General features: G+C 61.5%; 49 protein-coding genes, 3 tRNA genes and 1 pseudogene (1 of these 53 running past the window's edge). 28 read left to right on the top strand and 25 right to left on the bottom strand.

All coding sequences use genetic code 11. The features are described 5' to 3' along the window. Positions 1–203: 203 nt before the first annotated feature. Together BLU35_RS06460 and BLU35_RS06465 are read right to left on the bottom strand one after the other, a co-directional pair. Entirely contained in the window at positions 204–1,538 is a 1,335-nt protein-coding gene (locus tag BLU35_RS06460) for a YcbK family protein (RefSeq protein WP_058328144.1), read from the bottom strand. A 394-nt stretch (positions 1,539–1,932) separates the two neighbouring features. Further along, positions 1,933–2,373, bottom strand: coding sequence for a VOC family protein (locus BLU35_RS06465; protein ID WP_057255868.1), 441 nt, complete (start codon positions 2,371–2,373; stop codon positions 1,933–1,935). Positions 2,374–2,569: 196 nt separating this feature from the next. Between BLU35_RS06465 and BLU35_RS06470 the strand changes: the two genes are divergently transcribed. The 3 genes from BLU35_RS06470 (at position 2,570) to BLU35_RS06480 (ending at position 4,460) form a co-directional block, all read left to right on the top strand. Continuing rightward, positions 2,570–3,148 (top strand): cold-shock protein, encoded by a 579-nt coding sequence (locus BLU35_RS06470; RefSeq protein ID WP_043623636.1) that lies wholly within the window; start codon positions 2,570–2,572, stop codon positions 3,146–3,148. Beyond that, positions 3,148–3,627 (top strand): DUF192 domain-containing protein, encoded by a 480-nt coding sequence (locus BLU35_RS06475; protein WP_058328145.1) that lies wholly within the window; start codon positions 3,148–3,150, stop codon positions 3,625–3,627. The genes BLU35_RS06470 and BLU35_RS06475 overlap by 1 nt, the downstream gene beginning before the upstream one ends. 185 nt (positions 3,628–3,812) lie before the next feature. Further along, positions 3,813–4,460 carry an outer membrane protein gene (locus BLU35_RS06480; RefSeq protein ID WP_093232441.1) on the top strand — a complete coding sequence of 216 codons (648 nt, stop codon included), beginning with the start codon at positions 3,813–3,815 and terminating at the stop codon, positions 4,458–4,460. A 57-nt stretch (positions 4,461–4,517) separates the two neighbouring features. Here the strand turns inward: BLU35_RS06480 and BLU35_RS06485 are convergent, their stop codons facing one another. Both BLU35_RS06485 and BLU35_RS06490 read right to left on the bottom strand, forming a co-directional pair. Beyond that, positions 4,518–5,159 carry a DUF1062 domain-containing protein gene (locus BLU35_RS06485; protein WP_058328147.1) on the bottom strand — a complete coding sequence of 214 codons (642 nt, stop codon included), beginning with the start codon at positions 5,157–5,159 and terminating at the stop codon, positions 4,518–4,520. Between the two features lie 490 nt (positions 5,160–5,649). Then, positions 5,650–6,834: a GGDEF domain-containing protein gene (locus BLU35_RS06490; RefSeq protein ID WP_093232442.1), complete on the bottom strand. Its 1,185-nt coding sequence runs from the start codon at positions 6,832–6,834 to the stop codon at positions 5,650–5,652. 243 nt (positions 6,835–7,077) lie between these two features. On the opposite strand from BLU35_RS06490, the gene BLU35_RS06495 reads away from it, so the two are divergent. The 3 genes from BLU35_RS06495 to BLU35_RS06505 all read left to right on the top strand — a co-directional run bounded on the left by BLU35_RS06495 (position 7,078) and on the right by BLU35_RS06505 (position 7,824). Continuing rightward, a tRNA-Pro gene (locus BLU35_RS06495) sits at positions 7,078–7,154 on the top strand. 251 nt (positions 7,155–7,405) lie between these two features. Then, complete coding sequence (locus BLU35_RS06500) at positions 7,406–7,711, top strand: ETC complex I subunit (RefSeq protein ID WP_034791376.1); 306 nt, start codon at positions 7,406–7,408, stop codon at positions 7,709–7,711. A gap of 36 nt (positions 7,712–7,747) precedes the next feature. Next, positions 7,748–7,824 (top strand) — tRNA-Arg (locus BLU35_RS06505). A gap of 64 nt (positions 7,825–7,888) precedes the next feature. Here the strand turns inward: BLU35_RS06505 and BLU35_RS06510 are convergent. Further along, positions 7,889–8,702, bottom strand: a pseudogene (locus BLU35_RS06510) (alpha/beta hydrolase). A 457-nt stretch (positions 8,703–9,159) separates the two neighbouring features. Between BLU35_RS06510 and BLU35_RS06515 the strand changes: the two are divergent. Then, the gene (locus tag BLU35_RS06515) at positions 9,160–10,140 is read left to right on the top strand and encodes a GlxA family transcriptional regulator (protein WP_093232443.1); all 981 of its coding nucleotides are present in this window, start codon (positions 9,160–9,162) and stop codon (positions 10,138–10,140) included. Between the two features lie 161 nt (positions 10,141–10,301). Here BLU35_RS06515 and BLU35_RS06520 read toward each other — a convergent pair whose 3' ends face one another. From BLU35_RS06520 to BLU35_RS06530, 3 genes are all read right to left on the bottom strand, one after another. Further along, positions 10,302–10,565 (bottom strand): hypothetical protein, encoded by a 264-nt coding sequence (locus BLU35_RS06520; protein WP_057255881.1) that lies wholly within the window; start codon positions 10,563–10,565, stop codon positions 10,302–10,304. 303 nt (positions 10,566–10,868) lie between these two features. Continuing rightward, entirely contained in the window at positions 10,869–11,123 is a 255-nt protein-coding gene (locus BLU35_RS06525; protein WP_057255883.1) for a YMGG-like glycine zipper-containing protein, read from the bottom strand. A gap of 205 nt (positions 11,124–11,328) precedes the next feature. Continuing rightward, positions 11,329–11,571, bottom strand: a complete 243-nt coding sequence (locus tag BLU35_RS06530) for a hypothetical protein (RefSeq protein ID WP_057255885.1) — start codon at positions 11,569–11,571, stop codon at positions 11,329–11,331. A gap of 198 nt (positions 11,572–11,769) precedes the next feature. Between BLU35_RS06530 and BLU35_RS36030 the strand changes: the two genes are divergently transcribed. Next, a complete protein-coding gene (locus BLU35_RS36030; protein WP_057255887.1) occupies positions 11,770–12,099 on the top strand; it encodes a hypothetical protein in 330 nt (109 codons plus the stop codon). Between the two features lie 179 nt (positions 12,100–12,278). Here BLU35_RS36030 and BLU35_RS06540 read toward each other — a convergent pair whose 3' ends face one another. Both BLU35_RS06540 and BLU35_RS06545 read right to left on the bottom strand, forming a co-directional pair. Next, positions 12,279–12,782, bottom strand: a complete 504-nt coding sequence (locus tag BLU35_RS06540) for a hypothetical protein (RefSeq protein WP_093232444.1) — start codon at positions 12,780–12,782, stop codon at positions 12,279–12,281. 423 nt (positions 12,783–13,205) lie between these two features. Further along, positions 13,206–13,281 (bottom strand) — tRNA-Lys (locus tag BLU35_RS06545). Positions 13,282–13,472: 191 nt separating this feature from the next. On the opposite strand from BLU35_RS06545, the gene BLU35_RS06550 reads away from it, so the two are divergent. Together BLU35_RS06550 and BLU35_RS06560 are read left to right on the top strand one after the other, a co-directional pair. Further along, positions 13,473–14,219 carry a cytochrome c biogenesis CcdA family protein gene (locus BLU35_RS06550; RefSeq protein WP_058328297.1) on the top strand — a complete coding sequence of 249 codons (747 nt, stop codon included), beginning with the start codon at positions 13,473–13,475 and terminating at the stop codon, positions 14,217–14,219. 229 nt (positions 14,220–14,448) lie between these two features. Continuing rightward, positions 14,449–15,411, top strand: a complete 963-nt coding sequence (locus tag BLU35_RS06560) for an AEC family transporter (protein WP_093232445.1) — start codon at positions 14,449–14,451, stop codon at positions 15,409–15,411. On the opposite strand, the gene BLU35_RS06565 is transcribed toward BLU35_RS06560, so the two are convergent. After that, the gene (locus tag BLU35_RS06565) at positions 15,379–16,590 is read right to left on the bottom strand and encodes a UbiH/UbiF family hydroxylase (protein ID WP_093232446.1); all 1,212 of its coding nucleotides are present in this window, start codon (positions 16,588–16,590) and stop codon (positions 15,379–15,381) included. The genes BLU35_RS06560 and BLU35_RS06565 overlap by 33 nt on opposite strands. A gap of 275 nt (positions 16,591–16,865) precedes the next feature. Between BLU35_RS06565 and pcsA the strand changes: the two genes are divergently transcribed. From pcsA to BLU35_RS06605, 8 genes are all read left to right on the top strand, one after another. Next, positions 16,866–17,591, top strand: a complete 726-nt coding sequence (gene pcsA, locus BLU35_RS06570; RefSeq protein ID WP_058328172.1) for a phosphatidylcholine synthase — start codon at positions 16,866–16,868, stop codon at positions 17,589–17,591. A gap of 9 nt (positions 17,592–17,600) precedes the next feature. Next, complete coding sequence (locus BLU35_RS06575) at positions 17,601–18,578, top strand: quinone oxidoreductase family protein (RefSeq protein WP_093232447.1); 978 nt, start codon at positions 17,601–17,603, stop codon at positions 18,576–18,578. 48 nt (positions 18,579–18,626) lie between these two features. Continuing rightward, positions 18,627–20,201 (top strand): ABC transporter ATP-binding protein, encoded by a 1,575-nt coding sequence (locus BLU35_RS06580; protein ID WP_058322453.1) that lies wholly within the window; start codon positions 18,627–18,629, stop codon positions 20,199–20,201. After that, positions 20,191–21,285, top strand: a complete 1,095-nt coding sequence (locus BLU35_RS06585; protein WP_093232448.1) for an ABC transporter permease — start codon at positions 20,191–20,193, stop codon at positions 21,283–21,285. The genes BLU35_RS06580 and BLU35_RS06585 overlap by 11 nt, the downstream gene beginning before the upstream one ends. Next, positions 21,285–22,205: an ABC transporter permease gene (locus tag BLU35_RS06590; RefSeq protein ID WP_058328174.1), complete on the top strand. Its 921-nt coding sequence runs from the start codon at positions 21,285–21,287 to the stop codon at positions 22,203–22,205. Before BLU35_RS06585 ends, BLU35_RS06590 begins: the two co-directional genes overlap by 1 nt. 48 nt (positions 22,206–22,253) lie before the next feature. Further along, positions 22,254–23,324 carry a BMP family ABC transporter substrate-binding protein gene (locus BLU35_RS06595; RefSeq protein WP_058328175.1) on the top strand — a complete coding sequence of 357 codons (1,071 nt, stop codon included), beginning with the start codon at positions 22,254–22,256 and terminating at the stop codon, positions 23,322–23,324. A gap of 263 nt (positions 23,325–23,587) precedes the next feature. Continuing rightward, complete coding sequence (locus tag BLU35_RS06600; RefSeq protein ID WP_057255908.1) at positions 23,588–24,331, top strand: FadR/GntR family transcriptional regulator; 744 nt, start codon at positions 23,588–23,590, stop codon at positions 24,329–24,331. A gap of 165 nt (positions 24,332–24,496) precedes the next feature. After that, positions 24,497–25,789: a hemolysin family protein gene (locus BLU35_RS06605; protein ID WP_058322457.1), complete on the top strand. Its 1,293-nt coding sequence runs from the start codon at positions 24,497–24,499 to the stop codon at positions 25,787–25,789. Positions 25,790–26,105: 316 nt separating this feature from the next. Here the strand turns inward: BLU35_RS06605 and BLU35_RS06610 are convergent, their stop codons facing one another. From BLU35_RS06610 to BLU35_RS06630, 5 genes are read right to left on the bottom strand one after another with little or no spacing between them, the layout of a single operon-like run. Continuing rightward, positions 26,106–27,317, bottom strand: a complete 1,212-nt coding sequence (locus BLU35_RS06610) for a molybdopterin molybdotransferase MoeA (RefSeq protein WP_093232449.1) — start codon at positions 27,315–27,317, stop codon at positions 26,106–26,108. Between the two features lie 4 nt (positions 27,318–27,321). Further along, on the bottom strand, positions 27,322–27,810 hold the full coding sequence (gene moaC / locus BLU35_RS06615) for a cyclic pyranopterin monophosphate synthase MoaC (RefSeq protein WP_093232450.1): 489 nt from the start codon (positions 27,808–27,810) through the stop codon (positions 27,322–27,324). Continuing rightward, complete coding sequence (gene trpC / locus BLU35_RS06620) at positions 27,810–28,625, bottom strand: indole-3-glycerol phosphate synthase TrpC (RefSeq protein WP_093232451.1); 816 nt, start codon at positions 28,623–28,625, stop codon at positions 27,810–27,812. The genes moaC and trpC overlap by 1 nt, the downstream gene beginning before the upstream one ends. A gap of 16 nt (positions 28,626–28,641) precedes the next feature. Beyond that, entirely contained in the window at positions 28,642–29,655 is a 1,014-nt protein-coding gene (trpD, locus tag BLU35_RS06625; protein WP_093232452.1) for an anthranilate phosphoribosyltransferase, read from the bottom strand. Positions 29,656–29,673: 18 nt separating this feature from the next. After that, positions 29,674–31,566 (bottom strand): peptidylprolyl isomerase, encoded by a 1,893-nt coding sequence (locus BLU35_RS06630; RefSeq protein WP_093232453.1) that lies wholly within the window; start codon positions 31,564–31,566, stop codon positions 29,674–29,676. A gap of 349 nt (positions 31,567–31,915) precedes the next feature. On the opposite strand from BLU35_RS06630, the gene BLU35_RS06635 reads away from it, so the two are divergent. Further along, positions 31,916–33,562, top strand: a complete 1,647-nt coding sequence (locus BLU35_RS06635; protein ID WP_065373715.1) for a Na/Pi cotransporter family protein — start codon at positions 31,916–31,918, stop codon at positions 33,560–33,562. Positions 33,563–33,572: 10 nt separating this feature from the next. Here BLU35_RS06635 and BLU35_RS06640 read toward each other — a convergent pair whose 3' ends face one another. Then, positions 33,573–35,339, bottom strand: coding sequence for a hypothetical protein (locus BLU35_RS06640; RefSeq protein ID WP_093232454.1), 1,767 nt, complete (start codon positions 35,337–35,339; stop codon positions 33,573–33,575). Positions 35,340–35,583: 244 nt separating this feature from the next. Here BLU35_RS06640 and glmU point away from each other — a divergent pair, with 244 nt between their 5' ends. From glmU to BLU35_RS06660, 4 genes are all read left to right on the top strand, one after another. Further along, on the top strand, positions 35,584–36,954 hold the full coding sequence (glmU, locus tag BLU35_RS06645; protein WP_093232455.1) for a bifunctional UDP-N-acetylglucosamine diphosphorylase/glucosamine-1-phosphate N-acetyltransferase GlmU: 1,371 nt from the start codon (positions 35,584–35,586) through the stop codon (positions 36,952–36,954). A 249-nt stretch (positions 36,955–37,203) separates the two neighbouring features. Further along, on the top strand, positions 37,204–39,030 hold the full coding sequence (glmS, locus tag BLU35_RS06650; RefSeq protein ID WP_093232456.1) for a glutamine--fructose-6-phosphate transaminase (isomerizing): 1,827 nt from the start codon (positions 37,204–37,206) through the stop codon (positions 39,028–39,030). Then, complete coding sequence (locus BLU35_RS06655) at positions 39,030–39,527, top strand: GNAT family N-acetyltransferase (RefSeq protein WP_093232483.1); 498 nt, start codon at positions 39,030–39,032, stop codon at positions 39,525–39,527. The genes glmS and BLU35_RS06655 overlap by 1 nt, the downstream gene beginning before the upstream one ends. A gap of 18 nt (positions 39,528–39,545) precedes the next feature. Next, positions 39,546–40,235, top strand: coding sequence for a DUF502 domain-containing protein (locus BLU35_RS06660; protein ID WP_093232457.1), 690 nt, complete (start codon positions 39,546–39,548; stop codon positions 40,233–40,235). A gap of 47 nt (positions 40,236–40,282) precedes the next feature. On the opposite strand, the gene recG is transcribed toward BLU35_RS06660, so the two are convergent. Beyond that, on the bottom strand, positions 40,283–42,388 hold the full coding sequence (gene recG / locus BLU35_RS06665; protein ID WP_093232458.1) for an ATP-dependent DNA helicase RecG: 2,106 nt from the start codon (positions 42,386–42,388) through the stop codon (positions 40,283–40,285). Positions 42,389–42,717: 329 nt separating this feature from the next. Here recG and BLU35_RS06670 point away from each other — a divergent pair, with 329 nt between their 5' ends. Together BLU35_RS06670 and mfd are read left to right on the top strand one after the other, a co-directional pair. Further along, the gene (locus BLU35_RS06670) at positions 42,718–43,023 is read left to right on the top strand and encodes an FAD assembly factor SdhE (RefSeq protein WP_058328186.1); all 306 of its coding nucleotides are present in this window, start codon (positions 42,718–42,720) and stop codon (positions 43,021–43,023) included. 7 nt (positions 43,024–43,030) lie between these two features. After that, the gene (mfd, locus tag BLU35_RS06675) at positions 43,031–46,534 is read left to right on the top strand and encodes a transcription-repair coupling factor (protein WP_093232484.1); all 3,504 of its coding nucleotides are present in this window, start codon (positions 43,031–43,033) and stop codon (positions 46,532–46,534) included. 52 nt (positions 46,535–46,586) lie between these two features. On the opposite strand, the gene BLU35_RS06680 is transcribed toward mfd, so the two are convergent. Next, positions 46,587–47,249, bottom strand: coding sequence for a DsbA family oxidoreductase (locus BLU35_RS06680; RefSeq protein ID WP_058322468.1), 663 nt, complete (start codon positions 47,247–47,249; stop codon positions 46,587–46,589). Positions 47,250–47,339: 90 nt separating this feature from the next. After that, positions 47,340–49,121, bottom strand: coding sequence for an extracellular solute-binding protein (locus tag BLU35_RS06685; protein ID WP_176907140.1), 1,782 nt, complete (start codon positions 49,119–49,121; stop codon positions 47,340–47,342). 307 nt (positions 49,122–49,428) lie between these two features. Here BLU35_RS06685 and BLU35_RS06690 point away from each other — a divergent pair, with 307 nt between their 5' ends. Further along, positions 49,429–50,058, top strand: coding sequence for an invasion associated locus B family protein (locus BLU35_RS06690; protein WP_058322469.1), 630 nt, complete (start codon positions 49,429–49,431; stop codon positions 50,056–50,058). A 76-nt stretch (positions 50,059–50,134) separates the two neighbouring features. Here BLU35_RS06690 and hspQ read toward each other — a convergent pair whose 3' ends face one another. The 3 genes from hspQ to BLU35_RS06705 form a co-directional block, all read right to left on the bottom strand. After that, positions 50,135–50,464 (bottom strand): heat shock protein HspQ, encoded by a 330-nt coding sequence (gene hspQ / locus BLU35_RS06695; RefSeq protein WP_057255944.1) that lies wholly within the window; start codon positions 50,462–50,464, stop codon positions 50,135–50,137. Positions 50,465–50,756: 292 nt separating this feature from the next. Next, positions 50,757–52,166, bottom strand: coding sequence for a type I glutamate--ammonia ligase (gene glnA / locus BLU35_RS06700; protein WP_057255946.1), 1,410 nt, complete (start codon positions 52,164–52,166; stop codon positions 50,757–50,759). 64 nt (positions 52,167–52,230) lie between these two features. Continuing rightward, on the bottom strand, positions 52,231–52,569 hold the full coding sequence (locus BLU35_RS06705) for a P-II family nitrogen regulator (protein ID WP_003528058.1): 339 nt from the start codon (positions 52,567–52,569) through the stop codon (positions 52,231–52,233). A 343-nt stretch (positions 52,570–52,912) separates the two neighbouring features. Between BLU35_RS06705 and BLU35_RS06710 the strand changes: the two genes are divergently transcribed. Then, positions 52,913–54,388: a bifunctional ADP-dependent NAD(P)H-hydrate dehydratase/NAD(P)H-hydrate epimerase gene (locus tag BLU35_RS06710; protein ID WP_058328188.1), complete on the top strand. Its 1,476-nt coding sequence runs from the start codon at positions 52,913–52,915 to the stop codon at positions 54,386–54,388. 79 nt (positions 54,389–54,467) lie between these two features. On the opposite strand, the gene gpt is transcribed toward BLU35_RS06710, so the two are convergent. Continuing rightward, positions 54,468–54,965, bottom strand: coding sequence for a xanthine phosphoribosyltransferase (gene gpt, locus BLU35_RS06715; RefSeq protein WP_058328189.1), 498 nt, complete (start codon positions 54,963–54,965; stop codon positions 54,468–54,470). A gap of 174 nt (positions 54,966–55,139) precedes the next feature. After that, the gene (locus tag BLU35_RS06720; protein ID WP_058328190.1) at positions 55,140–55,892 is read right to left on the bottom strand and encodes a competence/damage-inducible protein A; all 753 of its coding nucleotides are present in this window, start codon (positions 55,890–55,892) and stop codon (positions 55,140–55,142) included. A 166-nt stretch (positions 55,893–56,058) separates the two neighbouring features. Here BLU35_RS06720 and wrbA point away from each other — a divergent pair, with 166 nt between their 5' ends. Continuing rightward, positions 56,059–56,591: the 5' portion of an NAD(P)H:quinone oxidoreductase gene (wrbA, locus tag BLU35_RS06725; RefSeq protein ID WP_057255954.1), read on the top strand. It continues 67 nt past the right edge of the window; 533 of the gene's 600 nt are visible here — the first part of the coding sequence; it begins with the start codon at positions 56,059–56,061; the stop codon falls past the right edge of the window.

Consider the following 56,591-nt stretch of genomic DNA (forward strand, 5'->3'; position numbering starts at 1 on the left):
CCTAGGGGAGTCGAACCCCTCTTCCCAGAATGAAAATCTGGTGTCCTAACCGATAGACGAAGGGCGCACTCGCTGTGTGGGCGCCTTATAGCCAGAGGATTTGAGAACCGCAAGCGGCAATCTTCATATTTCTGTAAAAATTCCACAGTCGCGAGCCGAAGGGGAGATTCCTTGGAATAATCCATGGAAACAAGCGGTTGGCTTCAGCCCTTGCCGCGCCGGCAGCGCCAGTTCCAATCCCGCTGTGCGCCGATGTCGATGTGGACCGACTCCGTATGGCAATAGGTGCCGACGCCGCCGCGGCCGGGAACGCTGCGCAGGAATTCGGCAAGATCCCACTTGCTGACGCCTTGGACTTGGATGTCTGCAGCCTCGCAGCGGGTATGCAGCGACTGCTTGGCGCGGTTGACCTTGATCGGCCTGAGGCCGGAGGTGACCATGACCTGCTTGCCGTAATGCGTTTCCACCTTCTTCAGCATCTGCATGAGTTCAGGCTTGAAGCAGCCGGCATCAACCTTCTCGGTCTGCAGGATCAGTCCGCTCGGGGCCAGCCGTGCCAGGCCCGAAAGAGATGCGACCTGAACCGGCGCGCCGTCGTCGTCGTCGCCGAGATGTTCCTCGTGCTCGAAATTATAGAGCGAAGTCAGTTTGACGCCCGGGAGCGTATAGGCGAGGGAGGCCGTCTGCGGCTGGCTCGCGTTGCTGGTGGTAATCGTCTTTTTTTCCGCCGGTTGCACAGCGCGCAGTGCTTCCTGCTGCTTCTCCTTGCGCTTCCCGGCAAAGAGCGTTGCGAGTGTCCAGGTTTTCGGCGCTTCCTTGTCGCCGTCGCTTTCCTTTGCCTCCGCGGTCGCCTGCATCGGTTCCGCGATCGCCACTTCCGCCGCGGCTGGCGCAACCTCTGCATTGGCCACGGCCTGAGGTGCAGCCGATTTTTCGCCGCCGGCGGCCGCTTCGGCGCTGAGCGGTACGGGGACGGCCGCGGGAAGGGCGTCCGCCGCCGGAGCGGGAGCGTAGGCTGCGACCGCCGTGTCTGCCGGCTGAGCGGTGGCCTCGTTCGCGGCACCCTGTTGCGGCGTCATGATGGGCTGAGGCTGTCGCTGGGTGCCGCTGAACAAACTGTTAGTAGTTGCGTTCATGGCGGGCTGGCCCGCCGGCAGCGGCACAGTTCCATTGGCCTGCGGCTGGGTATTCGGCATGCCCTGCGTCGCCGCTGCCTGTCCGTAGATGCTGGAAGAAGCGGCACGCAGGCCTGTGTTCTGCATCGTCAGGGACTGGGCTTGCCCGGAATCCTGCGTCGTTGCGGTCTGTTGCGCCTGTGGATCGCTGCCGAGCGCGGCCACCTGCGCATCCCGGACCGTGCCTTGCTCGGCCGATTCGGCCGCCTGGGTCGCTGTCTGTCCCTCAAGGCCCAACCCGGCGGTGACGTCGTTGTCGGCAACGGCCGACACGCAACCGCTGAGGGCCAGGAGTGAAACGGATAAAGCTGCCGCCCGCGCAATGGCAGCGAGCACTGCGCCCTTCGTATCCGGATGTTGCAACGTCCTATCCCCGCTCTCCGTGCATGATCGGCGAATTCGCCTTGTCATGCATTAAGTCTCAGTTCCGAAACATCGCTCAGAACAAACAAACTCATGTTTCTCGCGGCGGTCCGAAAGAACGCCACGGGAAAAGATCAGGCCAAGTACAAAGGGGGTCGCCGCCACGAGACATCGCGGATAGGACCCGGCATCAACGTTTCGCGCGAAAAAATACTCAACGACACGCGATTTGTAAACCGGCGCTAACCTTGAGCCCGCATGTTGTACACATGCAAAGGCCCGGATCGACCGGGCCTTGGATCATTCATAGCTGCTGCTGATCGGCGACTCGGCCATGCCAGCCGGTATGACCGGCCGCATAGGGGCATCCTCGCCAGTCAGAATTGCGCGGGGCTTACCATGCACCGGTATTGGCCATCGAAGCCCAGGGCTCCTGCGCCGGACGGTTCTCGCCCTTCTGCAGGATTTCGATCGAAATGCCATCTGGGGAACGTACGAAGGCCATATGGCCATCGCGCGGCGGGCGGTTGATGGTCACGCCATTGTCCATCAGGTGCTGGCAGAAGCCGTAGATATCGTCGACCTCATAGGCGAGGTGACCGAAATTGCGCCCGCCGGTGTAATCTTCCGTATCCCAGTTGTAGGTGAGTTCGAGGCAGGGCGAGAGTTCTCCGCGTGCGCGATCGATGTCGCCTGGAGCGGCGAGGAAAACGAGCGTGAAGCGGCCCTTCTCGTTCTCGTAACGGCGGATTTCGGTCAGGCCGAAAAGCGTGCAGTAGAAGTTCAAGGCCTCGTCCAAATTCTTGACGCGAACCATCGTGTGCAGATAGCGCATTGCAATGTCCCTGTTTTGCAGAAGATGGCGTATACTGAGCCGCCAGCAAGCCAGAGGCAAGGCTGCGTCCGCATATTAGATCTCGGCCAAAATATGCCGAGGGTCTTGCGTATCCGCGGCGGGACGATGTTATTCTGGTCAATAAGAATCAGTTAACCGTATCGGTAGTCGCGCGTAAACGAGGGGCTGGGAGAGAATGGCGGATAGGACATCTTCAAAAGACGTCATGCATGGTGACGACTTTGGCAGTGACGCTCTCGACCTCATCGAAATCACGGGCGTGATCAAATGGTTCGACGTCGCCAAGGGCTTCGGGTTCATCGTGCCTGACAACGGCATGCAGGACGTGCTGGTCCACGTGACCTGTCTGAGGCGCGACGGTTACCAGACGGTTCTCGAGGGCGCGCGCGTCGTGGCTCTCATCCAGAAGCGCGATCGCGGCTACCAGGCGTTCCGCATCCTGTCGATGGATCAGTCGACCGCCGTGCATCCGTCTCAGCTTCCGCCGGTGCGCACCCATGTGCAGGTGACGCCGACCAGCGGCCTCGAACGGGTCCTGGTCAAGTGGTTCAACCGCACCAAGGGCTTCGGCTTCCTGACGCGCGGCGAGGGGACCGAGGACATCTTCGTCCATATGGAGACCCTGCGGCGCTTCGGCCTCACGGAGCTTCGTCCCGGACAGGTTGTCCTTGTGCGCTTCGGCGATGGCGAAAAGGGCCTGATGGCCGCCGAAATCCATCCGGACGGCCCGTCGCCGACGAGCCGGTCGCACTGATGCTCGCGGCACGAGATCTTTCCGGAAAAAGCGCCCTGGTGGCGCTTTTTTTGTTGTTCGTCTTTACCGCTGCCGCGTTGGCCGAGGTGGAGTTCACGAAGGACAAGATGCGGATTGTGACCGCCGACAGGAAGGTGCACGAACTGACAGTCGAACTTGCGGTCGATCCCGACCAGCGCGAGCAGGGGCTGATGTTCCGCCGGTCGATGGCGCCCGATCACGGCATGTTGTTCGATTTCGGCGAAACACGCCGCGTGATGATGTGGATGAAGAACACCTATCTTCCGCTCGACATGCTGTTCATCGACAACAAGGGCGTCGTGCGGACGATCCGCCAGGACGCCGTCCCATTTTCCGAAGCGATCATTGATTCCGGCGAGCCGGTCGCCTTCGTTCTCGAGCTCAATGCCGGTACCGTCAAGCGGCTCGATGTTCGGGCCGGAGATCGTCTTGAAGGCGCTCGAATCCCGGGGCGATGATCGCCGGGGGAGATGCTCACAAATCGACAGCTGGTATCCGTTGGCCTTGTAGTTTGGGGATCAGCGCCTAAATCACCTGTACCGAGACGAATCGATCCTTTCGATGATGACTGCAAAGCCTTTTGGGCAGACTTCAACTTAATAAGTTGCTAATGTTCTGCCGAAGACGACAGGAGGCATCTGTGATGGTCCGGAGTGTGCTTGTTGCGATCGTGGCGGCCGCTGCGTTCACGCAAAACATGATGGCGGCAGACCTGACGCCGGCGCTGGAGCCGGCGCCGGTTGTGGAAACGCCGCCCGTTTTCGTATGGACCGGCGGGTATGTCGGTCTTCAGGGCGGGGGCGGCTGGCTGAATGGCGATTTCAGCGCGCCCGGCGGCAGCGGTTCAGAAGATTTCAATGGCGGCTTGCTCGGTGCCTTTGCCGGGTTCAACTATCAGCAGGGTGATTGGGTCTACGGCATCGAGGGCGACGTCAACTACAACTGGAATGACAAGAGCTTCGATGTTGGCGGAACCTCCGCCGAAGTCGGCACCGATGTCTCCGGCGCGATACGCGGACGTGTCGGCTATGTGCTGAATGACAAAGCGCTGCTTTACGGGGCAGGTGGCTGGGCGGTCACCCGCGGCTTCGTCGACGTGCCCGGAGCGCCGAAGGAGAAAGAGACCTTCAACGGTTGGACGATCGGCGCCGGTGTGGATTATTCGTTCACCGACAACGTCTTCGGCCGCGCCGAGTATCGCTACAACGACTATGGCGACAAGGACATCGGCGGCGTCAACGTCGATCTCGATCAGCAGCAGTTCACCATCGGCGTCGGTGTAAAATTCTGACCTATATGGCCTAGATGAAGGAAGCGCCGGCGTGTCACTGGCGCTTCCTTGATTCGTTCATGCAGGCTGCAATATTCCCCCCGCGCGATCGGCGATTTCGCCTCGATCGCCTTCGTCCGAAAGATCGAGAGCCACGCGCAGACCGTCGCGGATGGGCCGTTGCAACGCCTTGCGTGAGCCGGACAGCAGCGTAAGCCGTCCTGCTTCCTCAAGCCGGACGAGCCTGTTGCGCGACAGGCCGAGTTCCGCCGACAGCAGGCGATCCGCCCGCATACTGACTGCCAACGGCACCTCAAGGACGATCTCAAGATGGGTACAGACGTCCCGCGGTGGAGCGACGACGCGCCTTGTCACATGGCAATCGGCGAATTCTTCGATCCTGTCGGTGCTTCGGCGAAGACCCTCGACGTCGAACGAGACCCGGCGAATCCAGCCCGGGTCGTTATTCTGAAGCGCGTCGAGCGTATCGGGCGCGATGTCGCGGACATACTGCCGCTCGAAGATCGGGCGATTCCAGGTGTCGTCACAGTCGGCGCAGCGATAGATCAGCCAGGCATCCAGCCGCCGGCCGTTGGCGTTCAGCCGCGTCTTGCCGCTGCATTCGAATGGGCGCGCGCCGCGGCAGCGGCTGCAGGCGAGCCAGGGGCGCGGCGCGGCTTGTGGTTCAATGGTCCACAGGACCGTCAATGTGTGAGACATGTCGTCTGGTTCTTCCAATAGGAAGTCCATCGAGACGACGGTTTGAGTACCCGTTCCGGGGACGCGGTCTGGCAGCGTTTGTAGGTGATGGTTCCGCCTGGTGGTGTTGCACCGGGCTTGAGATCGGCAATGCCATTCCGGTCTCGAACCGTCACCTCAACGAACGCGTGAAATATCACACCGATAGCGTCGGGCGCTATCGGGCGTACGGGGTGAAACTAGCGAGACCGGATTTTACAAAGGCAAAGGGAAACTCCAGGCGAGACAGCGCGATTGTGGCTGCTGGCCTGTTCTATACCTCGACGTGTGCCGCGCAAAGTGCGGAGTGTTCACGCCCACGCGCCATGGTGGCTTTTTGCTCGGAATAGGTGAAATTTGGCCACAGGCAATTTCGCTCAGTAGGAGTAGTATGAGGCATTACACCTCCAATCTGGAGCGGCCTCTGCATTAGGACGGCCGCTTCTTTTTTGGACGGCGTAGCCGTTCCTCCTCAGCCGACGCGGCCGAAACTCAGCTCCATTGACAATGAAGCAGGTGCAGTCGCTGCGGAAAATGACGTGACGCGGTTGCGACCGCTGCGCTTGGCCTCGTAGAGCGCCGCGTCTGCCCTGTTGAACAGGTCCTCCCACGAACCTTCGTCGCCGCCGGCTGCGAGGCCCATGCTGACACTGAGCGCTATGCGTTGCTCGTTGCCGATCACCACGAGTTCTTCGACGGCGCGACGCAGGCGCTCGGCGATGACAAGCGCCTGCGCTTCGCTGGTCTGCGGCAGGTAGAGGCCGAACTCTTCCCCGCCAAGGCGGGCGAAGCAATCGCCCTTTCTGAGGTTCTTCCTCATCAGATCGGCAAAGGCGATCAGCGCCTGGTCGCCGGCTTGGTGGCCATAGCGATCGTTGATGCGCTTGAAGAAGTCCAGATCCATGACGATGAGGCAGTCGCCATGCCAGTTTGATCCAGGCAGTTGCGTGAGAAACCAGCGTCGGTTGCGCGCGCCGGTCAAGGCATCGGTGTCGGCCGAACACCTGAGCTCGGCTTCGGCCCTCTCCTTGACGAGGACTAGCGCGAAAAGGGCGATCGCGAAGTGGCAGATGATCGAGAGGAAGAAGGCGTAGGTGGTGGTGATCGGTATGATGCCCGGCTTCACAAGACCGATCACCACGGCAAGGCAGAGGCTGGCGCCGATGGCCATGGCCGCCGCAAACAGCGCGCGTACCGGCAGCGGCTCCCTGTTGCGATCGGAGATGACGGCAAGGGCGGCGGCCGCCAGAAAAGCAAAGGCGGTGGCATTGAAGACACTGGCGCGGACGTAGTTGACCACATGGAAATGCGTGGCCAGACCGATTGCTGCGCCCGCGGCCGGTATCGAAAGTGCCAGCCAGTCCGCCTTGCGTCGCCGGCCAGCGCTCAAGCGGCGCACACCGATCCAGAACAGCGCATAACCGCCGATCCCGAGCGTGAAGCTCGAAAGCGTCCACAGATAGGCCGGCAGCAGCTGCTGTTCGCCGTAGCCGGCGAGCGTCGACGCAAGAGCCAGGAAGAAGAAGCCGCTCGCGAGAATTCCGAGACCTTCATCCCGCGGCGATTGCCAGCGGGCATAAAGAAAGCAGAACGCGCCGACGAGGAATGACGATTTGTGAAGCAGCAGAACGGTGGTGAGATCGAGTTGGGTGTTCATGGGATGATGCTCGGGCGGGCTTGGGAGGCTGGCGCGGTGCGGTTGTGCACCCTTGGCTCTAGCGGCAATGGATTTAGCGATTACTAAACTCGAATGATAAACACACACGTTTGTCCCATTTCGGGACATTTCTGCCAGCCGAGGGCAATGCGCGGGACGAATGCAGGTTTTATCAGTGTGGACGTCAACGAAATTACATGTTGCAGGCCAAGGGCGAAGCGTGTATCTCCGGCGCCGTTGGCACGGAGTGTAGCGCAGTCTGGTAGCGCATCTGGTTTGGGACCAGAGGGTCGGGAGTTCGAATCTCTCCACTCCGACCATCGTAACGCCGAAGGTGGCGTTACTGATCTCCCTGCGTCTTTTCACTCGTCAGATATTGCATTTTGGGCACTTGTTGAACGGCGACTACACGGACGTGTCAGCGAAACCTGTATCCCGCGCGATCGTTTAACGGAAAAGCCGAATTTATCCGGCCAAAAGTCATTCCGTTTTAAATCATTCTGCGTTATGGGAAGACGGAATGCTGGCGCCCGTGAATGTTGCCAGCGAAAGTATGGAGCCGTTCGAAACCATGTCCGCAAAGATCTATCGTCCAGCAAAGACCGCCATGCAGTCTGGCAAGGCCAAGACGAATCTGTGGGTGCTGGAGTTTGATCAGGAAAAGCCGCGCACGATCGACCCGATCATGGGCTACACCAGCTCCGGCGACATGAAACAGCAACTGCGGCTGACCTTCGAAAACGCCGAGCAGGCCATCGCTTATGCGGAGCGCAACGGCATCGAATACCGCGTGATCGCGCCGAAGGAAGCGACGCGAAAGAGCGTGTCATATCCGGACAACTTCCGTTTCAACCGGATGCAGCCCTGGACCCACTAAGTCCTCCGGTCGCATTCGACGGGCAAAGCCCGGGATGGCCCCTTAGCTCAGTTGGATAGAGCACCTGCCTTCTAAGCAGGTTGTCGCAGGTTCGAATCCTGCAGGGGTCGCCAAGTTTCTAACGATCTGTTTCTTCGATAGAAATTGTGGATCCTGTCACGAGGTGCGCAGGGCGGCCTATGTGGCGTTCCGCTTCAACGCCTCCACGAAGTGAATAACCTCGCTTACCGTATTGTCGTTCCAGATGTCGTTGTGGCCGGCGCGCTCGTCGATCTGCATCTGCTTGGGTTCAGGTGCGATGCGATAGAGCGCTTCGCCCGACGACAGGGGAATGCTGTCGTCCAACCGTCCGTGAATGAAAAGCTTTGGTTGCGTCACCGCCGCTATTTTGAGGTCGGAGCGGAAGGGATCCTTGATGAGGAGCGTGACCGGCAGGAACGGATAGCGCGCTTCGGCGACCGACAGAACCGACAGATATGGGGAGATCAGGATCACGCCGGAGACTGGCCTTTGTGCCGCCGTGTTCACCGCGACGCCAGTGCCGAGCGAGCGGCCGAGCACGACGATGCCCCCTTTGGTGCGGTGCGCCAGCCAGTCGAACGCCGCGATGCCGTCGGTCAGCAAACCGTCCTCGCCTGGTGAGCCGGTCGATCCCGGATAGCCGCGATAGGAAATCGCAAGCAATCCAATGTCCCGCGCAGCCAATGCCTGTGCGAGAAACCCATAGTTGTCTGTTAGATCTCCATTCCCGAAAAAGAGCAGCACACCGGGTTTGTCGGGCTTACGCTTGACTATAAAGCCCGTGCAGCGTCTCACCATCCGGTGTTTTGACGGAGACGTTCTCACCCCAACTCGCTGGGTTCGGTGCGGCAGTGGCGTCGGCCCCGGGATAGAGAAGGGTGCGCTGCGAAAAATAGATGAAGCCGAGAAGAACGAGATAGGTCAGCACCGCCACCAGCGGCAAGATGAGTAGAAATCTTGTGATGCTCATGACGCCACATCCAGCTACAGGGAGAGAAGAGTCTCCGTCAAAAAAAAACGACATCGATCGAAATATCCGAAAATATTGATGCTGAGTACTGCAGTGTCAGCGGATGGTGCGAAACGTCCGGAGCCAGTGGCGGATATGTTCGCTAACATCCGGTAGAAGTTGTAATTAGTCTGTATTTTGCTCACGCCGTACCGATCCTTGACGTCCGCATGAAGACTGAACCAGGTGAGCCTGGCCGATAATGGATGCGGCTGCCTGCGGCCCTTCCTTTTGTGATGGCACATAAAAAAACGGGCCGGTGGATGGCTCCAACCGGCCCGTTCCGGCAAAAGGCGGAAAGGGGAACGTCTCTGCGCGGGGCTGCAGTGCCGCGCGTAGGGAGATCGATACGGACTGATAATGCCCGAACGCCATTTCCGGAATTGACATTTATCGCTCAAAAATTGACATTTCCCGCATGCCTTCCGATGGACGTCCACAATCTGTGATCGAAGTTTCTGTCGTCATCCTGCCGGAGTCGTCGATCATGTCGCTTGCCTCGGTGCTGGATCCGATGCGCGCTGCCAACCGCATCTCCGGTCGCGATGTATTTCGCTGGCGGCTGCTTTCGGCGGATGGAAAGCCGGTGATGTTGACCTGCGGCGTGCCGATCGTGGTCGATGGCACGTTTGCCCAGCCGCTCGCCGGCGACGCGCTGCTGGTAATCGGCGGTTTCAATCTCGAAAGGCATGTGGGAAAAAAATTCATCGGGATCCTGCAGGAGTCCTCCCGGCATTTCGACATCGTCGCCGGTATCGAGTCAGGCTGCTGGCTGCTCGGGCGAACCGGCCTGCTGAATGGCCGGCGGGCGACTGCCCACTGGGAAGAACTCGAAGACTTCAGCCAGGCCTTTCCTGCCTTGACCGTGCTTGGCGACCGCTTCGTCGCCGACGGCAAGTTCTGGACATCGGGCGGCGCATCGCCGACCTTCGACATGATGCTGCACTGGATTACGCAGAGGCTGGGTTCGGCGCTTGCGCTCGATGTCGCCAGCATCTTCGTCTACGACCAGACGCACAACGCGACCGATGTTCAGCCGTTCGTTTCGCTCGGGCGGATCGAGACGCGCGATCCGGAACTTGCCGAAGCGATTCGGCTGATGGAACGCACCCTCGAGCGTCCGTTGACGATCGCGGCTTTAACGAAGCGGCTGTCGATTTCGCAGCGCAAGCTGGAGTTGCTTTTTGCGCGGGGACTGTCGACCAGTCCCGGCGCTTACTATCTGCGCCTTCGCCTTCAGGTCGCACACCGTCTGGTTCGCGATTCCGGCAGCCCGATCCGCGAGATCGCACTCCGATGCGGCTTCGACAGCCTGTCGGCTTTCTCGCGTGCCTATAGCCGCGAATACGGCATGAGCCCCCTGAAAATGCGTTCGGCGCGGCGAGCGGCTGCGGCTTAGGCGTTGGCGAACGCCAAACGCGCCTACTGCATGTTTCCTTTAATCGTACCCGATTAAAGGACAAAAACATGCAGCAATTCAAAGTGCTACAGCGACCTTTGCGCGTCTGATAAGACGCGCGGCGCTGTAGACATCTCAGATGTTCAGATCAGGATTAGGGGTCAGTGAACCGTCTGCGGCGGTTCGTCGGTAAACGCCTGGATGCCGTCTCGCCGGACGGTCGCAATGAACTCCTCAAAGGCTTCGCGATCGGTGGGGAAAGGTTCCTCCCACGTGGTGGAAAAACCTTCCTCATCGATAACCTCGAGGACCCAATCGAGATTCGAGCCCGCTGGCCGATAAATGCGCAATTCGACGACGACGCCGTCGTCACTGAACTGGCCGGAAAATTCTGAATACTCGTACGTCTGCTCTTCGTCAGTCATTTCTACAGTCTAACACGCTTGATAAAGGACGTCTCATGCTGTTCGGCAGTTATCGTTGCTCCGGCGTGCAGCGATGCCAGCCGTCACCGTCATCTTGTACTTAGCGGGATGTCCCGTCCCGATGGCGGCTTGTCGATGGCACCGAGAAGCTGCTGCCGGCTTGGCCCCATCCAAAACACGGCCCGACCGCCCCATGCCAGTTACGCGTGGCGGCCAGGTTGTTGGCGATGGGAAGGCCCCCCTGGCCAGGTTCGAAGCTACGGAGCGTCGAAATTGACACCCCGTCCGCTCCGAATGTTGCTGTTATCGGCAGCGTGCTTCGTATCGCCGACCGTAGCGATCACGATAGATGCAATAGCCGGCGCGCTCTTGCGAACGACCGATCAGGTTGCCTATGACGCCGCCGGCGACAGCGCCGATTGCCGCGCCGCCCCAGCTATCGCTCACGGCGCCCCCGATGATGGCACCGGTGCCAGCGCCAATCGCCGTCCCTTTCTCGGTCTGCGTGCAGGACGCAAGCGTACCAATCATTCCAATCGCAATGATAAGCTTTTTCATGCTTTCACCCCTTTGCTACAAATCAACCTGGGAGTTCACCACTCTGCATCCTCAGCGCGAGCTTAAGCATCTACGCAACGCGCGCAATTGTCGATAGTGGTGTTTTGCTGGGAGCAAGGAATCTCTGACGGTCAGGCATTGCTCGCTCGAGGCCCACAGTCGGCGGTCCACCAGCCGGCGGTAGACCATCTAAGCGCAGGGGCAACTATCGCCAGTAGCTTTGCCCGCTGGCGACCGACGATCGGCCCATGACGTACCCAATCGCAAACGCAAGCAAGCCGACGGCAAGCGCTAGTCCGGCTGCAGTGTACGGGTGATCTGCGGCCCCGACCGCCGCGGCGTTTGCCTCACGGCTCACGGCGTCGGCGGCTGTCTTTGCGACCTTGCGGGCGCCTGTAGGTGGTTCGATGGGTTTTCCGGTGAAGCCCGCTTTCAGATCTTTCGCCACGATGTTTCTCCTTGTGGTGGTCAGGGAAGGAACTGTCGATTCGACAGGAAGTTCCGGAACTGCACGCCTGCGCCGCCGCCATACCGCTCGCGGGGACGGCTCCGATGGTGCCAGACCACTCGGCCCGTGCGGGGTCCATTGTTCATCGGAGGTTCAGGCTGATCAGCCCACAGTAATTGGCAGATAGGAGGAGTTACGATGAAAAAGCTCTTATCCGCCTTCGCAGCGATTGGCTTGGCTGCGTCTTTCGCGTTGCCGCTAAGCGCCGCTCCGATTTTCGCGCCGAAACCCGTCCAAGTGCAGACGGACACTGTCGAACTGGTTAAGCACCGGAGTCATCGTCATTGGCGCGCGGATCGCCGGTGGGATCGTCGGTGGGATAGGCGGTACGCCTGCGGTTACTATGGCAGGTGCTACCCCCGCCATTACGGTTACTATGGTGGCTACCGTGACCGCGGCTACTATGGCTACCGCGACTATTACCGCTACCAGCGTCGATCCGGCGTTACGGTCTACTTCGATTTTTAGCGGGAATCGCGCGAGGACATTCAGCAGGTCGATGAGGTCGTCGGCTTGCGCTCGGGCATGACCCCCTCATAGTGGCGAGAATGCACAATGTAAGCTGCCAATGCGCCTCACATTATTGCAGATCAGATAGCCTGCTGGTGATCTTGAACTTAAGTCCAGTGTGATATCCCGAAACGGAGCTAGGCATCCGGGCGATATCGAGCGGCCTCGGAATTCTGCTCCCGCCACATGGCGTCGCCGAACAGTGCAGCCTCGTCGGTCAGTCCCTCGCGGAATTGATCGGTGATGTACCGGGCCAGTAAATCGGCGCGTTTTCCATGACGCGGGATACTGCACCAGATGCACACCCGGTCGAACGTCCGTTGAAGCATGTCTAGTTCGTCCGGGGTTATCCGGCTGTTTAGGCCTCCCGCAATCTCCTCCATCGAGACCTCTTGGTTGCCCTGCCGAAGAGTGTCCGCGTTCGGATCCAACGCAGCGGATTTGTAGAATCCGATCATGTGTTTCAGAGCGCCGCTCTCACGAACGCCGCCTTGGTAGCAATTGATAATGCGGCTTGCGATCGCCTCTGCGGCCTCACTATTCCGCGACAGGCCGAGCCCACGCAGGACGTCCTTAAAAATCTGGTCTATCTGGTCGATTTCGTGGGGGAGAAGCATCTTCGAATTGGTCGTCGGAGACATCGCGCGACCTCCTATACTGGGGCGAAAGCGTGATGATCTTCCAGCCGCCGAGGCCCTCATCTACGCCCGGCGATGGGGCGATTATGAGCCGACACTGCGGCAATGCAACTAGACGGAAGTTGCGGGCCTCGGGGTGACCGTCGCCAAAAAGGCGCGCTACGGATTTCTCGTTGTGACAAAGCTAGTGCAAATGTGTGCCAAAGCCGCCGCCGCGCCACATCCAAGTGGCAACTTCCGGGCGCATGCAAGGGTCTCTGGAGCCGACGGCTCTGAAGGCGTTCCGCCCTCATGTTTTCGTGAGACCATTTTGATACCGGGAAGGGCGGGAAGCGCCTGAAAAAGCCCGGAGAATAAGGGAAAGCATGTTACTGCTGGTGGCGCATGAAAAAGGGGCTGGGAATGGCCCTAACCCCTTGAATTCGTTGGTGAGCGCGCAGGGATTCGAACCCTGGACCTACTGATTAAAAGTCAGTTGCTCTACCGGCTGAGCTACGCGCTCCCTGGCCGCGGCTGCGAACCCCGGCGGAAGTGGGCGGACATATGCACGCGTGTTTCCTGTCGGTCAACCGAAAAATTGCGGCTTTTGTGAAGAAACGGTGCATGGCGCAATGATCGCCAAAAGGTGATTGGTATCATCATGATCCTGCGGCTAAGGAATGGCCCAAATGCCGCATGCCGGAGTTCTTGCCGTTGTCGATCGCCGATATTTCCATCTGGACCGCCATTCTTGCCGGCGCCCTCTCGTTCCTTTCCCCCTGCGTCCTGCCACTCGTGCCGCCCTATCTTTGTTACATGGCGGGCGTTTCGGTCGACCAGTTTCGTAGCGGCGATGCGGCGACGGTCGGAAGCACCCGGCGTGCGGTCCTGCCGGCGGCGCTGTTGTTCACGCTCGGGTTCGCAACTGTCTTTGTGGCCCTTGGGGCAGGGGCCTCGTCGGTCGGCATGCTGCTCAGGCAGCATATGGATCTCCTGTCGCGCATCGGCGGCGTGATCATCATCATCATGGGCCTGCATTTCCTCGGCGTGTTCAAGATCGGGCTGCTGGCGCGCGAGGCACGCTTCCAGGGCGGCGGCAAGCCGGCGACGCTCTCCGGCGCCTATATCATGGGGCTAGCCTTCGCCTTCGGCTGGACGCCCTGCATCGGTCCGGTGCTCGGCACGATCCTCGGTGTCGCCGCTGCGCGCGACACGGTGTCTGACGGCGCCATGCTGCTGGCCGTCTATTCGCTCGGGCTTGCCATTCCGTTCTGGATCGCGGCTGGCTTCTCTGGCGCCTTCATGCGCTTCATGTTGCGCTTCCGCCGTCATCTCGGCCTGGTCGAGAAGCTGATGGGCGGCCTGCTGGTGCTGGCGGGCCTCGCTTTCCTCTTCGGTTTCATCAGTTCCGTCGCTATCTGGTTCCAGACGACCTTCCCGATCCTGATGAAAATCGGCTAGGGCACACCCTCGTATTTCGGAATCACTTTTCCTAAGGGGCCAGCCTAATCGTCAGGCCGGTTCATGGGCTAGGCGTGCGAAGGCTACTGCGTGTTTCGTTTAATCGTACCCGATTAAAGTACAAAAACATGCTGCAATTCAAAGTGCTACAGCGACCTTTGCGCGTCTGGTAAGACGCGCGGCGCTGTATAGGTGCCGGCGCGGGGAAGTGAAAGATGCGAGGGGAAAGATGACGGAAATCGCGGGCCTGGTGATGCCGTTCTTCGGCCTGATCTTTCTCGGCTATCTGACGGCGCGTTTCGTCCAGCATCCGGGCGAGGCAATGGGGTGGCTCAACACCTTCATCATCTATCTCGCTCTGCCGGCACTGTTCTTAAAGCTCGTCTCACGCACGCCGATCGAGCAGCTGGCGCGCGCCGACTTCATCCTGACGACGGTCGGGGCGACTTACATCGTGTTCTCGCTGATCTTTCTCATCGGCGTCTATATCAGGCGCAACTCCATTGCCGAGGCGACGATCCAGGGCTTCGGCGCCGCCTATGGCAATATCGGCTACATGGGCCCCGGCCTGGCGCTTCTTGCTTTGGGTGATGCGGCCGCGGTGCCGGTTGCGCTGATCTTCAGCTTCGAGAATGCAGCCCATTTCGCCGTCGCGCCGGCGATGATGGCGATATCAGGCGGCCGACAGGAAAAACCGCTGGTGTTTGCCGCAAGTGTCGCGCGCAAGATCATCCTGCACCCGTTCATCCTTGCGACGCTCGCCGGCGTCGTCGCCGCCTTCTTCGCGGTGCAGCCGCCGGTGCCGGTTCAGCGGCTCATCGATTATCTCGCGCAGTGTGCAGCACCTTGCGCGCTCTTTGCCATGGGCGTGACACTGGCGCTGCGCCCGATCAAGCGCATTCCCGTCGAGATCGGCTACATCGTTCCGGCCAAGCTGCTTTTACATCCGCTCGTCATGTTCACGGCCATGAGCCTGACGGGCAACTATGATCCGATCTGGGTGCAGACCGCGGTGCTGCTGGCAGCACTACCGACGGCAACGAACGTCTTCGTCATCGGCCACCAGTATGGCGTATGGCAGGAGCGGGCCTCGGCGACGATCTTGATCACCACCACGCTGTCGGTCGCAACCGTCACCGGCCTGCTTTACCTGATCCGCTCAGGCGCTCTTCCGCCCGATCTTTTCCCGTAGGCTATCCCTAAAGGCGTGAAGCGCGCTGCCGGGATGAACGCCTTCGCGCATCAGCAGGCTGCGGAGCGGCCCGACGGCGGAAAGCACATGCAGCCCGAGCGCGCGCAGCGCCTGCACCGGCAGGAAGCTGGAAAGCAGCGAGCGATTGAGCAGGTCCACGCTCGCCGTGCGGCTGATGATGTCCGGCCGGCGGCGGCTATCGAAACGATCGCCGATATCGCCGGAAAGCGTTTCTCCACTGGCCGTACCGATGATATCGACGAGCGTCATCACATCGCGCAGGCTGAGGTTGAGGCCTTGGGCGCCGATCGGCGGAAAGGCGTGGGCGGCTTCGCCGAGGAGCACGACACGCCCCTTGCCGAAGCGCTGCGCAGTCATGCCCGAGAGCGGGAAGGATTGCGGCGTGCCCTCGACCGTCACCTTGCCGAGAATCGATTGCATCTGGTCCTCGACCGCGCGGGAGAGTGCAGCAAGGTCCAGCGTCAGCGTTTGTGCGGCCTCGTCGGGTTTGCGCACCCAGACGAGGCTGGAGCGGTTGCCGGGCAGGGGAACCTGGGTGAAGGGGCCGCTTTCGGTGTGGAACTCGGTCGAGATGTTCTGGTGCGGCAGTTCGTGCGCAAAGTTCAAAACGACCGCCGTCTGGGGATAGGACCAGGTGCTGACGGAGATCTTCGCGGCTTCGCGCACCGGCGAGCGGCGACCATCGGCGCCGACGAGCAGATGCGCACTGCATTGGCTGCGGTTTGCCAGCTCGATCGTCGCGACAGTATCCGAAAGGTCGAAGCCGATTGCGGAGGTGGCGATGCGCGTCAGCGTCGGGCTCTCTTCGGCCCGCTGGCGGAGAATGTCGATGAAAGGCGCGTTCGGGATGTTGTAACCAAAGGCGTCGAGCCCGACTTCCGAGGCGCGGAAATTGACCGGCGGCGCACGCAGCAGCCGGTTGGTTCCGTCGAGAATGCGCATGGTCGAGAGCGCTGCCGTCAGCGGCTCTACCTTTTTCCAAAGGTTGAGCTTTTTGAGATACTCGATCGATTGGTCCATCAGCGCCGTGGTGCGTCCGTCGGCGACCGCCGGCTCTGGACCGATCAAGGCGACGTGGTAACCGGCGTCGGCAAGCGCGATGGCCGCGAGCGATCCCGCAAGACCTGCACCGATGATGGCGATATCGTAGTGATCCATGAGGCAACCAACCTTTCACGCACGCTTCGAGGCGTCTTGGCCGAGCCTCGATCATACCTCTAGTCGCGGGCGAGAGCGAAATAAATGGGTAGAATCAGCGCAGAAGCAATTTGCAAGTGTCCACAGGACAATGGGGCTGCAGGAAGCGACCGAGCTTGAATTTTAGTGGCGATGCGTTGCAAAGGGTGCATATTACGCGCAATGCGCCGCAGAGCGGTTGAGGCGGGCTTCCGGGTCCGTACGGGGAAAACAGCAGGGGTGGGCGGCGTCCGCAGATGAAGTTCTTTAACTACAAACGAGTTCCCTACGCCGAGATTCGCGCCTTTTCCGTGCATATCTTGACCGCCTCGGGATCGTTTCTTGCTTTCCTCGGCGTCGTTGCGGCGGCCGAGCACCGCTTCGTCGATATGTTCTGGTGGCTGGGCCTGGCGCTGCTCGTCGATGGTATCGATGGGCCGATCGCCCGCAAGGTCCGCGTCAAGGAAGTGCTGCCCAACTGGTCGGGCGACACGCTCGACAACGTCATCGACTACGTGACCTATGTCCTGCTGCCGGCCTTTGCGCTCTATCAGAGTGGCATGATCGGCGAGCCATGGTCCTTCGTGGCGGCGGGTGCGATCGTCGTCTCGAGCGCGATCTACTATGCCGACATGGGCATGAAAACGGACGAATACTTCTTCTCGGGCTTCCCCGTCGTCTGGAACATGGTGGTCTTCACGCTGTTCGTCATCCAGGCGAGCGAGGTGACGGCGTCGATCGTCGTCTTCGTCTCCGTGGTGCTCACCTTCCTGCCGATCAATTTCCTCCACCCGGTCCGCGTCCAGCGTTTGCGGCCGCTGAACCTCGGCGTCTTCCTGGTCTGGTCGGCGCTGGGTGTCTATGCGCTGCTCCTGCATTTTGCGACACCGGCCTGGGTCGTGACCGGTTTTGTCGTGACAGGCATCTATCTCTACGTGATTGGCTTCGTGCTGCAGATTTTTCCAAGTCTCGGCCAGAAATAGGAGCAGGCAATGGCACAGGCGATTGTGGTACGCGAACTCGGTGGACCGGAGGTCCTGAAACTCGAAGGCGTCACCCTCTCGCCGCCGGGTCCGGGCGAAGTGCAGATCCGCCAGGTTGCCGTTGGCCTCAACTTCATCGACGTCTATTTCCGCACCGGCCTCTATAAATCCGCCTCTGGCCTGCCTTTCGTGCCGGGCAAGGAGGGCGCGGGCATCGTTACGGCGGTTGGCGATGGCGTCAGCCTCTTCTCCGTTGGTGAACGCGTCGCCTATGCCTCGGCCGACGGCGCCTATGCCAGTGAGCGCAATGTCGATGCCTCCCAACTCGTGAAAGTGCCAGACGGCATCACGCTCGAGACCGCAGCGGCGATGATGCTGAAAGGCATGACGGCGCAGTACCTGCTCAACCAGACCTATCAGGTCGGTCCGGGCACGACGATCCTGTTCCATGCGGCCGCCGGCGGCGTCGGTCTGATCGCTGGCCAGTGGGCAAAGGCGCTTGGCGCGACCGTGATCGGCACTGCGGGCTCGCAGGACAAGATCGATCTGGCCCTGGCGCACGGCTACGACCACGTCATCAACTACCGCACCGACAATTTCGTCGCGCGGGTGAAGGAATTGACCGATGGCCGCGGTGTTGATGTCGTCTACGATTCCGTCGGGCGCGATACCTATCCGGCGTCGCTGGACTGCCTGAAGCCGCGCGGTCTGTGGGTCAGCTTCGGCAATTCGTCCGGTCCGGTGGAAGCGTTCAGCATCGGCATTCTGGCGCAGAAGGGATCGCTTTTCGCGACCCGCCCGACACTCTTCGGTTACGTTGCCACGCGGCCTGCGCTGGAAGCGTGTGCAAATTCCCTGTTTGATATTGTGCAAAGCAACAAAGTGCGTATCAATATAAATCAGACTTATCCGCTTGCCGATGCAGGGCGGGCGCATACGGATCTCGAGACAAGAAAAACAAGTGGAACAACACTGCTGATTCCGTGATCGAAGCCTTAAGGCGGACGCGGATCAACAGAGGGGAAAGAGGGCAGCGTGCCTGTTGAGGGAGTAGCGGCGAACGGTCACCTATTGGCTGTGAGCAACCTGACGAAATTGTTTGGCAGCTTCGCGGCCTGCAATGGGATCAATCTGCAGATTGAACAGGGCGAAATCCACGCCCTTCTCGGCGAAAACGGTGCCGGAAAATCGACCCTGGTGAAGATGCTGTTCGGCGTATTGGCGCCGACGGCAGGAGAGATCCTTTGGCAGGGCCAGAGCGTGCGCATCGCCAATCCCGCCGCCGCGCGCAAGCTCGGCATCGGCATGGTTTTCCAGCATTTTTCGCTGTTTGAGGCGCTGACCGTCGCCGAAAACATTGCGCTCTCCATGGATGCGAATATCTCGCTCGCGAAGGTGGCGGAAGAAGCTTCGCGCCTGTCGCATGCCTACGGCTTGCCGCTCGACCCCAAGGCGCATGTTGCCGATCTTTCCGTGGGCGAGCGCCAGCGGATCGAGATCGTGCGGGCGCTGCTGCAGAACCCGCGCCTCATCATTCTCGACGAGCCGACTTCGGTTCTGACGCCGCAGGAAGCCGATCGCCTGTTCGAAACGCTCTACAAGCTGAAGGCGGAGGGCCGCTCGGTTCTCTATATCAGCCACCGACTCGAGGAAGTTCAGCGCATCTGCGACCGCGCGACGGTGCTGCGTCACGGCAAGGTGACCGGCGCCTGCGACCCGAAGGCGGAGACCCCGTCGTCGCTGGCGCGCATGATGGTTGGAAGTGACGTCGCGGCCGTGACGGCCGAAGGCACGAGCGCCAAGGGCCAGGTGCAGCTCGAGGCGCGGCATCTGACGGTTCCGGCCCGCACACCCTTTGCCGTTTCGCTGAAGAACATCTGTCTCAAGGTCCACGCCGGCGAGGTGCTGGCAATCGCCGGTGTCGCCGGCAATGGCCAGGGCGAACTCTTCGATGCGCTGTCGGGCGAGTATCCGGTCGTTGACGAGAATGCCGTACAGATCCGGCAGAAGCCGGTAGGCAACAGGAACATCAATGCCCGCCGCCTGATGGGCGCGGGCTTCGTTCCCGAAGAGCGCCACGGCCATGCCGCCGTATCGGCGCTGCCGCTCTCGGACAATCTCGTGCTTGCCCGCAGCCGTTCGGACGCCAAGGCATTCCTTGGTGGCGGTTTCCTCAAGATCATCCGCCGCGATGCGGTGACGAGTGCCACGAAGCGCATTTCCGAGGCGATGGATGTGCGCAAGAGCGGCGAAGACCCGCCGGCGGGCTCGCTGTCGGGCGGCAACCTGCAGAAGTTCATCGTCGGCCGTGAGCTTGATCGGCAGCCGAGCGTGCTGGTCGTCAATCAGCCGACCTGGGGTGTCGATGCCGGCGCCGCCAGCCGCATTCGCCAGGCGCTCGTTGACCTTGCCAAGGCGGGCTCGGCTGTTCTCGTCATCAGCCAGGATCTGGACGAAATTTTCGAGGTGGCGACGGAAATCGCCGTCATCAGCGACGGGCGGCTCTCTGATCCCTATCCGGCGAAAGAACTCTCGCGCGAAAAGATCGGCCTGCTGATGGGCGGCATGTACGGCAAAACGGAAGGCACGGAGGCCGCACATGCGCATTGAACTGGAAAAGCGCGCCAAGGTCTCGACGCTGTTTTCGATCCTGTCGCCGTTCATCGCCTTCCTGCTGACGATCGTCTTCGGCGGCATCATGTTCGCGCTGCTCGGCAAGAACCCGGTGATGGCGCTCTACAGCTTCTTCGTCGAACCGCTGAGCGAGGTCTGGTCGCTGCACGAACTGGCGATCAAGGCAGCACCCCTGATCCTGATCGGCGTCGGGCTTTCGGTCTGCTTCCGCTCCAACAACTGGAACATCGGTGCCGAGGGCCAGTTCATCATGGGCGCCATTGCCGGTTCGATCCTGCCGGTGGTCTTCTATGACTGGCAGTCGCCGCTGGTGCTGCCGCTGATGATGCTAATGGGCATGCTCGGCGGCGCTTTGTTTGCGGCAATTCCCGCCTTCCTCAAGGCGCATATGAACACCAATGAAATCCTGACGAGCCTGATGCTGGTCTATGTCGCTCAGCTCTTTCTCGACTGGCTGGTGCGTGGCCCCTGGCGCAACCCGGGTGGGATGAATTTTCCGGAGACGCGCACTTTCGCCATCGATGCGATCCTGCCGGAGATGATCGCCTCGGGACGGACCCATTGGGGCTTCGCTTTCGCCATCATCGCGGCAGTCCTCATTTGGTTCATGATGCGCCACACGCTGAAGGGCTTCGAGATTTCCGTTCTCGGCCAGTCGGAGCGGGCAGGGCGCTTTGCGGGTTTCTCGTCGCGCCGCATGATCTGGTTCTCGATGCTGCTTTCCGGCGCCTTGGCTGGGCTCGCCGGCATATCCGAGGTCAGCGGTGCGATCCAGCAGCTGCGCCCGGTCATCTCGCCCGGCTACGGCTTCACCGCGATCATCGTCGCCTTCCTTGGTCGCCTCAATCCGCTCGGCATTGTGGCCGCCGGCCTGGTGCTCGCCTTGACCTATCTCGGCGGTGAAGCGGCGCAGCTTTCGATCGGCGTTTCCGAAAAGGTGACGCGCGTCTTCCAAGGATTGCTGCTCTTCTTCGTGCTCTCCTGCGACACCCTCATCCACTACCGCATCAAACTGGTCTTCGACCGGCTGACAGCGACAAACACCGAGGTGAGCCGCTGATGGGTATTGTCGAAGCGATCCTCTTGAGTGTCATCACCGCCGCGACCCCGCTGGTGCTCGCCGCGATCGGCGAACTGGTGACGGAACGCTCAGGCGTTCTCAACCTCGGCGTCGAAGGCATGATGATCATGGGGGCGGTCTCCGCCTTCGCGATCACCCAGATTACCGGCTCGCCCTATCTGGGCATGCTTGCAGGTGTTGCCTGCGGCGCGATCTTCTCGCAGCTCTTCGCTTTCCTGACGTTGACGCTCGTGGCAAACCAGGTGGCGACCGGCCTTGCCCTGACGCTGCTCGGGATCGGCGTTTCCGGCATGATGGGCGAGAGTTTCCTCGGCCTTCAAGGCATCAAGCTGCAGCCGATCACGATACCGCTTCTGGCGGACATTCCGGTTATCGGTCCGCTGCTGTTCCGACAGGACATCATCTTTTATCTATCGATTGCGATTGTCGCCGGCGTGCACTGGTTCCTGTTTCGCAGCCGCGCCGGTCTCAAGCTCAGGGCTGTCGGCGACAGCCACGCTTCCGCGCACGCGCTCGGCGTCGACGTCATCCGCACCCGTTATCTGGCCGTCATGTTCGGCGGCGCTTGCGCCGGCCTCGCCGGTGCGCAGCTGTCGCTCGTCTACACGCCGCAATGGGTGGAAAACATGTCGGCGGGGCGCGGCTGGATCGCGCTGGCGCTGGTGGTCTTTTCTTCCTGGCGGCCCTGGCGGCTGGTGGCCGGCGGCTATCTCTTCGGTGCGGTCTCGATCAGCCAGCTGCATGCGCAGGCCTTCGGTCTGGGTATTCCCTCACAACTCCTTTCATCGCTTCCTTATGTGGCGACGATCGTCGTACTCATTCTCATTTCGCACAACCGGCGCATGACCTTGATCAATACACCGGCATCGCTCGGCAAACCGTTCGTGCCGGACCGGTGATTTCAAGAATTTCAGACAAACGTTTCTCAAACCGACAGGGGTAAAAAAATGAAGAAACTACTGCTCGCTCTCGCAAGCACCGCGGCGGTGATCGGCTTCGCCACGGGTGCCAGCGCTCAGGAAAAGGCCAAGGTCTGCTTCGTCTACGTCGGTGCCAAGACCGATGGCGGCTGGACCCAGGCGCACGACATCGGCCGTCAGGAGCTGGAAAAGCAGCTCGGTGACAAGATCGAGACCCAGTATCTCGAAAGCGTGCCGGAAGGCCCCGATGCGGAGCGCGCGATCGAGCGCCTGGCACGCTCGGGTTGCGGCCTGATCTTCACGACGTCGTTCGGCTTCATGGATGCGACCATCAAGATCGCGCAGAAGTTCCCGGACGTGAAGTTCGAACATGCCACCGGCTACAAGACCGCGCCGAATGTCGCGACCTACAACAGCCGCTTCTATGAAGGCCGCTACATCCAGGGCCAGATCGCCGCCAAGATGTCGCAGAAGGGCGTCGCCGGCTACATCGCCTCCTTCCCGATCCCGGAAGTGGTGATGGGCATCAACTCCTTCGTCATCGGCGCACGCTCGGTAAACCCCGACTTCAAGATCAAGGTCGTATGGGCAAACACCTGGTTTGACCCCGGCAAGGAAGCCGACGCCGCCAAGGCGCTGGTTGACCAGGGCGTCGACATCCTGACGCAGCACACCGACACGACGGCTCCGATGCAGGTTGCCGCCGAACGTGGCATCAAGGCGTTCGGCCAGGCTTCCGACATGATCAAGGCTGGCCCGGAGACGCAGCTGACGGCCATTGTCGACACCTGGGGCGCCTATTACATCAAACGCACGCAGGCTTTCCTCGACGGCAAGTGGGAAACGACATCGAGCTGGGACGGCCTGAAGGACGGCATCCTGACGATGGCGCCCTACACCAACATGCCTGATGACGTGAAGAAGCTGGCCGAGGAAACCGAAGCCAAGATCAAGTCGGGCGAGCTCAAGCCCTTCACCGGCCCGCTGAAGAAGCAGGACGGCAGCGAATGGCTCGCAGCCGGTGCAACGTCTGATGACGGCACCCTGCTCGGCATGAACTTCTACGTCGAGGGCGTCGACGACCAGCTGCCGAAGTAAGCGGCTGCACAGAAGTGAAGTTGTGCAAACCCCGCCGCGTGGCGGGGTTTGTTCGTTTCAGAATGGGGTATGGCAAGCCTGTGCGGCTACGATCGGACATCGTTTGCCAACGCCGATTTCGCTTGTCTTTCCGGGGGCTTTCCGGAATCGGTCGATCAAACTACACTCGTTTGCGCAAGTTTGGGCAAACGTCGGCGGCGCTTCGCAGCACCGATATCCGTGTGTCGGCAAAGTCAGGCAGGGGAGTGCCTGGAGGAGATGGATTGAACAGGAGTTTGCTGGAAACCGTTGTGTCCGGCTCGCGCAAACGCACGAGCCATGCGCATGTCGTCGATCAACTTGGAAAGGCGATCATATCCGGCGAGTTTCCTGTGGGCTCGATCCTTCCGGGAGATCCGGAGCTCGCCGCGCGTTTCAAGGTGTCGAGAACTGTACTGCGCGAGTCCATGAAGACGCTTGCCGCCAAGGGGCTGGTCGTGCCCCGTGCCCGCATCGGCACGCGCGTAACGCCGCGCAACGACTGGAACCTGTTCGACAGCGATATCCTGACCTGGCATTTCGAGTGCGGGGTCGATGAAGATTTTCTCTACCACCTGAGTGAAGTGCGCCTCGCCTTCGAACCGCATGCAGCAGCCCTGGCCGCGCGAAACGCTTCGGAAGCGGAAATCAGCCGTATGATGCGGCTCGCCGTTGCCATGGGCGAAGAGGGACACACGGCAGAGAGCCTTGCCGTGGCGGATCTGAAATTTCACCTGGCGGTCGCCGAAGCCTCCGGAAACCCGTTCATGCGGACGGTCGGCGGGCTGATTGAAGCGGCGCTGGTTGGCGTCTTCAAGCTGAGCTCGCCTGTCGCCGAAAGGGGCGGCATCGACGAGGTCGCCCGCAACCATATCCGCATCGTTGAGGAAATCGGCCGGCGCGACGAAGTCGGCGCCCGGCTCGCGATGGAGAATGTGATCAAGATCGGTCGCGAGCGGGTCCGCAGCGCCTTGCATAACCGCGCCTGAGTTCAGCTTCTCCGGGATTGTTCGAAATCCCGCTATTGATGATCTCCAATGTTCAGCAGATCGCATAGATTTCAATGCTTGCGCTTGCTCAGATCGCCCGCTGGCCTTATCTGGTGATTGGTCGTTCCCAGCGGAGCGGCTTTCGTCAACGGTGATCTGGAGACCATGTCCGAATTTTTTGTCATTTTCGTCCTGCTTTTGATTAATGCATTTTTTGCTCTCTCGGAAATGGCAATCGTCTCGGCAAGCAAGCCAATGCTTCGCCAGATGGCAAAACAGGGGAACACTCGCGCCGAGGTGGCGCTGCGGCTGGCGGAAGATCCCGGCAAATTCCTTTCCACGGTACAGGTCGGCATTACGCTGGTCGGCACGCTGGCCGGCGCCTATGGCGGTGCGACTATCGCTGCCAAGATCGCACCGACCCTCGATGAAATCGCCTGGATTCATCCCTACGGAAATACGGTCGCCGTCGCGCTCGTCGTCACCCTGATTACGTTCCTCTCGGTCGTGATCGGCGAGCTTATCCCGAAGCAACTGGCACTGAAGAATTCCGAAGCGCTGGCGATGTTCGTCGCGCGCCCGATGCATCTTCTGTCGCGGATCGCGGCTCCGATCGTCTATCTGTTCGAAACGGCCGCATCGGTCGCCATGCGCCTCCTCGGCATGCGTCCGGATGATCCGGACCATGTAACGGAGGAGGAAGTCCACGCGATCATGGCCGAGGGTGTCGAAAGCGGCGCGATCGAGAAGTCGGAGCACGAGATGCTCCGCCGCATCATCCGGCTTGGCGACCGCAACGTGAAGTCGATTATGACCCACCGGACCGAGGTGAGCTTCATCGACGTTAACGACAGTCTGGAGACGGTGGGCCGCAAGATCGGCCAATTCAACCATTCCCGTTATCCGGTGGTCGATGGACCGAGCGGCGACGTGCTTGGCGCAGTCCTGGCGAAGGAGGTCCTGAACGCCCCGACCTCCAGTCCGTTCGATGTGCGCAGGTACATAAAGGAAATCCACACCTTGCCGGAGACGGCTTCCTGCCTGAAGGCACTGGAAGCCTTCAAGTCGTCGAGCATCAATTTGGCGATGATCGTCGACGAATATGGCAGCACCGAAGGCATCATCACCATCGCCGATATCCTCGAAGCGATCGTCGGCGTGTTGCCGTCGAACTACGACGACATCGAACACGCGCTGATCCGTGTGCGTGAGGATGGCAGCTACCTCGTCGACGGCCGCACGCCGATCGACGAAATTCACCTGACGATCGGCATCGAAGGCATCGATGCCGACGGTAACTTCGAGACGATCGCCGGCTTCCTGGTGCAGCAGCTGCGCAAGACTCCGGAGGAGGGCGATATCGCCATCGCTCACGGCTACCGGTTCGAGGTAATCGACATGGATGCACGCCGGATCGACAAGATCCTGGTCAGCCGAAGCGACGAAGCGGCCAACTGATACAGTCCATGAAACGTGTCGAGGGGGCCGGGGACGCAGTTGCTCTCGGTGCGAGGCGGTAGCGTCGCTATGGACTGCTTCACACGGTGCAAATGCAAAAGGCCGGGCTAAACCCGACCTTTTTCCAGATCACCGCGGGTCCGCTAGTACATCCGTAGTCGGAGGTCCTCGGCGGTGATCAAGTAGCTTCCTTGTACAGAGTTATGATGTCGGCGCCATGACACCGGCCACGGCTGCAGAGCGGAATTGAGTCCGACCAATATCGGCGACGCTTGGTCCGCCGGTCCGCGGATGCCAGCAGAATTGACAAAGCGGTTCAGCGAAGCCTGAGGATGTCGCAGGATGCGCCCTGGGGTGCTTCTGCAGCGTGCGGCCGGCGCACGATCAGGCAGTCGGACTGGGCAAAGACTTTCATCATCGACGAATCCTGCCGCGAGAACGGATGGGCAATGAGGTCACCATCCTCACCCTTAGTGAGCCGCGCGCGCACATAGTCCTGCCTGATGTCGTTGGCGGGCAAGGCGCTTGCAAGTTTCGCCGTCGTCATGCGTTCGCGGAACGGCAGTCGTGCGAGTTTGCGTGTTAGCGGCTCCAGGAACAGCAGCGCGCAAACGAGGCTCGAGACCGGGTTGCCGGGGAGGCCGAGCACGGTCGTAACTCCGAGCTTGCCTACCATCAGCGGCTTTCCCGGCCGCATGGCGATGCGCCAGAAGTCGAGCGTCATGCCGCAGGAAAGTAGAGTTGCCTGAATCAGGTCATGGTCGCCGACCGACGCGCCGCCGAGCGTGACAAGCATGTCGACATCGGCAGCTTGAGCCCGCGCGACCTCGGCGGCGATCGCCTGCTGGTCGTCGGCGACAATGCCAAGATCGATGACCTCCGCGCCATTGTCGCGCGCGATTGCCGCGACGCCGAAGCTGTTCGAAGCGATGATCTGGTCCGGCCCCGGCTTGCTCCCGGGAGGCAGAAGCTCGTCGCCGGTCGCCAGGATCGCGATCTTCGGCCGCTTGAAAACGGGGAGATTCGCGTGGTTCATGCCGGCGGCCAGTGTCAGCCGCCCGGCATCGAGTAGGTCACCAGCCGATAGCGCCTTTTCGTCCTGTGCGAAGTCCTGTCCGGCCAAGCGGATATGGCGGCCTTTGCCGGGCACGAACTTGGTGCGGATCCGGTCTTCCGGCCGGCGCTCGGTATCTTCTTGGATGATGACAGTATCGGCACCAGCGGGCAGGGGTGCTCCGGTGAAGATGCGGACGGCCTCTCCAGGCCCCACCTCTCCCTTGAAGCCATGGCCGGCAGCCGATTGGCCGATCACAATAAGTTCCGCGCCGACGGTCTCGATATCCTGATGGCGAACCGCATAGCCGTCCATCGCCGAATTGTCGAAGGCGGGATGGGTGACGAGTGCCGAGATATCCTCGGCAAGGACGCGGCCGACGGCGTCGTGAAGATAGACACCCTCTGCCAGTGGTCTCGGGGTTGCGCTGTCGAGAATTCGGTCGAGCGCATCTTCGACGGACAGCAGCGACATGACCTCAGTTCCCTTCGCGCCGAAAGTCGCCGGACCGACCGCCGGACTTGCTGACCACCCGGATCCCACCGATCTCCATTTCGCGGTCTGCGGCCTTCGCCATATCGTAGATGGTAAGGCACGCGACGCTCACAGCCGTCAACGCTTCCATCTCGACGCCCGTGCGGCCCGTGAGTTTGGCGAGTGCCTCGACCCGGAGGCCGGGAAGCGTGGGGTCGGGCGTGATGTTGACGGCAACCTTCGTCAGCATCAGCGGGTGGCAGAGCGGGATGAGATTGGCGGTCTGCTTGGCGGCCATGATGCCGGCGAGCCGCGCGGTGCCGATGACGTCGCCCTTCTTCGCATCGCCTTCGAGAATGAGCGTCAGCGTTTCCGCCTTCATGCGCACATGGCCCTCGGCGACCGCAATGCGCACCGTCTCGGCCTTGTCGCCGACATCCACCATGTTCGCTTCGCCGCTGCCACCAAGATGCGTGAGCGTCGGCTTACCCATCACTCGGCCGCCAACGTGTTTGCAGCGCCGGTCAGCAGGGTACGCGTGGCCGCTTCCACATCGCTCTTGCGCATCAGGCTTTCGCCGACGAGGAAGGTGGTGATGCCGCTCTTTTCCAGGCGCTGGCAATCCTCATGGGTGAAGATGCCGCTTTCGCCGACCAGCAGCCGGTCGGAAGGGACCATGCCTGCTAGCTGCTCCGAGACAGCGAGGTCGACCTCGAAGGTGCGCAAATTGCGGTTGTTGATGCCGACGAGGGGGGGGGCGAGCTTGAGCGCCCGTTCCATTTCCTCGGCGTCGTGCACTTCGATCAGCACATCCATGCCAAGCTCGAAGGCCGCATCTTCGAGGCGGTGGGCGTCGTCGTCGCTGAGCGAAGCCATGATCAGCAGGATGCAGTCCGCGCCCCAGGCCCGAGCCTCGAACACCTGGTAGCTTTCGAACATGAAGTCCTTGCGCAGTGCCGGCAGGCCGCAGGCCGCGCGTGCGGCTTCCAGGAAGGCGGGTGCACCTTGAAAGCTCGGCGCATCCGTGAGTACCGAGAGACAGGCGGCGCCCCCAGCTTCGTAGGCCCTGGCAAGCGCCGGCGGGTCGAAGTCCGGACGAATGAGCCCCTTGGATGGGCTCGCCTTCTTGATCTCCGCGATCAGCCCGAGTGTGCCGGCCGACTGGCGCGCGGTGAGCGCTGAGTGAAAGCCACGCGGCGCAGACTGTTCGGCGATACGCGCCTTGAGTTCGGAAAGCGGCGTCTGTGCTTTCGCGGCCGCGATCTCGTCGCGCTTGTAGGCTTCGATCTTGCGCAGGATATCCGTCATCGTTGCCGATCCTTCCTCAGGCTGCGTTCGAAACGCTGATCAGGCGCTGCAGCGCCATCTTGGCGCCGCCGCTCGAAAGCGACTGGCGGGCGAGCGCCATGCCCTCGCCGAGGTCTTGCGCCCGTCCGGCTATCATCAGCGATGCGGCTGCGTTGGCAAGGGAAATGTCCCGGTACGGGTTCTCGGCGCCATCGAGCACGGCCTGGAGCGCAATGGCATTGTGCGCGCCGTCGCCACCCTTCAGTACATCGAGCGTCACCGTCGGAAGCCCGAAATCGGCCGGCGTCAGCGTGAAAGTCGAGATCTTGCCGTTTTCGAGGGCAGCGACCTGCGTCGTCCCGGTCGTGGTGATCTCGTCGAGGCCTTCGCCGTGAACGACCCAGACATTTTTGGAACCGAGATCGCGCAGCACCTCCGCGAGCGGCTGCACCCACTGCGGCGCATAGACACCGACCAGCTGTCGCTTGACGCCCGCCGGATTGGAGAGCGGGCCGAGCAGGTTGAAGATCGTGCGCGTGCCAAGCTCCACCCGCGTTGGGCCGACGTGGCGCATTGCCGAATGATGCTGCTGTGCGAACATGAAGCCGACGCCCGCCTCGCGAATGCACTGCGAGATAGCTTCGGGGCCGATGTCGAGCTTGACGCCGAGGCACGAGAGCGCATCGGCGGTGCCCGACTTCGAGCTCAGCGCGCGGTTGCCGTGCTTGGCGACAGGTACACCGGCACCGGCGACGATGAGCGAAGCGAGCGTCGAGATGTTATAGGTGCCGGCGCCGTCGCCGCCGGTTCCGACGATATCCACGGCATCAGCTGGTGCATCGACCGGCAGCATGCGGGCACGCATGGCGCCGACCGCGCCGACGATCTCATCGACCGTTTCGCCGCGCACGCGCAGCGCCATCAGGAAGCCACCGATCTGCGATGGCGTCGCGGCCCCCGACATGATGATTTCGAAGGCGGCACGCGCGTCTTCGCGGTTCAGTGCCTCACGGGCGGCCACCTTGGCGACGAATGGCTTCAGATCACTCATCGTTTGTTTCCTCGAAGCCTATCGTTGCGCAATTGCGGTTTCGCCGAGCGTCTGGTTGATCGTCACGCCATAGGCGGCCTGCAGCGTGGCGACCATTTGATCGACAATATCTGCACCGCTGACGCCGGCCAGAGCCTCGATCTGACGGCTATCGTCCTGCAGGGCGTCCGACGGGCCGCCATCCTCGACCGCCGTCACCTGCAAGAGCACCTGTCCTTCGCCACCGATGCCGGCAGCGTTGGTGACAAAACCGTTCGGGCCCGAGAAGGCGGCGACGACAGCCGCCGGGCTAAGGGCGGCGTCCGAAGTGGAGCGCATCAGGCCGGACTTCGTTTCGACGGCGAGGCCGAGTTCATTGGCAATGTCGGCAAGCTTTGCACCCTGCGCGAGACGCTGCTTCAGCTCACCGGCCCTCTTGGCAAGTGCTGCGCGCTGCTGTTCGGCCATCCAGTCGGCGCCGACTTCGTCGCGAGCCTCGTCCAGCGTGCGATCACGCGCGGGGGTAACTTCATCGAGGTCGAACCAGACATAGCCGTCGCGGCCGACATTCACGGGCAGGGTTTCTGCGCCGACATCCGCCTTGAAGACTTCCTGCAGAAGGGCTGCCTGCTCCGGCAGACCGGCAACGTCGTCGCCGTTCTTGTCCTTGCCGGTTGCATCGATCGCATCGATGGTCACCAGCTTCAGCTTGAGCTGGTCTGCCACTTCCTTGATCGGAGCCCCGGAAGCGCGCTCGTCCTCGATCTTGTCGTGGAGGCGCATGACTTCTTCGCTCGCCGCGGAAAGCGCGATGTCCTTGCGCAGCTCTTCCTTGACTTCGTCGAAGCTGCGCACCGCTTCCGGCCGGATATTCGTCACGCGGAGAATGACCGGGCCGAAGGCGCCGTCGACAACCGGAGATACGCCGCCGTCTGCGGCAACGGCGAAGGCCGCCTCGGCGACCTTGGCATCGGGCACGCGATCCTTGCTGAATTCGCCGAGAAGAACGTCCGCCGACGTCTTGCCTTCGGCCTTCACCAGATCGTCGAAGCTCGTGCCGGAGGAGAGCTTGGCCGCTGCGGCGTCAGCCGCTGCACGCGACGGGAAGGTAAGCTGCTCGATGGTCCGCGTCGCAACGGTGCGGAAGCTCTCCTTGCGCCGGTCATACTCGGTGCGCATCTCATCTTCCGTCACGGCTGCGGTGTCGGCGACGTCGCCCGGCTCGAGCTTTACATAGCTGACCTTGCGGTATTCCGGGGCGCGGTAGTTTGCCTTGCGGCCATCGTACCAGGGCGTCAGCACGTCGTCGCCCGGTGCCTTCACAGCGTCGATATTGGCGTTCGAGAGCAGCAGATAGTCGACCGTCCGCTTTTCGTGGCGGTAGGCGCCGATCGCGTCGGTCAGGACCTTGGGAGCGGCATAACCGTCCGAGAGTGCATCGACGATCTGCGAACGGATCGCGGTCTGGCTCTGGCTGTTGATGTAGTCCTGTTCGCGCAGGCCGGCGTTGCGCAGAACGCTGGAGAACGTCAGACGGTCGAACTGGCCGTTGACGCTGTGGAAGGCCGGATCGTCGGCGATCAGCTTGGCCAGCCGGTCCTGCGACAGGCCGAGGTTCATGTCGTCTGCGAGCTGGTCGAGAGCAGCACCGGCGACGACCTGCGAATAAACCCGCTGTTCGATGCCGAAGGCGCGTGCCTGTTGCGGCGTCAGCCGCGTGCCGAGCTGGCGGGAGGCCTGAGCCAGCATGGTTTCATAGGTAAGCCGGAACTCCGGCGCCTTGACCTTGACGTCGCCGACGACCACCACCGCATCCGATTGGTTCGTCATCGTCAGAGATGAGCCGCCCCACACCATGAACGATAGCACGAGAATGACTAGCAGGCCTTTGACAACCCAGGTCTGGGCGGCAGTTCTCAGGAATTCGAGCATGGGGGCAGAAACCTCGTTGCAATGCGGCGGCCATTGGCCAAACGAATTCGTTCCTTAAAACAAACGAAACAGGAAATGAAGGGTTGTTTGCCGCAAATTGCGCGCGCTCACGGGATCGTTGGTCGATCCCGACCGCCCGGTTTTCAGCGCTTGCCACCGGCACATTGCGACGCGCGCGTGAGATCGCCGGTCCGCCTGCCAACCCGTCGGGCGCGAGCAGTACAATCCATGTCGGATTCATTAGCCGGCAATCGAAATTTATCTGTCAGATTGTGTCGAATACGCCTTGGAACTGTGGTTCTGTTGCAAGGCAAGGGGCGATTCTGAAGACCCCGCAGGAAGGCATGCCATGCAGTCGACAATCGTGATGGTCAATCTTTTTGGAGCAGTCGCGCTGCTGCTCTTCGGTCTGTCGCTCGTCAAGGATGGCGTGACACGCGCCTTCGGTGCGCGCTTGCGCGCCGGTCTCGCCCAAGGAACCAACGGGGCCGTGCGCTCTTTCGCGACCGGACTTGTCGCAACGCTGGCCCTGCAGAGTTCGACGGCCACCGCCTTGATGACCGCTTCCTTCGTGGAGAAGGGGCTCGTGCGCTCGCGCATGGCGCAGATCGTTCTTCTCGGCGCCAATGTCGGAACCGCCATGACCGCCTGGATCGTCGCGACCGGCATCGAGTGGCTGTCGCCGCTCGTGATCCTCGTCGGCGTGGTTCTGCACCGTGCCAGCCGCTCGAATGCCCGCCAGGGTCTCGGGGCGGCCCTTGTCGGCATCGGCCTCATGCTGCTGTCGTTGCATCTGCTGGGCTCGGCGACCGAGCCGATGCGTGATTCTCCGGCGCTCGCCGCCTTTCTCGGCATGCTCGACAGCGCCTGGCCCGTCGCGCTCATCATATCTGCTGGGCTTGCCTTCGCTTCGTCTTCGAGCCTGGCGGTCGTCATGCTGGTCCTGTCGCTTTCGTCCGCGGGCATTCTCACGGTGGGGCTGACGGTGGCGCTCGTGCTTGGCGCGAATCTGGGAGGAGCGATCCCGCCGGTCATGGCGACCCTGGCTTCTGCCCCGTCCGCGCGCCGCGTCACTCTCGGCAATCTCGTCATTCGTGCGGTCGGCTGTTTGATCGCGCTGCCGCTGACCAGCATGAGCGTCGAATTTCTGCAGAGCCTGCCGCTGCCGCGCCAAAACCTGCCCGTGGATATCCACCTTGCCTTCAATCTCGCCGTCGCGATCCTCGCCTGGCCTTTTGCCGGCCTGTTGTCGCAATTGATGGTTCGCTTCATTCCCGATACGGAGACGGAAGAGAGCGGGCCGCGCTATCTCGATGAAAATGCCCTGCACACGCCGGTCATGGCGCTTTCCGGAGCGACCCGGGAGGTGCTGCGTGTGGGCGACCTGGTCGAGATGATGCTGATGCGCGCAGCCAATGCCTTCGAGAACAACGATCTTTCCGGTATTCGCGACATCGCCAAGTTCGAAAAACAGGTCGACCAGCTGCAACAGGAAGTGAAGATCTTTCTGTCGCGCTTGGGGCGCGATGGTTTGAGCCAGGAGGACGGTCGGCGCTCGATCGTCATCATCGACTACGCCATCAACCTCGAACATATGGGCGACATCATCGAGAAGGGGCTCTGCGAGGAGATCGCCAAGAAGGTCAACAACGGTCTGAAGTTCTCGGAGGAAGGTTATCAGGAGCTGAAAAGCCTGTTCAATCTTACGATCGACAATCTTCGCGTTGCCCAATCCATCTTCGTCAGTCGCAATGCCGATCTCGCCCGCCAGCTCATCGAGGTGAAGGTGAGCGTTCGCCACATGGAGAAGCGTTCGGCCGAGCGGCACATCGAGCGGTTGCGCGACGGGCTGGTTCAAAGCCTGCAGACCAGTTCGCTGCATCTCGACATGCTGCGCGATCTCAAGCGCGTCAACGCGCATATCGCGTCCGTCGCCTATCCGATCCTGGAGGAGAGCGGGCTTTTGACCGAAAGCCGACTGCGGCCAGAGGCCTAATCGTCAGATCTCAAGAGCCACTGGCGGCGGGCGCCGCGGCCTTTAATTCGTTGCGGATGAAGGCGTCATAACATTTCGTCAGCATCACTCGGGTGTGGCCGGGCTCGAGGCTCGGCTGATAGAGCGAAAGCAGCATGCGGTTTACGTTGGTGACCGGACAAGTCGGCACGAGCGCGATGTCGAGTGACCGGATGGCGGCGCGGACATTTTCATCCGGCGGAGGGATTGCGCGGAACGGATCGGCACCGATGGCGACATGTTCCGGCGCGCGGCGATCCATCAGCCAGGGAAAAGGATTGGTGAAATCGATGTTGAGGATCGTCTCGAAACGCACGCCGTTTGCCGCTTCATAGGTATGCATCGCCTCGATGGCTTCATCCACATTCTTCAGCCAGCCGGCCTGGAAATCGAAATCGCTGTAAAGCAGGAAAGACGGCAACTCGCCGGCATCCGCCAAGGCATCGAATGTGGGGCGATGCGCCGCATAGATATCGCGCAGGCGCTCGGCGCGCAGTGCGAGAATCGGCCGGAAATTGACTGCCCCCATCGTTTTGAGGTTTCGGCTCTCGAGCGGCACATTGTTGACGGCGCCGATCCAGGCGCGAGCGCTCTTTTGAACAATGGCGGTGGCCGGCGGCAGGGCCGCCGCCAGGGCAAGAATGGCCACTGTGATCGCACGTGGCTTGGGCGCGGCACCGCTGACCGCGTCGACGACGATCTTGAGCAGCAAAGGCAGCAGAAAGATAAAGGCCTGGCTGCCGGTGTTCTGGCTTTCGAAAAGAATGCCGGCGAAAACGAAGGCCGCCAGCCAAAGGAACGATTGGTCGAAAACGTCCGCGAGTACCGATGCAGAGGGGTTCCCGCCAAGCTGTCGCAAGGACCGCGCAAAGGATAGGAGGTGCGCCACGAAAAGCACCAGCGCGAGCAGTCCGGCCGGAATCAGCAGGCCGGCATTGAGCGACGCTGCCTGCAGCAGACGCGGCAACAGGCTGCCGTCATTGACGGCCAGCAGCGCAAGGATGTCGTCGATATAGGCAGACACCGCGCCCATCGAAATCTCGACCACGCCTAGCACGGCGAAGAACAGCAACGCTGCGGCTACCGCTGATTTGAAGGGGATACGGCCTGCAGCAAATGCCATCAGGCAAAGAACCGTGCCGGCGATAACGCCCGTGATCTTCACGAAAAAGAGAGCGGCCATCGCCCCTGCAACGACGACCACGAGAATACGACGGTCGCGAACATGAACCAATGCCGCTGCCAGCACGTAGAGGAGCTGGCAGACCTGGCGGTTGTAGATGCCGAAGCCATCGGAGCCGGGGTAGGGGTAGAAATCGCCGGTGTTGAACGGCAGCACCGAGAAGACCAGGAACGGCAGCAGGATCGCATAGGCCAGGAGCGCCGAGCGCTTTTGCACGTCGAAGACGACGAGCGCGATCGCCGGCCCGGTGACGAGCAGCAAACACCAACTCGCCAGCAACAACGGCTGGCCGTTGGGAAAGATGCCCTGCAGACCCGTGAACAGGTAGTAGCCAAGCGCGCCAACGGGGGTGAAGAAGTCGACGGACGGCACTTGCCCGTCTTGTATGCGGTTGGCGGCATCGAGGTAAAGGTAGTGATCCCAGAACATCGGGCCGATCGGTTGCGGGATCGTGATGGAGAGCAGGAGCGCGAGCACGCCGAGGGTGACGACAAGCAAGAACAATGGTGAGCGGACGAAGGTAAGGGCCACGCTCACCTGTCGTGCCTGTACATACAGTTCGGTGCGGCTATGCATTGCGGTTTCGTTCCCCCCGGGGAGCGATGCACCCGCACTGCTTGCTGACACAGGCTCCGCGCCTTCTTATGCCATCATCCGGTTTTAAGCCGGTTAATGCGACGTGATTGTGAGAATTATGCTTCTCGCAATATCTTGGCGATACCAGAGCGCCGAATCGTGCGTGATTTTGTACTTGAGGCGATTTCGATTTAAGAAATTGTGCAGGAGGCGTCGGCCTCGGAAAGACCAAGGAGACTATTGTATGGAACGGACGTGCCTGGCCATCATTCTGGCTGCGGGTGAAAGCACGCGGATGAAATCGTCCATGTCGAAGGTGCTGCATCCGGTCGCCGGCCGGCCGATGATCGCTCATGTCGTCCAGGCGCTGGCAAGCGCTTCGATTTCCGATATTGCCCTGGTGGTCGGTCGCGATGCGGAATCGGTTTCGGCGGCGGCCGATGTCGGCGGCGTGTCGGTCTCGTCCTATCTGCAGAAGGAACGGCTGGGCACGGGTCATGCAGTGCTGGCCGCGCGTGACGCTATAGCGAAAGGCTATGACGATATTCTCGTCGTCTTCGGTGATACGCCGCTGATCACGCCGGAGCCGCTGAAGGCCGCCCGTGATGGCCTTGCCGCCGGCAACGACGTGGTGGTGATCGGCTTTGAGGCGGCGGATCCGAGCGGCTATGGCCGCCTGATCGTCAAGGACGGTGCCTTGCTCGCCATTCGCGAACACAAGGATGCGACCGAAGAAGAGCGCCGCATCACCTATTGCAACGGCGGACTGATGGCGATCGACGGCCGCAAGGCGCTCGATCTGCTCGGACGCATCGGCAATGCCAACGTCAAGGGCGAATATTACCTGACGGATCTCGTCGAGATCGTGCGCGAGATCGGCGGACGGGCGATCGCCGTCGAGGCGCCTGAGGAGGAGCTGACCGGCTGCAATACGCGTGCCGAACTCGCCTTCATCGAGCGGCTCTGGCAGCAGCGGCGGCGCCACGAACTGATGTTGTCGGGCGTATCGATGATCGCACCGGAAACGGTGTTCCTCGCCTGGGATACCGTGCTTGAGCAGGATGTGTTGATCGAGCCGAATGTCGTCTTCGGTCCCGGCGCGCGCGTCGAGAGCGGCGCGATCATCCACGCTTTCTCGCATGTCGAGGGCGCGACGGTCCGGGCAGGGGCGACTGTTGGTCCCTTTGCTCGGCTGCGCCCGGGCGCCGATCTCGGCGAAAAGTCCAAGGTCGGCAATTTCTGCGAGGTCAAGAAGGCGGAGATCGGCGCCGGCGCCAAGGTCAACCACCTGACCTATATCGGCGACGCCTTCGTCGGCGCGCGTTCGAACATCGGGGCCGGTACGATCACCTGCAACTACGATGGCGTGAACAAGCATGAGACCCGGATTGGCGAAAATGCCTTCATCGGGTCGAATTCGTCGCTGGTCGCACCGGTGACGATCGGCGATGGGGCTTTGGTTGCCTCGGGCAGCGTGATTACCGAGGACGTTCCGGCAGATGCCGTTGCCTTCGGCCGCGCGCGCCAGGAGATCAAGCCGGGTCGGGCGCGGCTGCTGCGCGAGCGCTACCAGGCTGTGAAGGCAGCCAAGAAAGCTGCGAAAACGGCCGAGTAGATCTACGGCGCCGCGCGCCTAATCGGATGCGCAAAGGTCGCTGTGGCGCTTTGATTACTGCATGTTTTCTTGCCTGAATCGGCTGCGATTCAAGGAAGCCTGCAGAGCGTTAAATACTGAAACCGAAAGTGAAATCGGGGCGGATTGCCTCGCCCGACAAATGCTTTACCAAGGCAGCGCAACGGGCGGGACATCCGCCCTCATCGGCTGAGGCGCCACGACGGGCGCGGGGACAAATCGGAGACGACTATGTGCGGTATTGTTGGCATCGTTGGCAACCAGCCGGTATCGGAGCGCCTGGTCGATGCGCTGAAGCGCCTCGAATACCGCGGCTATGATTCCGCCGGCGTTGCGACCATCAATGGTGGAGCGTTGGAGCGCCGGCGTGCCGAGGGCAAACTCGTCAATCTCGAGATCCGGCTTCGCGAAGAGCCGCTCGCCGGCACGATCGGCATTGCGCACACGCGTTGGGCAACCCACGGCGCGCCGACAGAGCGCAACGCCCATCCGCACTTCACCGACGGTGTCGCCGTCGTCCACAACGGCATCATCGAGAACTTCGCGGATTTGAAGGACGAACTGATTGCCGACGGCGCCAAGTTCGAGACGGACACCGACACCGAGGTCGTGGCACATCTGCTCTCCAGGTTCCGCCGCGAGGGCCTTGGCCGGCGCGAGGCGATGCATGCGATGCTGAAGCGGGTCACCGGCGCCTATGCGCTCGCCGTGCTCTTTGAGGACGACCCGTCGACGATCATGGCGGCGCGCAACGGACCGCCGCTGGCGATCGGCCACGGCAAGGGCGAGATGTTCCTCGGCTCCGACGCGATCGCGCTTGCGCCCTTCACCAACGAGATCACCTATCTGATCGATGGCGACTGGGCGGTGATCGGCGCAAACGGCGTGCATATCTTCGATCTCGCCGGCAATGCCGTCGACCGTCCGCGGCAGATCTCGTCGGCCGCCGCCTATATGATCGACAAGGGCAACCACCGGCATTTCATGGAGAAGGAGATCTATGAGCAGCCGGAGGTGATCGCGCACGCGCTCAGTCACTACGTCGATTTTGCCGGCAACCGCATCAAGGCACTCGGCGGCACGATCGATTTTGCCAAGGTCCCGAGTCTCGCAATCTCCGCTTGCGGCACGGCCTATCTCGCCGGCCTCGTCGGCAAGTACTGGTTCGAACGCTATGCCCGCCTGCCGGTGGAAATCGACGTCGCTTCCGAGTTCCGCTATCGCGAAATCCCGTTGTCGGCGCAGTCGGCAGCACTGTTCATCTCGCAGTCGGGCGAAACCGCCGACACGCTTGCCTCGCTGCGCTACTGCAAGGAGCTGGGCTTAAAGATCGGCGCCGTCGTCAATACGCGCGAATCGACGATCGCCCGCGAGTCCGACGCCGTGTTCCCGATCCTCGCCGGTCCGGAGATCGGTGTGGCCTCCACCAAGGCCTTCACCTGCCAGCTCGCGGTGCTGGCGTCGCTCGCGATCGGCGCCGGACGCGCCCGCGGCACGCTCAGTGCAGACGAGGAGCAGGTGCTGGTTCGCTACCTCTCGGAAATGCCGCGTATCATGGGCCAGGTGTTGAATGCCATCCAGCCGCAGATCGAGCTTCTGTCGCGCGAGTTGTCGAAGTGCCGCGACGTGCTCTATCTCGGGCGCGGCACCAGCTTCCCGCTGGCGATGGAAGGCGCGCTGAAGCTCAAGGAAATCTCCTATATCCACGCCGAAGGTTATGCCGCCGGCGAGCTGAAGCATGGACCGATCGCGCTGATCGACGAAAACATGCCGGTCATCGTCATTGCGCCGCACGACCGCTTCTATGAGAAGACGGTTTCCAACATGCAGGAAGTGGCCGCGCGCGGTGGCCGCATCATCCTGATCACCGACGAGAAGGGGGCTGCCGCCTCCAAGCTTGAGACGATGGCGACGATCGTGCTGCCTGACGTCGACGAGGTCGTCGCGCCGATGATCTTTTCTCTGCCGATCCAGCTGCTTGCCTACCACACCGCGGTGTTCATGGGCACCGACGTTGACCAGCCCCGCAACCTCGCCAAATCGGTGACCGTTGAGTGATCTACGTCCGGCATGAGCGCCCAGGAGATGATAAGGGGATCCGCGAGGTGACCGCGGCCGCCTTCGAAGGGCATCCGCACAGTGATCAGAGCGAGCCCCTCATCATCGAACGCCTGCGCGAAGCCGGGGCGCTGAGCGTGTCATTGGTTGCCGAGATGAACGACGAGATTGTCGGGCACGTCGCCTTCTCGCCCGTCACTCTGACGCCGGCAGAATCCGGCTGGTTCGGGCTTGGGCCAGTGTCGGTCAAGCCGGACGTTCAGGCACAGGGCATCGGCAGGCAGTTGATCCGCGAGGGCCTCGAATGGCTGCGTGCGGAGGGTGCCTCTGGCTGCGTCGTCGTCGGCGATCCTGCCTATTATCAAAAGTTCGGTTTCCACAACGAATCGGCTCTTGTATTCCCCGGTTGTGCGCCGCAATATTTTATGGCGCTGGCTCTTTCCAGCGCGATGGCGGCTGGCACGGTCGCCTATCATCCGGCCTTTGGGGCCGAGTGAGGTTAAGACGGAAGAAGCATGACGGAACACTCAAAACGCGGCTATATCGGCACCCGGCTGCGCAACTATTTCCTGACCGGCCTGATCATCTGCGCACCGGTGGCGATCACCGTTTGGCTCGTGCGCACGTTTATCGATTGGGCCGATGGGTGGGTGAAGCCGTATCTGCCGAATTTCTATAATCCGGACACCTATTCGCCCGTCGCCATTCCAGGGTTCGGGTTGCTCATCGCCATTTTCGTGATCACGTTTGTCGGCTTCATGACCGCAAACCTCGTCGGTCGGTCGATCGTCAATCTCGCCGAATCCCTGGTCAATCGCACGCCGCTCGTCCGTACGATCTATAAATCCACGAAACAGATTTTCCAGACGGTGCTGCAGGAGCAGTCTTCCTCCTTCAAGAAGGCCGGGCTGATCGAGTATCCGAGCCCCGGCCTTTGGTCGCTCGTGTTCATCGCGACCGACGTTAAGGGCGAGATCGCATCCAAGTTCGACGATCGTGGCATGGATATGGTGGCGGTCTTCCTGCCGCCGACTCCGATCCCCACCGCCGGCTTTCTGCTGTTTGTTGAGCGCGACAAGATCATCCCGCTCGAGATGAGCGCGGAAGATGCAGCCAAGCTGCTGATTTCCGGCGGCTTGGTGACGCCGGACTACAAGCCGCTCGCCAACGCGCCGCTGAAGATCAGCCAGCAGAAAACCGCCTGACATCGAGGCACACTTCGGGACGGAAACCGGCTCACGCTTTCTCGCCTCTAGCCGGCGCGCAGGAAGCGGATCGCCTCGTCGCGTCGGTAGAGATAGAGCAGCGTCCGGAGTGCTTCACCGCGTTCCGACGTCAGATCCGGGTCGCGCTCGATCACATAGGCGGCGTCCTTCCGCGCGATTTCCAACAGGTCGCCATGGGCTTCCAGGCTGGCGATGCGGAAGCCCGGCGTGCCCGACTGGCGTGTGCCGAGCAACTCGCCTTCGCCGCGCAGCTTCAAGTCTTCCTCGGCGATCAGGAAGCCGTCCTCGCTGTCGCGCAGGATCGAGAGCCGTGATCGGCCATTTTCGCTGAGCGGTCCCTTGTAGAGCAGGATGCAGGTCGAAGCCTCATCGCCCCGGCCAACGCGGCCGCGCAATTGATGAAGCTGGGCAAGGCCGAAGCGTTCCGCATGTTCGATCACCATGATCGTCGCATCGGGCACGTCGACGCCGACTTCCACGACGGTGGTGGCGACCAGCAAGCGGATCTCGCCATTCTTGAAGGCGAGCATGACGGCATCTTTCTCCGCCCCATTCATGCGACCGTGTACGAGGCCGACAGTGTTGCCGAAGCGTTTGGCGAGGCCTTCGTACCTCTCTTCCGCCGACATGACGTCGACTGCTTCCGACTCCTCGACAAGCGGGCAGATCCAATAGGCCTTCTTGCCTTCGCGAAGCGCTGCATCCAGCCGATCGACGATATCGCCGGTACGCTCCGTCGGGATCGTCACGGTCTGGATCGGCTTACGCCCGGCAGGCTTCTCAGTGAGCTTCGAGACATCCATGTCGCCAAAGGCCGCGAGCACCAACGTACGCGGGATCGGGGTCGCCGTCATGACGAGCATATGCGGCGAGATTCCCTTGGCGGTCAGCCGCAGGCGCTGGTGAACGCCGAAACGATGCTGCTCGTCCACCACCGCCAGCGTCAGCTCCTTGTAGTTCACCGTATCCTGGAAAAGTGCGTGCGTGCCGATCACCATCCGCGTCTCGCCGGATGCGATGCGATCAAGGATGGCATCGCGTTCCTTGCCCTTGGTGCGGCCGGTCAGGACGTCAATCGTGATGCCGGCCGGAGCGGCCATCCTGGCAAGGGTCGCATGGTGTTGCCGGGCGAGGATTTCCGTCGGTGCCATCAGCACGGCCTGGCCGCCGGATTCGACCGCTGCGAGCATCGCCATCAGCGCCACCATCGTCTTGCCGGAGCCGACGTCGCCCTGCAGCAGCCGCAGCATGCGTTCGGTGCCTGCCATGTCCTTGAGGATATCGGCAATAGCCGTGGACTGGCTCGCCGTCAACGAAAAGGGAAGGGCGTCGATGACCGGCCGGGAGAGAGCGCCGGTGGCGTTAACCGGAATACCAGCGACCTTGCGCAGACGTTGTCGGACGAGCGCCAATGACAGTTGCCCGGCCAGAAATTCGTCATAGGCCAGGCGGCGGCGCGCGGGTGCCTGGGGATCGATATCAGTTGCATCCCGGGGATCATGCAGCGCTCGGAAACTCTCGGCCGCACTGGCGAAGCCCTGCTTGGCGAGCAGCGCATCGTCCCCCCATTCCGGCATTTCCGGGACCCGGGCGACGGCCGCCTCGATCGACTTGCGCAATGTCCGGGGCGAAAGTCCGGCGGTCAGACCATAGACCGGCTCGACCAGCGGCAGGTTTTCCGCCTCGCTTGCACGGACCGCGTAGTCCGGATGGACCATCGAGGGCCGGCCGTTGAACCAGTCGACCTTGCCGCTGACGATCACCGTCTCATCCACCGGCAACGATTTCTCCAGCCAATTGCCCTTGACCCGGAAGTAGGTGAGCGCCAGTTCGCCGGTTTCGTCATGCAGGAAGACACGATAGGGCAGATTGGGTTTGCCGCGCGGCGGTGGCTGATGGCGATCGACCCGGCCGGTAATGGTGACGATTACCCCTTGCGGCGCATGGGCAATGCCGGGCTGCTGGCGACGGTCGATCAGCGAATGCGGCGCATGGAAGACAAGATCGACGACACGGCAATCCTCGATCGTTTCGCGGCCGAGCAGCTTGGCATAGAGCTCGCCGATCTTCGGGCCGATGCCGGGAAGCGTGTCGAGCGGTGAGAAGAGCGGGTCGAGCAGGGCGGGACGCATGGTGATAAAATTGCGATGATAAATCGGGCTTTGGCAAGGCTGACAATCACCAATTCAGAGTTTATAGAGCCCATTGACGACAAACCGTAGCCTAGAGCGTCCCGCTTTCAAGTGGTATCACTGAAGGCGACAAGGTGCTCTGGAATCAAAGTGCTGGAGCGTCCCTCGCGTGTTCGTTCGAATGCGCGGCGCTCTCCTGCATGTTTCCTTTCTCCCTAAATCCAATCCGGTTTAGGGACAAAAACATGCAGCAATCTAAAGTGCTACAGCGACTTTCGTGCGCCTTGGAAGACGCGCGGCGCGGTAGCGGGCGGCAGGAAGGAAATTCCATGACGGGCATCTCACGCACCAGCGCCGATCTCGATCCGCGGCGACGGCGGATCCTGTTCCGCGCCTGGCATCGCGGCATCCGCGAGATGGACCTGATCCTCGGGCAGTTTGCAGAGGCCGAGCTTTCGGTGCTTTCCGAAGTGGAGCTCGATGAACTCGAGACGATCATGCGCGAAGAGGACAATGATCTCGTCAGGTGGATCACCGGTGAACAACCTCTGCCCGCTCGCTATCAGACGCCGATGTTCGAGCGCATTGCCGCCTATCGTCCGGATTTCGACAAGCTTCCCGAAGGGATGAAATAGAGCGATGATGCTGGTTGGCCTTGATCCGAAGAAGATTGTCGAAGCACAACGAGAGATCACGATCGGCCCGGTTCCATCAGGCGCCGAGGCACTGGTTCTCGCCGAGCTCGCGCGGGCGGGCCAGCCGGTCGCCTATATTCTCTCGGATGGTCAACGGATCGCGGATCTTGAGCAGGTTCTCGGCTTCGTGGCACCCGATATCCCGGTATTGACGCTGCCGGGCTGGGACTGCCTTCCCTATGACCGCGTGTCGCCAAGCGCCGACACGTCAGCGCGGCGTCTCGCGGCGCTCAGTGCGCTCATCGCGCACAAGAAGAAACCGCATGCAGCGCTCGTGCTGGTGACGGTCAACGCTGCCCTGCAGAAGATCTCGCCGCAGAATGTGATCGAGAGTCTGGCGTTTTCGGCCCGCCCGGGCAACCAGGTGCGCATGGATGACATCGCGATGCGGCTCGAGCGCAATGGTTTCGAGCGGGTCGCGACGGTGCGCGAAGTCGGTGAATATGCCGTGCGTGGCGGCATCCTCGATGTCTTCGTGCCCGGCAGCGGCGAGCCGCTGCGCCTCGACTTCTTCGGCGATACGTTGGAGTCCATCCGCTCCTTCGATCCCGCAAGCCAGCGCACGACCGGCCAGGTCCGCTCCCTCGATCTCAACCCGATGAGCGAGGTATCGCTGACGCCGGAGACGATCAGCCATTTCCGCAAGCAGTATCTGTCGCTTTTCGGCGCGACGACCCGCGACGATGCGCTCTACCAGGCCGTATCCGAAGGGCGGCGCTACGCCGGCATGGAGCATTGGCTGCCGCTCTTTTATGACGGGCTGGAGACGGTCTTCGACTATCTCCATGGTTTCCGCATCGTCACGGATCATCTGGCGCGCGAAGCTGCGGCCGAACGCTCGAAGCTCATTCTCGACTATTACGATGCCCGTCTGGCATCGGCCTCTCCCGGCAAGTCGCAGACGACCCAGGGCACGCCCTATAAGCCGGTTCCGCCGGAACTGCTCTATCTGAATTCGCAGGGCTTCAATGCTGCGCTGACCTCGCGCGACGCCATTCGTCTGTCTCCGTTCAACGAGCATGAAGGCGAAGCCCGCCAGGTGATATCGGTCGACGCGCGTCAGGGCATGCGCTGGGCCAAGTCGGCGGGCGAGGGCGAGACCGATAGCGAACGCGTCAATGTCTTCGACCAGGCGATCAAGTACATTGCCGAGCGGCGCTCGAAGGGCGCCAAGGTGGTCATTTCGGGCTGGAGCGAGGGATCGCTGGACCGCCTGTTGCAGGTGCTTGCCGAGCACGGACTCGGCAACATCAAGCCGATCAAGGCGCTGGCCGAGGTCAAGAGCCTGAAGCCGGGCGAGGCGGGATCGACCGTCCTCAGCATCGAAGCCGGTTTCGAGACAGGTGATCTCGTGATCATAGGCGAACAGGATATCCTGGGCGACCGCATGGTACGTCGTTCGAGGCGCCGCAAGCGCGGGGCCGACTTCATCGCCGAAGTCGCGGGCCTCGACGAGGGCAGTTACGTCGTGCATGCCGAACACGGCATTGGCCGGTTTGTCGGCTTGCGCACCATCGAAGCCGTCGGCGCACCGCATGATTGCCTCGAGCTCGTCTATGCCGACAATGCCAAGCTGTTCCTGCCGGTCGAAAACATCGAGCTTCTGTCGCGCTATGGAGCAGAAGGGACCGATGCGATCCTCGACAAGCTTGGTGGCGTTGCCTGGCAGGCACGCAAGGCCAAGCTCAAGAAGCGCCTGCTGGACATGGCAGGCGGTCTCATCCGCATCGCCGCCGAACGCCACACGCGTCGGGCGCCGGTTCTCGCCGCTCAGGATGGCGTTTATGACGAATTCGCCGCGCGCTTCCCCTATGACGAGACCGAGGACCAGCTGAACTCGATCGAGGCGGTGCGCGACGATCTCGGCAGCGGCCGCCCCATGGACCGCCTCGTCTGCGGCGACGTCGGCTTCGGCAAGACAGAAGTTGCACTACGTGCCGCCTTCATCGCGGCGATGAACGGCGTACAGGTTGCCGTCGTCGTGCCGACGACGCTGCTGGCGCGCCAGCATTTCAAGACCTTCTCCGAGCGTTTCCGCGGTCTGCCGATCCGCATCCAGCAGGCATCCCGCCTCGTTGGATCGAAGGAATTGGCGTTGACCAAGAAGGAGGTGGCGGACGGAAAGACCGACGTCGTCGTCGGCACCCACGCGCTGCTTGGCACGTCGGTCAATTTCGCCAATCTCGGCCTTCTGATCATCGACGAAGAGCAACACTTTGGCGTCAAGCACAAGGAGCGGCTGAAGGAGCTGAAGTCGGATGTCCACGTGCTGACCCTTTCGGCAACGCCGATCCCGCGCACGCTGCAACTGGCGCTAACCGGCGTGCGCGAACTGTCGCTGATCACCACGCCGCCGGTCGACCGCATGGCAGTTCGCACCTTCATTTCTCCCTTCGATGCGCTGGTGATCCGCGAAACGCTGATGCGTGAGCACTATCGCGGCGGCCAGAGCTTCTACGTCTGCCCGCGCCTGAGTGACCTCTCGGAGATCCACGACTTCCTGAAATCCGACGTTCCGGAGCTGAAGGTGGCGGTTGCTCACGGCCAGATGCCGGCAACCGAGCTCGAAGACATCATGAACGCCTTCTACGACGGGCGTTACGACGTGCTGCTGTCGACGACGATCGTCGAATCCGGTCTCGACGTCCCGACGGCCAATACGCTGATCGTGCACCGCGCCGACATGTTCGGACTTGCCCAGCTCTACCAGCTGCGCGGCCGCGTCGGTCGCTCGAAGGTGCGCGCCTTCGCGCTGTTCACCCTGCCGGTCAACAAGACGCTGACGGGAACCGCCGAACGACGGCTGAAGGTGCTGCAGTCGCTCGACACGCTCGGTGCCGGCTTCCAGCTGGCGAGCCACGACCTCGATATCCGCGGCGCCGGCAACCTGCTCGGCGAGGAACAGTCGGGCCATATCAAGGAGGTCGGCTTCGAGCTCTACCAGCAGATGCTGGAAGAGGCGGTCGCCGAGCTCAAGGGTGAAGAAGAAATCCACGATACCGGTTGGTCGCCGCAGATCTCGGTCGGAACCCCGGTCATGATCCCGGAACACTACGTGCCGGATCTGCATCTGAGGCTCGGTCTCTATCGCCGCCTCGGGGAACTGACGGATCTCAAGGAGATCGACGGCTTCGGCGCCGAAATGATCGACCGCTTCGGTCCGCTGCCGATCGAGGTCCAGCACCTCCTCAAGATCGTCTACATCAAGTCGCTCTGCCGTACGGCGAATGTCGAGAAGCTCGATGCCGGGCCGAAGGGTGTCGTCGTACAGTTCCGCAACAAGGAATTCCCGAATCCGGCGGCACTCGTCGGTTACATCGCCAAGCAGGGTACGCTTGCGAAGATCCGGCCGGACCACAGCATCTTCTTCCAAAGGGAACTGGCAACGCCGGAGAAGCGTCTTTCGGGCGCTGCGATGGTGATGACGCAGCTCGCGGGGTTGGCGAAATAGCCTATGCCAGGCATCGAGCGCTGCCGCGTGATGCGGCAGCGTCAGCGGCGGATCAGTTCGGCTTGCCGCTTGCCTTCATCTCGGCGATTTCGCGCAGCGCATTCGTCAACACGTCGACGGATTGCGCTCCCATCACGGCATATTGCCCTTCGAGGATGAAGCAGGGGACACCGGTCACGCCCATCTCGCGGGCCATGCCGACCTCTTCCTTGACCGCGTCCTTGTCTGCGTCGGAGGTCAGCAGCGCAGCGATGACGGGACGGTCGAGACCGGCCTTCTCGGCGATATCCAGCAGCACGGCGTGATCGCCGACATTGCGGCCTTCCTCGAAGTTCGCCTTGAACAGCATGCCGACGACGGCCGTCTGCGCTGCCTCGCCGTTGGTCGCAGCCCAGCGGACGAGCCGATGCGCGTCGAGCGTGTTCGGGCTGATCTTCACGGCGTCAAAGTCGAAGGCGATGCCCTCGGCGTTTCCGAGTTCGCGCAGCATATCATGGGCGCGATCGACGGCCGCCTGGCCGCCGAGCTTTGCCGCCAGGTGCTGCTTGTGGTCGACGCCTTCCGGCGGCAGGTCGGGATTGAGCTGATAGGGACGCCAGTTGACGGTGACGAGCACGTCCGGGACGTTGGCGATCGCCTGATCCAGTCTTGCCTTGCCCAGATAGCACCAGGGGCAGACGACGTCCGAGACGATATCGATGCTGACGGTTTGCATGGTGCGGGTGCCTTTCCTTGTTTTGGTATGTCGGCGAGATAAGCCGGTTTTATCCGGCTTTCAATGCGTTACCAAAAGGGAACCAACCCTCTATTGGGCGTTTTGATCCCACCAGGCCGGAAGCTGATAGCCATAAAGCGGCAACACATCGGGGCGGCCGATGTGCTTGCGTCGGGCAACCCACTGTGCGTCCAGATGATAGAGCGGCACCAGATAGGAATTGTTGATCAGCAGTCGGTCGTGGGCGCGCACGGCAGCCGTAAAATCCTCGGTCGTGCGGGCCTGGAGAATATTGTTGATCATGCGGTCGACATCCTTGTCGGCAACGCCGGCAAAGTTGTCGCTGCCCTGCCGATCCCGCGACTGGGAGGACCAGCGCCCGGCCTGTTCGATGCCGGGTGACAACGTCGACGGGAAGGACTTGATGATCACGTCATAATCGAAGGACTGGCTGCGCTGCTGGTATTGCGAATCGTCGACGGTGCGCACCGACACCTGGATGCCCAGTGGCGCGAGGAAGCGCTGGTAGGCGAGGGCGATCTTTTCCTGGCCCGCGTTCTGGCTCATGATTTCGAAGGCGAGCGGCGCGCCCTTGGCGTCCACCATCTTGCCGTCCTTGATCTGGAAGCCCGCCTCTCGCATCAGCGAGACGGCGACGCGCAGCACGTTGCGATCACGCCCTGAGGCGTCGGTCACCGGCAGCCGGTAGGTGCCATCGAGGATTGCCGGATTGATGCGATCGCGCGCATCGCCGATGAGGCCGAGTTCACGGTCGTCTGCCGGTGCGCCGAGGAAACTCAGCGTCGAGTTCTGCCAATAGCTCTGGGTGCGCGTATAGGCACCATCGAAGAGGTTCTTGTTCACCCACTCGAAGTCGAACACCAGCGCCAGACCCTGGCGGAGCTTGAGATTGTCGAACATCGGCTTGCGGGTATTGAACACGATGCCGAGCATGCCCGAGGGCGTTTTCGGCTTGAAGGTCTCCTTGACGACGTCGCCGGAGCGGACCGCCGGGAAATCGTAGCCGCGTGCCCACTTGGTGGCGCTGCCTTCCGGATAAATGTCGATCTCGCCCTTCTTGAACGCCTCGAACAGCGAATTTTCTTGGAGGAAGTATTCGACCGAGATCTCGTCGTAATTATCCTGGCCGACCTTCGACGGCAGGTCCTTCGCCCAGTAATCCGGGTTTCTCTTGTAGACGATGCGTTCGCCAGGCTTCACTTCGGCGACGCGATAGGGGCCGGAACCGAGCGGCGGTTTCAAGCTCGTCTGGTCGAAGCTTGCAACGTCGATGGCGTGTTTCGGCAGGACCGGCGAGAGGCCGAGCAGCAGCGGAAGCTCGCGGTCGGCTTCTTCGGTGAAGGTGAAGCGTACGCTGCGGTCACCGACCTTCTCCATCTTCGCCACCTTGGCCAGGCGGTTGCTGAAGGGGACACGTCCCTTGTCGCGCATCAGTTCGAAGCTGAAGATCACGTCTTCAGCGGTGACCGGCTGCCCATCGGCCCAGCGGGCGTTGGGGTTGAGGTTGAACTGGATGAAGGTCCGGTCGTCATCCCATTCAGCCGATTCGGCGAGCAGGCCGTACATGGTGAAGGCTTCGTCGCGCGAGCGCTGCATCAGCGATTCGTAGACGAGGTTGCCGTATTCCGGGTCCCACATGCCGCGCGCTGTCGTGCGCATGCTTTTCAGAATGAAGGGATTGAGGCTGTCGAAGCCGCCGACGACGCCGTAGGCGATCTTCCCGCCCTTTTTCACGTTCGGATTGACGTAGGGGAAGTTCTTGAAATCGGCCGGCAGCGCCGGCTCGCCGTGCATGGCAATGGCATGCACGGGCGCGGCTACCGCACCATTGCCGAACGAAGTGACGGTCATGAGCAAAGCCAGACCGGAAAGAAATGCACGCAAAGTCACCTCCCGTGAAGGGGTATCAACAGGCCGATTCCCTGAACGTTACCAATGGAGACCGATGAATCCAACCGATCAGCCGCCCAAATTCCGCCCAGTAGTAAGTCAAAAAATGACAGGAAACACTGGATAATCGAAGCGAGCCAATGTAACAGGTGTTTCCGGAAACGGGGTCATGCATTTGCCTTATTTGGCCAACAGGACAACGGCGGCTGACGATACTCACCTGCGGAACGAACTGTTCCGTTACCGGATTTCAGGAGACGGAATCACAATGATCTTCAAGTCGAATTTTACCAAACGCTCGGGTATGGCAGCGCTGGCGCTCTCTGTAGCTGCTGCGGGCGTACCGAGTGTTGCATCCGCCCAGCAGGCGGGTGGCAAGCCGCCGCAGGGCTGGTTCAAGATCTGCACCAAGCAGGAAGACAATGACGTCTGCATCGTCCAGAACCTCCTGACCGCAAACAACGGCCAGCTCGTGACTGCTGTCGGCCTCATCACCGTAAGCGGCAAGGTCAACCGCAAGGTCCTGCAGGTTTCCGTACCGTCCGCACGCCTCATCCCGACGGGCGTCCAGATGCAGATCGACGGCGGCAAGCCGGTGAAGCTCGACTACGCAATCTGCATGCCGGACAAGTGCGTCGCCGAAGCGCCGCTGTCCGACCAGCTGATCGCCAGCCTGAAGAAGGGCAACGAGGTGGTCTTCACCTCGGTCAACTTCCAGCGCGCTCCGAACCCGATCAAGATGGCCCTCACGGGCTTCACCGGTATCTTCGACGGCGAGCCGATCGAGCAGTCGCAGCTCGAAGAGCGTCAGCGCCTTCTGCAGGAAGAAATGCAGAAGAAGGCGGAAGACGCCCGCAAGAAGCTCGAAGAAGCCCAGAAGGCTGCCAAGAAGAACTAAGCGATCTCTCGCTATCCCTAAAAGAAACGCCCGGACCTAGCGTCCGGGCGTTTTTATTTGTCCGGGGCGAAAAGCCCTAGTGACGGAAAGCCGCCTTGGGCCTGTAGTGGCCGACGCCGTCCTTGTCGAACAGGGCATCGACTTGGGCGTGGCGCATCGGCCGGTCGCTGTCGTCGAACTCCAGGTTCTGCTCGGAAACGTAGGCGACATACTCGCTGTCGTCGTTTTCGGCGAACAGATGGTAGAAGGGTTGATCCTTGCTCGGGCGGATCTCCTGCGGAATGGCGTTCCACCATTCTTCGGTGTTGGCGTATTCCGGATCGACGTCGAAAATGACGCCTCGGAACGGGAAAATCCGATGGCGAACCACCTGTCCGATCTCGAATTTGGCGTTTCTTTGTTTCATGACGCAACACATCCTTTCAGGAGATTATCTGGGTTGGCGAACCCAAAACATCAATAGGGATCTCCCTTCCGCCCGGCGCTGGACAATCGCGCTAGCTGAGATAGACGCGCACAAGTTGCCGTCAACATAATATCACACAATTCGGCAAAGCGTGCCGCCCACCGCAAAGGTGCGGCGTTTCCACGAGCGCGAGCATCAGTCGAAAAAGAAAGGCCGGCGACCTCGAGCGAGGCGCCGGCCTTCTGCATTGGGTGCTTAGCCGGAAGAGGTGTTGCTACCGGCCTGCATGGTCTTAGACCGAGTAGTACATGTCGTACTCGACCGGATGCGGCGTCATTTCGAAGCGCATCACTTCCTGCATCTTCAGTTCGATGAAGGAATCGATCTGGTCGTCGTCGAACACGCCGCCGGCCGTCAGGTACTTGCGGTCCTTGTCGAGGCTTTCGAGCGCTTCGCGCAGCGAGCCGCAAACCGTCGGGATCTTCTTCAGCTCCTTCGGCGGCAGGTCGTAGAGGTCCTTGTCCATGGCCTTGCCCGGATGCAGCTTGTTCTTGATGCCGTCGAGGCCGGCCATCAGCATGGCTGCGAAGGCGAGGTAGGGGTTCGCGGTCGGGTCCGGGAAGCGGACTTCAACGCGCTTGGCCTTCGGGTTCGTGCCGAACGGAATGCGGCAGGAAGCCGAGCGGTTGCGTGCCGAATAGGCGAGCAGAACCGGTGCTTCGTAGCCCGGGACGAGACGCTTGTAGGAGTTCGTCGACGGGTTGGTGAAGGCATTCAGCGACTTGGCGTGCTTGATGATGCCGCCGATGAAGTAGAGGCAGGTTTCCGACAGGCCGGCATATTCGTCGCCTGCGAAGGTCGGCTTGCCGTCCTTCCAGATCGACAGGTGTACGTGCATGCCCGAACCGTTGTCGCCGAAGATCGGTTTCGGCATGAAGGTTGCCGTCTTGCCGTAGGCGTTGGCGACTTGGTGCACGACGTACTTGTAGATCTGCATCTTGTCGGCGTTGCGCACCAGCGCGTCGAACTTGACGCCGAGCTCGTGCTGGGCGGCGGCCACTTCGTGGTGATGCTTTTCGACCGTTACGCCCATTTCGGACAGAACCGTCAGCATTTCCGAGCGCATGTCCTGGCAGCTGTCGATCGGCGGAACCGGGAAATAGCCACCCTTGACGCGCGGGCGGTGGCCGAGGTTGCCGGTCTCATAGTCGGTGTCGTCGTTCGACGGCAGTTCCGAGGAGTCGAGCTTGAAGCCGGTGTTGTACGGATCGGCCTTGTACTTGACGTCGTCGAAGACGAAGAATTCGGCTTCCGGGCCGACGAAGACGGTGTCGCCGATACCCGATGCCTTGAGGTAGGCTTCCGCCTTCTTGGCCGTGCCGCGCGGGTCGCGGTTATAGGATTCGCCCGAAACCGGATCGAGAATGTCGCAGATGATGACCATCGTCGACTGCGCGAAGAACGGGTCCATATGCGCTGTTTCCGGATCGGGCATCAGCACCATGTCGGACTCGTTGATGGCCTTCCAGCCGCCAATCGAGGAGCCGTCGAACATGACGCCATCGGCGAACATGTCTTCGTCGACGCAGACCACATCCATCGTTACGTGCTGCAGCTTGCCCTTGGGATCGGTAAAGCGCAGGTCGACGAACTTGACGTCGTTGTCCTTGATTTGCTTCAGAATATCGCTTGCAGTCGTCATTTGCCGTTATTCCCTGTGTGAGATGACGAGGTTTGAAAAGAACCGGGCCGGACGGCCCGTGATATCAGATGGCGTCGAGGCCGGTTTCGCCCGTGCGAATTCGGATGACTTCTTCCACATTGGAAACGAAAATCTTTCCGTCACCAATGCGGCCGGTTTGCGCGGCATTGCGGATCGCCTCGATGACGGCCTCCGCGTTTTCGTCCGCCAGCACGACTTCGACCTTAACCTTCGGCAGAAAGTCCACCACGTATTCGGCGCCGCGATACAGCTCCGTGTGACCCTTCTGCCGCCCGAAGCCCTTGGCTTCCGTGACGGTGATGCCCTGCAGGCCGACTTCCTGAAGGGCTTCCTTCACTTCGTCGAGCTTGAAGGGCTTAATGATCGCTTCGATCTTTTTCATGAGAAAATGTCTCTCCGCTTCTCCCTTTAAAGCAGGATCATGCCCGCTCGCCCTGAATATGCACGTTGCATGCCAGTTTTTCTGCGAAATTCTGTCAGAACGACAAAAAATCTACTGCCGCGACGCGGATTGCGGGGTTTCCATGCCATTTCCTGGCTGGGATCTGCCTAATTTTTATGATTATCGATCGAAAGTTGCCCGGCATCGGTCGATGCTTTCGGTCATCAACAGGGTGAAGCACGTTATTTGAGCAACAAATATGTGCAAATGCATAATTATGGGGCAAATGGCGCGCTGGGTGTGAGGCCTTGCGTCATGCCGCCGGGCGTGGATAATCTGCGACATGCGCTCCGAACTTCAGCACTTGTTGATCACGCCCTCGGAAATGACGGCGATCGATCAGGCGGCCGCCCAATCCGGCATCGAAAGCTTCACGCTGATGCGCAATGCCGGCCTGGCCGTGACCGCGGCGGCCTTGCGACACTTCCCGGATGCCCTCCGTTTCCTCGTGCTCTGCGGGCCGGGCAACAATGGCGGCGATGGTTATGTCGCGGCATGCGGTCTTGCGGAAAGTGGGGCGGATGTCGCGGTTTTTACACTCGGCAATCCCGCGGCACTTCAAGGCGACGCCGCACGAGCACGGTCGGAATGGAAGGGACCGGTGGCGTCGCTTGACGCAATCGAACTCCGGGCCGGCGATGTCGTCATCGACGCGCTGTTCGGGGCCGGGCTCTCGCGCGATCTCTCGGGGGACGTCGTTCAGCCCATTGAACGGATCAACGCGAGCGGGCTCCCGGTCATCGCGGTCGATCTGCCGAGCGGCATCGATGGGCGGACTGGTGAAGTCCGTGGCGCCGCCTTCGCAGCCCGCCACACGGTAACCTTCATGGCGCCGAAGCCGGGCCACTGGCTTTTGCCCGGTCGATCCCTGTGCGGAACGCTCGACGTGTTCGATATCGGAATCCCGCCGCGCATCGTGCTGGCCGAGGCCGGCCCGCTGCGTCTGAATTCGCCGACGGTCTGGTCCGGCTGGGGTGGAGATCTCGCGCCGTCAACGCACAAGTTCAGGCGTGGTCACCTCGTCGTCTTTTCAGGCGACCGGCAAGCAACGGGGGCCGCGCGCCTGGCGGCCACGGCAGGGCTCGCGGCCGGCGCCGGACTGGTCACGGTGGCAACGGGAAAGGCTGCGCTCGGCATCAATGCGTCGCAATTGACCGCTGTGATGGTCAACGAAGTGGAAGGTAAGCGAGACCTGACGAAATGGCTGCAGGATCGTCGCTTGGGCAGCTTCGTCCTCGGGCCCGGCTTCGGTGTCGGCAAGAAGGCGAGGGACTTTGCGCTTGCTTTGTGCGATCGGTCGCTGGTGCTCGACGCAGACGGGATCACGTCGTTTCAGGCGAACCGCGACGAACTCTTCGCCGCGCTTGCAAGAGGCGGGGGCCAGATGGTCATGACGCCGCACGAGGGCGAGTTCGCCCGCCTCTTTCCTCAAATTGCCGGCGACGGCGCACTCTCCAAGATCGAAAGGGCGCAGAAGGCGGCTCGCGAGAGCCATGCGGTCATCGTCTACAAGGGAGCAGACACGGTGATCGCTGCACCGGACGGTCGGGCCGTGGTCAATAACAATGCCCCAGCATGGCTGGCGACGGCCGGTTCGGGAGACGTTCTCGCCGGCATCATCGGCGCCCATCTTGCTCAAGGGATGCCGGCCTTCGAGGCAGCGGCGGCCGCCGTGTGGCGACATGGCGCGGCCGGCAGCCAAGCGGGGCGGGGGCTCACCGCCGAGACATTGATTGGCGTCATACCGCCAATGGCGTGAGGCCGGAAATGCAACGCCTCGAGCAGCCGGACTTCATGGAAGGGACCGCTCGAGGCGCTTTTGCCTGTTTGCCCGGCTCTTAACCGCGCGTGCCCTTGGCAATCGGCTCCTGGTAGGTGAAGCCCAAATCCCAGGGGAAATAGATCCAGGTGTCCTGGCTGACCTCGGTGACGAAGGTATCGACCAGCGGCCGGCCCTTCGGCTTGGCGTAGACGGCGGCGAAATGTGCTTTCGGCAGCATCGCGCGCACTTCGGCAGCGGTCTTGCCGGTATCGGTCAGGTCATCGACGATCAGCACGCCTTCGCCGCCGTCCTTGATGATCTCAGGTGCGATACCCTTCAGCACCTTCATCTGACCCTGCGTGTCATAGTCATGATAGGAGGCGACGCAGACGGTTTCGATCATCCGGATGTTGAGTTCGCGGGAAATGATGGCGGCCGGCACCAGGCCGCCGCGGGTGATACAGACCATGGCGCGCCATTCCTGGCCGTTGTCGGCGAGGCGCCACGCAAGCGCGCGTGCGTCACGGTGGAACTGGTCCCAGGAGACGGGAAAGGCTTTATCGGGCAGCGACATCAGTGGGCTCCGGCTTGTCTGTACTTGGTAAAGACGAAGCGTCCGGCAGATCGGGCAGGCGGGAACGCGTCATCCTGATTTGCCGACATGCAATAACGGCAATAGCGGTCAAAGTGCAAGGCTCTACTGCGCCGCGCGTCCTTTAAGATGCGCTAAGGGTGCTCTGCGGGGCAATCACGCTTTTGCGCGTGCTTCGGTGATTGCCTGGATCATCGCCTGTACATCGGCTTCGGCCGCAGCCAGCGCCTGCGGATCGCGGGCACGCACGACAATATCGGTCGAGAAGTTCTTGCCGTCGAACTTTGGGTAGGAGCCGATGCTCGTCTCCGGATGGTTCTTCTGCACCTCCGTCAGCGGACTGCCGATATCGCCTTCGCCGAATGGCGAGCGCACCGTGCGCGAGAGGAGAGGCGAACCGACCTGAAGGCCGGGCAGCAAGGCGTCGAGCATGGCCTGAAACACCTGCGGTACACCGGCCATGACATGCACGTTGCCGATCGTGAAGCCCGGCGCGGTGGAGACGGGGTTCGGGATGTGGCGTGCGCCAAGCGGCATGCGCGCCATTCTCTTGCGGGCGTCGGTGAACTCCATACTGCGGCGTTCGTACATGGCGCCGAGCAGGGCCATCGCCTCGGGCTCGTAGACGCACTCGACGCCGAAGGCGCGAGATATGGCATCGGCGGTGATGTCGTCATGGGTGGGGCCGATGCCGCCCGATGTAAAGACGTAATCGTAGCGGCTGCGTACGGCGTTGATCGCTTCGACGATGGCGGCTTCGTCATCGGCGACGATCCGCACTTCGCGCAGATCAATGCCCACCATGGTCATCATGTCGGCGAGATGGCCGATGTTCTTGTCTTTGGTGCGACCCGACAGAAGTTCGTCGCCGATAGCGACCATCGCGGCAGTGACGATTTTTGTGCTCATCGGTAATTCCTATTTATATAAGCCAATCATTTAACAGTGATTGTTTATTGTTCGACGTGCGAGAACAGTCTGTTTCCCGGACGGCTCCTGGCAAGCGGCCGCATTTTGATAAATCTTCCCGGCAGCAGTGATCAAGTGGGATCGCTTGAATCCAAAGGAGCATTTTATGGCCAAGGTTCTTGTTCTCTATTATTCGGCATACGGACACGTCGAAACGATGGCCTATGCGGTGGCCGAAGGCGCGAAATCGGCCGGCGCCGAAGTGGACGTGAAGCGCGTGCCCGAACTTGTGTCGGAAGAAGTCGCCAAGGCCTCGTACTACAAGCTGGACCAGGCAGCGCCAATCGCCACCGTCGAAGAACTTGCGCAGTATGACGCGATCATCTTCGGCGCAGGCACGCGCTACGGCACCGTTGCCTCGCAGATGCGCAACTTCATCGACCAGACGGGCAGCCTGTGGGCCAAGGGCAAGCTGGTCGGCAAGGTCGGCTCGGTCTTCACATCCTCTGCGACGCAGCATGGTGGCCAGGAGTCGACGATCCTCGGCTTTATCCCGACCCTGATGCACCACGGCATGGTCGTCGTCGGTCTTCCCTATGCCTTCCAGGGCCAGATGGGCCTCGACGAGATCAAGGGCGGCTCGCCCTACGGCGCCTCGACGATCACCGGCGGCGACGGTTCGCGCCAGCCCTCCGAGGT

This window comes from Sinorhizobium sp. NFACC03, assembly GCF_900103435.1.
Classification (GTDB): Bacteria; Pseudomonadota; Alphaproteobacteria; order Rhizobiales; family Rhizobiaceae; genus Ensifer.

Excerpts from the sequence above, each read along its gene's own strand:
- BLU35_RS06465 (WP_057255868.1), bottom strand. The coding sequence starts at position 2,373 with ATGCGCTATCTGCACACGATGGTTCGCGTCAAGAATTTGGACGAGGCC.
- BLU35_RS06470 (WP_043623636.1), top strand. The coding sequence starts at position 2,570 with ATGGCGGATAGGACATCTTCAAAAGACGTCATGCATGGTGACGACTTT.
- BLU35_RS06475 (WP_058328145.1), top strand. The coding sequence starts at position 3,148 with ATGCTCGCGGCACGAGATCTTTCCGGAAAAAGCGCCCTGGTGGCGCTT.
- BLU35_RS06480 (WP_093232441.1), top strand. The coding sequence starts at position 3,813 with ATGGTCCGGAGTGTGCTTGTTGCGATCGTGGCGGCCGCTGCGTTCACG.
- BLU35_RS06485 (WP_058328147.1), bottom strand. The coding sequence starts at position 5,159 with ATGTCTCACACATTGACGGTCCTGTGGACCATTGAACCACAAGCCGCG.
- BLU35_RS06490 (WP_093232442.1), bottom strand. The coding sequence starts at position 6,834 with ATGAACACCCAACTCGATCTCACCACCGTTCTGCTGCTTCACAAATCG.
- BLU35_RS06500 (WP_034791376.1), top strand. The coding sequence starts at position 7,406 with ATGTCCGCAAAGATCTATCGTCCAGCAAAGACCGCCATGCAGTCTGGC.
- BLU35_RS06515 (WP_093232443.1), top strand. The coding sequence starts at position 9,160 with ATGCCTTCCGATGGACGTCCACAATCTGTGATCGAAGTTTCTGTCGTC.
- BLU35_RS06520 (WP_057255881.1), bottom strand. The coding sequence starts at position 10,565 with ATGACTGACGAAGAGCAGACGTACGAGTATTCAGAATTTTCCGGCCAG.
- BLU35_RS06525 (WP_057255883.1), bottom strand. The coding sequence starts at position 11,123 with ATGAAAAAGCTTATCATTGCGATTGGAATGATTGGTACGCTTGCGTCC.
- BLU35_RS36030 (WP_057255887.1), top strand. The coding sequence starts at position 11,770 with ATGAAAAAGCTCTTATCCGCCTTCGCAGCGATTGGCTTGGCTGCGTCT.
- BLU35_RS06540 (WP_093232444.1), bottom strand. The coding sequence starts at position 12,782 with ATGTCTCCGACGACCAATTCGAAGATGCTTCTCCCCCACGAAATCGAC.
- BLU35_RS06560 (WP_093232445.1), top strand. The coding sequence starts at position 14,449 with ATGACGGAAATCGCGGGCCTGGTGATGCCGTTCTTCGGCCTGATCTTT.
- BLU35_RS06565 (WP_093232446.1), bottom strand. The coding sequence starts at position 16,590 with ATGGATCACTACGATATCGCCATCATCGGTGCAGGTCTTGCGGGATCG.
- pcsA (WP_058328172.1), top strand. The coding sequence starts at position 16,866 with ATGAAGTTCTTTAACTACAAACGAGTTCCCTACGCCGAGATTCGCGCC.
- BLU35_RS06575 (WP_093232447.1), top strand. The coding sequence starts at position 17,601 with ATGGCACAGGCGATTGTGGTACGCGAACTCGGTGGACCGGAGGTCCTG.
- BLU35_RS06585 (WP_093232448.1), top strand. The coding sequence starts at position 20,191 with ATGCGCATTGAACTGGAAAAGCGCGCCAAGGTCTCGACGCTGTTTTCG.
- BLU35_RS06590 (WP_058328174.1), top strand. The coding sequence starts at position 21,285 with ATGGGTATTGTCGAAGCGATCCTCTTGAGTGTCATCACCGCCGCGACC.
- BLU35_RS06595 (WP_058328175.1), top strand. The coding sequence starts at position 22,254 with ATGAAGAAACTACTGCTCGCTCTCGCAAGCACCGCGGCGGTGATCGGC.
- BLU35_RS06605 (WP_058322457.1), top strand. The coding sequence starts at position 24,497 with ATGTCCGAATTTTTTGTCATTTTCGTCCTGCTTTTGATTAATGCATTT.
- BLU35_RS06610 (WP_093232449.1), bottom strand. The coding sequence starts at position 27,317 with ATGTCGCTGCTGTCCGTCGAAGATGCGCTCGACCGAATTCTCGACAGC.
- moaC (WP_093232450.1), bottom strand. The coding sequence starts at position 27,810 with ATGGGTAAGCCGACGCTCACGCATCTTGGTGGCAGCGGCGAAGCGAAC.
- trpC (WP_093232451.1), bottom strand. The coding sequence starts at position 28,625 with ATGACGGATATCCTGCGCAAGATCGAAGCCTACAAGCGCGACGAGATC.
- trpD (WP_093232452.1), bottom strand. The coding sequence starts at position 29,655 with ATGAGTGATCTGAAGCCATTCGTCGCCAAGGTGGCCGCCCGTGAGGCA.
- BLU35_RS06630 (WP_093232453.1), bottom strand. The coding sequence starts at position 31,566 with ATGCTCGAATTCCTGAGAACTGCCGCCCAGACCTGGGTTGTCAAAGGC.
- BLU35_RS06635 (WP_065373715.1), top strand. The coding sequence starts at position 31,916 with ATGCAGTCGACAATCGTGATGGTCAATCTTTTTGGAGCAGTCGCGCTG.
- BLU35_RS06640 (WP_093232454.1), bottom strand. The coding sequence starts at position 35,339 with ATGCATAGCCGCACCGAACTGTATGTACAGGCACGACAGGTGAGCGTG.
- glmU (WP_093232455.1), top strand. The coding sequence starts at position 35,584 with ATGGAACGGACGTGCCTGGCCATCATTCTGGCTGCGGGTGAAAGCACG.
- glmS (WP_093232456.1), top strand. The coding sequence starts at position 37,204 with ATGTGCGGTATTGTTGGCATCGTTGGCAACCAGCCGGTATCGGAGCGC.
- BLU35_RS06660 (WP_093232457.1), top strand. The coding sequence starts at position 39,546 with ATGACGGAACACTCAAAACGCGGCTATATCGGCACCCGGCTGCGCAAC.
- recG (WP_093232458.1), bottom strand. The coding sequence starts at position 42,388 with ATGCGTCCCGCCCTGCTCGACCCGCTCTTCTCACCGCTCGACACGCTT.
- BLU35_RS06670 (WP_058328186.1), top strand. The coding sequence starts at position 42,718 with ATGACGGGCATCTCACGCACCAGCGCCGATCTCGATCCGCGGCGACGG.
- mfd (WP_093232484.1), top strand. The coding sequence starts at position 43,031 with ATGCTGGTTGGCCTTGATCCGAAGAAGATTGTCGAAGCACAACGAGAG.
- BLU35_RS06680 (WP_058322468.1), bottom strand. The coding sequence starts at position 47,249 with ATGCAAACCGTCAGCATCGATATCGTCTCGGACGTCGTCTGCCCCTGG.
- BLU35_RS06685 (WP_176907140.1), bottom strand. The coding sequence starts at position 49,121 with ATGACCGTCACTTCGTTCGGCAATGGTGCGGTAGCCGCGCCCGTGCAT.
- BLU35_RS06690 (WP_058322469.1), top strand. The coding sequence starts at position 49,429 with ATGATCTTCAAGTCGAATTTTACCAAACGCTCGGGTATGGCAGCGCTG.
- hspQ (WP_057255944.1), bottom strand. The coding sequence starts at position 50,464 with ATGAAACAAAGAAACGCCAAATTCGAGATCGGACAGGTGGTTCGCCAT.
- glnA (WP_057255946.1), bottom strand. The coding sequence starts at position 52,166 with ATGACGACTGCAAGCGATATTCTGAAGCAAATCAAGGACAACGACGTC.
- BLU35_RS06705 (WP_003528058.1), bottom strand. The coding sequence starts at position 52,569 with ATGAAAAAGATCGAAGCGATCATTAAGCCCTTCAAGCTCGACGAAGTG.
- BLU35_RS06710 (WP_058328188.1), top strand. The coding sequence starts at position 52,913 with ATGCGCTCCGAACTTCAGCACTTGTTGATCACGCCCTCGGAAATGACG.
- gpt (WP_058328189.1), bottom strand. The coding sequence starts at position 54,965 with ATGTCGCTGCCCGATAAAGCCTTTCCCGTCTCCTGGGACCAGTTCCAC.
- BLU35_RS06720 (WP_058328190.1), bottom strand. The coding sequence starts at position 55,892 with ATGAGCACAAAAATCGTCACTGCCGCGATGGTCGCTATCGGCGACGAA.